General features: G+C 70.0%; 45 protein-coding genes and 1 riboswitch (1 of these 46 running past the window's edge). Of the genes, 30 read left to right on the forward strand and 15 right to left on the reverse strand.

Annotated elements, in window-relative coordinates:
• The 8 genes from GPA04_RS16280 to GPA04_RS16315 form a co-directional block, all read left to right on the forward strand.
• Positions 1–259 (forward strand): integrase core domain-containing protein (locus GPA04_RS16280; protein ID WP_156225268.1); only part of this gene is annotated, 259 nt, incomplete at its 5' end.
• 333 nt (positions 260–592) lie between these two features.
• The gene (locus GPA04_RS16285; RefSeq protein ID WP_156225269.1) at positions 593–1,519 is read left to right on the forward strand and encodes a DNA-3-methyladenine glycosylase family protein; all 927 of its coding nucleotides are present in this window, start codon (positions 593–595) and stop codon (positions 1,517–1,519) included.
• 88 nt (positions 1,520–1,607) lie between these two features.
• A complete protein-coding gene (locus GPA04_RS16290; protein WP_156225270.1) occupies positions 1,608–2,843 on the forward strand; it encodes a sensor histidine kinase in 1,236 nt (411 codons plus the stop codon).
• A complete protein-coding gene (locus tag GPA04_RS16295; protein ID WP_156225271.1) occupies positions 2,831–3,496 on the forward strand; it encodes a LuxR C-terminal-related transcriptional regulator in 666 nt (221 codons plus the stop codon). Before GPA04_RS16290 ends, GPA04_RS16295 begins: the two co-directional genes overlap by 13 nt.
• Positions 3,493–4,350, forward strand: a complete 858-nt coding sequence (locus GPA04_RS16300; protein ID WP_156225272.1) for a DUF4097 family beta strand repeat-containing protein — start codon at positions 3,493–3,495, stop codon at positions 4,348–4,350. Before GPA04_RS16295 ends, GPA04_RS16300 begins: the two co-directional genes overlap by 4 nt.
• Positions 4,351–4,567: 217 nt before the next feature.
• On the forward strand, positions 4,568–5,767 hold the full coding sequence (locus tag GPA04_RS16305; RefSeq protein ID WP_156225273.1) for an ATP-binding protein: 1,200 nt from the start codon (positions 4,568–4,570) through the stop codon (positions 5,765–5,767).
• A complete protein-coding gene (locus tag GPA04_RS16310) occupies positions 5,764–7,080 on the forward strand; it encodes a tetratricopeptide repeat protein (protein WP_156225274.1) in 1,317 nt (438 codons plus the stop codon). The genes GPA04_RS16305 and GPA04_RS16310 overlap by 4 nt, the downstream gene beginning before the upstream one ends.
• A 9-nt stretch (positions 7,081–7,089) precedes the next feature.
• Positions 7,090–7,806: an NUDIX hydrolase gene (locus GPA04_RS16315; protein ID WP_156225275.1), complete on the forward strand. Its 717-nt coding sequence runs from the start codon at positions 7,090–7,092 to the stop codon at positions 7,804–7,806.
• 32 nt (positions 7,807–7,838) lie between these two features.
• Here the strand turns inward: GPA04_RS16315 and GPA04_RS16320 are convergent, their stop codons facing one another.
• Positions 7,839–11,267, reverse strand: coding sequence for a bifunctional proline dehydrogenase/L-glutamate gamma-semialdehyde dehydrogenase (locus tag GPA04_RS16320; protein ID WP_241680861.1), 3,429 nt, complete (start codon positions 11,265–11,267; stop codon positions 7,839–7,841).
• Between the two features lie 261 nt (positions 11,268–11,528).
• Between GPA04_RS16320 and GPA04_RS16325 the strand changes: the two genes are divergently transcribed.
• The 3 genes from GPA04_RS16325 (at position 11,529) to GPA04_RS16335 (ending at position 15,139) form a co-directional block, all read left to right on the forward strand.
• Positions 11,529–13,553 carry an acyltransferase family protein gene (locus GPA04_RS16325; protein ID WP_156225277.1) on the forward strand — a complete coding sequence of 675 codons (2,025 nt, stop codon included), beginning with the start codon at positions 11,529–11,531 and terminating at the stop codon, positions 13,551–13,553.
• Positions 13,554–13,582: 29 nt separating this feature from the next.
• Positions 13,583–14,365, forward strand: a complete 783-nt coding sequence (locus tag GPA04_RS16330) for a glycosyltransferase family 2 protein (protein WP_206674261.1) — start codon at positions 13,583–13,585, stop codon at positions 14,363–14,365.
• A 66-nt stretch (positions 14,366–14,431) separates the two neighbouring features.
• Positions 14,432–15,139: a DUF8692 domain-containing protein gene (locus GPA04_RS16335; protein WP_162458641.1), complete on the forward strand. Its 708-nt coding sequence runs from the start codon at positions 14,432–14,434 to the stop codon at positions 15,137–15,139.
• A 32-nt stretch (positions 15,140–15,171) separates the two neighbouring features.
• Here the strand turns inward: GPA04_RS16335 and GPA04_RS16340 are convergent, their stop codons facing one another.
• From GPA04_RS16340 to GPA04_RS16365, 6 genes are all read right to left on the reverse strand, one after another.
• Positions 15,172–16,482: an FG-GAP-like repeat-containing protein gene (locus GPA04_RS16340; protein WP_156225279.1), complete on the reverse strand. Its 1,311-nt coding sequence runs from the start codon at positions 16,480–16,482 to the stop codon at positions 15,172–15,174.
• 38 nt (positions 16,483–16,520) lie between these two features.
• Positions 16,521–18,017 carry a glycosyltransferase family 4 protein gene (locus GPA04_RS16345; RefSeq protein ID WP_156225280.1) on the reverse strand — a complete coding sequence of 499 codons (1,497 nt, stop codon included), beginning with the start codon at positions 18,015–18,017 and terminating at the stop codon, positions 16,521–16,523.
• Positions 18,018–18,139: 122 nt separating this feature from the next.
• Positions 18,140–19,432 (reverse strand): nucleotide sugar dehydrogenase, encoded by a 1,293-nt coding sequence (locus GPA04_RS16350; protein WP_156225281.1) that lies wholly within the window; start codon positions 19,430–19,432, stop codon positions 18,140–18,142.
• A gap of 87 nt (positions 19,433–19,519) precedes the next feature.
• Positions 19,520–20,512 (reverse strand): Gfo/Idh/MocA family protein, encoded by a 993-nt coding sequence (locus GPA04_RS16355; RefSeq protein ID WP_156225282.1) that lies wholly within the window; start codon positions 20,510–20,512, stop codon positions 19,520–19,522.
• Entirely contained in the window at positions 20,512–21,609 is a 1,098-nt protein-coding gene (locus GPA04_RS16360) for a DegT/DnrJ/EryC1/StrS family aminotransferase (RefSeq protein WP_156225283.1), read from the reverse strand. The genes GPA04_RS16355 and GPA04_RS16360 overlap by 1 nt, the downstream gene beginning before the upstream one ends.
• The gene (locus tag GPA04_RS16365; protein ID WP_156225284.1) at positions 21,606–22,211 is read right to left on the reverse strand and encodes an acyltransferase; all 606 of its coding nucleotides are present in this window, start codon (positions 22,209–22,211) and stop codon (positions 21,606–21,608) included. Before GPA04_RS16365 ends, GPA04_RS16360 begins: the two co-directional genes overlap by 4 nt.
• A 200-nt stretch (positions 22,212–22,411) precedes the next feature.
• Here GPA04_RS16365 and GPA04_RS16370 point away from each other — a divergent pair, with 200 nt between their 5' ends.
• Genes GPA04_RS16370 through GPA04_RS16390 form a run of 5 tightly spaced genes read left to right on the forward strand, consistent with a single transcriptional unit; the run spans position 22,412 to position 28,315 of the window.
• Complete coding sequence (locus GPA04_RS16370; protein WP_156225285.1) at positions 22,412–23,278, forward strand: ABC transporter permease; 867 nt, start codon at positions 22,412–22,414, stop codon at positions 23,276–23,278.
• A gap of 22 nt (positions 23,279–23,300) precedes the next feature.
• Positions 23,301–24,107 carry an ABC transporter ATP-binding protein gene (locus GPA04_RS16375; protein WP_156225286.1) on the forward strand — a complete coding sequence of 269 codons (807 nt, stop codon included), beginning with the start codon at positions 23,301–23,303 and terminating at the stop codon, positions 24,105–24,107.
• Positions 24,104–25,207: a glycosyltransferase gene (locus tag GPA04_RS16380; RefSeq protein WP_156225287.1), complete on the forward strand. Its 1,104-nt coding sequence runs from the start codon at positions 24,104–24,106 to the stop codon at positions 25,205–25,207. The genes GPA04_RS16375 and GPA04_RS16380 overlap by 4 nt, the downstream gene beginning before the upstream one ends.
• Positions 25,207–26,508: a glycosyltransferase gene (locus tag GPA04_RS16385; protein ID WP_162458642.1), complete on the forward strand. Its 1,302-nt coding sequence runs from the start codon at positions 25,207–25,209 to the stop codon at positions 26,506–26,508. The genes GPA04_RS16380 and GPA04_RS16385 overlap by 1 nt, the downstream gene beginning before the upstream one ends.
• Positions 26,501–28,315, forward strand: a complete 1,815-nt coding sequence (locus tag GPA04_RS16390) for a glycosyltransferase (protein WP_156225289.1) — start codon at positions 26,501–26,503, stop codon at positions 28,313–28,315. Before GPA04_RS16385 ends, GPA04_RS16390 begins: the two co-directional genes overlap by 8 nt.
• Here GPA04_RS16390 and GPA04_RS16395 read toward each other — a convergent pair.
• On the reverse strand, positions 28,279–29,361 hold the full coding sequence (locus GPA04_RS16395; RefSeq protein WP_156225290.1) for a glycosyltransferase family protein: 1,083 nt from the start codon (positions 29,359–29,361) through the stop codon (positions 28,279–28,281). The two genes, GPA04_RS16390 and GPA04_RS16395, sit on opposite strands and share 37 nt — an antisense overlap.
• A gap of 185 nt (positions 29,362–29,546) precedes the next feature.
• On the opposite strand from GPA04_RS16395, the gene GPA04_RS16400 reads away from it, so the two are divergent.
• Positions 29,547–30,869 carry a glycosyltransferase gene (locus tag GPA04_RS16400; protein ID WP_162458643.1) on the forward strand — a complete coding sequence of 441 codons (1,323 nt, stop codon included), beginning with the start codon at positions 29,547–29,549 and terminating at the stop codon, positions 30,867–30,869.
• Between the two features lie 29 nt (positions 30,870–30,898).
• Here the strand turns inward: GPA04_RS16400 and GPA04_RS16405 are convergent, their stop codons facing one another.
• Both GPA04_RS16405 and GPA04_RS16410 read right to left on the reverse strand, forming a co-directional pair.
• Positions 30,899–33,691 (reverse strand): glycosyltransferase, encoded by a 2,793-nt coding sequence (locus GPA04_RS16405; RefSeq protein WP_156225292.1) that lies wholly within the window; start codon positions 33,689–33,691, stop codon positions 30,899–30,901.
• Entirely contained in the window at positions 33,691–34,983 is a 1,293-nt protein-coding gene (locus tag GPA04_RS16410) for a glycosyltransferase (RefSeq protein WP_156225293.1), read from the reverse strand. The genes GPA04_RS16405 and GPA04_RS16410 overlap by 1 nt, the downstream gene beginning before the upstream one ends.
• A gap of 169 nt (positions 34,984–35,152) precedes the next feature.
• Between GPA04_RS16410 and GPA04_RS21045 the strand changes: the two genes are divergently transcribed.
• The 7 genes from GPA04_RS21045 (at position 35,153) to GPA04_RS16440 (ending at position 43,703) form a co-directional block, all read left to right on the forward strand.
• A complete protein-coding gene (locus GPA04_RS21045) occupies positions 35,153–35,563 on the forward strand; it encodes a hypothetical protein (RefSeq protein ID WP_162458645.1) in 411 nt (136 codons plus the stop codon).
• A 13-nt stretch (positions 35,564–35,576) separates the two neighbouring features.
• Positions 35,577–37,580, forward strand: a complete 2,004-nt coding sequence (locus tag GPA04_RS16415) for a SpoIID/LytB domain-containing protein (RefSeq protein ID WP_162458646.1) — start codon at positions 35,577–35,579, stop codon at positions 37,578–37,580.
• 76 nt (positions 37,581–37,656) lie between these two features.
• Positions 37,657–38,835, forward strand: coding sequence for an FG-GAP repeat domain-containing protein (locus GPA04_RS16420; RefSeq protein ID WP_206674262.1), 1,179 nt, complete (start codon positions 37,657–37,659; stop codon positions 38,833–38,835).
• Positions 38,836–38,930: 95 nt separating this feature from the next.
• Positions 38,931–40,715: an ABC transporter ATP-binding protein gene (locus tag GPA04_RS16425; protein ID WP_241680862.1), complete on the forward strand. Its 1,785-nt coding sequence runs from the start codon at positions 38,931–38,933 to the stop codon at positions 40,713–40,715.
• On the forward strand, positions 40,708–42,081 hold the full coding sequence (locus GPA04_RS16430; protein ID WP_156225297.1) for a glycosyltransferase: 1,374 nt from the start codon (positions 40,708–40,710) through the stop codon (positions 42,079–42,081). The genes GPA04_RS16425 and GPA04_RS16430 overlap by 8 nt, the downstream gene beginning before the upstream one ends.
• On the forward strand, positions 42,078–43,220 hold the full coding sequence (locus GPA04_RS16435; protein ID WP_156225298.1) for a glycosyltransferase family protein: 1,143 nt from the start codon (positions 42,078–42,080) through the stop codon (positions 43,218–43,220). Before GPA04_RS16430 ends, GPA04_RS16435 begins: the two co-directional genes overlap by 4 nt.
• 56 nt (positions 43,221–43,276) lie before the next feature.
• Positions 43,277–43,344: riboswitch (guanidine-III (ykkC-III) riboswitch) on the forward strand.
• Positions 43,345–43,373: 29 nt separating this feature from the next.
• Entirely contained in the window at positions 43,374–43,703 is a 330-nt protein-coding gene (locus GPA04_RS16440) for a DMT family transporter (protein WP_156225299.1), read from the forward strand.
• A gap of 4 nt (positions 43,704–43,707) precedes the next feature.
• On the opposite strand, the gene GPA04_RS16445 is transcribed toward GPA04_RS16440, so the two are convergent.
• Both GPA04_RS16445 and GPA04_RS16450 read right to left on the reverse strand, forming a co-directional pair.
• Positions 43,708–44,838: a glycosyltransferase gene (locus GPA04_RS16445; RefSeq protein WP_241680863.1), complete on the reverse strand. Its 1,131-nt coding sequence runs from the start codon at positions 44,836–44,838 to the stop codon at positions 43,708–43,710.
• A gap of 1 nt (position 44,839) precedes the next feature.
• A complete protein-coding gene (locus GPA04_RS16450) occupies positions 44,840–48,022 on the reverse strand; it encodes an FG-GAP-like repeat-containing protein (protein WP_156225300.1) in 3,183 nt (1,060 codons plus the stop codon).
• 130 nt (positions 48,023–48,152) lie between these two features.
• Between GPA04_RS16450 and GPA04_RS16455 the strand changes: the two genes are divergently transcribed.
• The 3 genes from GPA04_RS16455 to GPA04_RS16465 are packed head-to-tail and all read left to right on the forward strand — an operon-like array spanning position 48,153 to position 51,114.
• Entirely contained in the window at positions 48,153–48,824 is a 672-nt protein-coding gene (locus GPA04_RS16455) for a glycosyltransferase family 2 protein (RefSeq protein WP_156225301.1), read from the forward strand.
• 19 nt (positions 48,825–48,843) lie between these two features.
• On the forward strand, positions 48,844–49,203 hold the full coding sequence (locus GPA04_RS16460) for a DUF2304 domain-containing protein (protein ID WP_156225302.1): 360 nt from the start codon (positions 48,844–48,846) through the stop codon (positions 49,201–49,203).
• Positions 49,204–49,209: 6 nt separating this feature from the next.
• Positions 49,210–51,114, forward strand: a complete 1,905-nt coding sequence (locus tag GPA04_RS16465; RefSeq protein ID WP_156225303.1) for a DUF6541 family protein — start codon at positions 49,210–49,212, stop codon at positions 51,112–51,114.
• A 19-nt stretch (positions 51,115–51,133) separates the two neighbouring features.
• Here GPA04_RS16465 and GPA04_RS16470 read toward each other — a convergent pair whose 3' ends face one another.
• Positions 51,134–52,189, reverse strand: a complete 1,056-nt coding sequence (locus GPA04_RS16470) for an acyltransferase family protein (RefSeq protein WP_162458647.1) — start codon at positions 52,187–52,189, stop codon at positions 51,134–51,136.
• A gap of 80 nt (positions 52,190–52,269) precedes the next feature.
• Positions 52,270–53,316 carry an NAD-dependent epimerase/dehydratase family protein gene (locus GPA04_RS16475; RefSeq protein WP_162458648.1) on the reverse strand — a complete coding sequence of 349 codons (1,047 nt, stop codon included), beginning with the start codon at positions 53,314–53,316 and terminating at the stop codon, positions 52,270–52,272.
• Between the two features lie 182 nt (positions 53,317–53,498).
• On the opposite strand from GPA04_RS16475, the gene GPA04_RS16480 reads away from it, so the two are divergent.
• The 3 genes from GPA04_RS16480 to GPA04_RS16490 are packed head-to-tail and all read left to right on the forward strand — an operon-like array spanning position 53,499 to position 57,533.
• On the forward strand, positions 53,499–54,821 hold the full coding sequence (locus tag GPA04_RS16480) for an LCP family protein (protein ID WP_156225306.1): 1,323 nt from the start codon (positions 53,499–53,501) through the stop codon (positions 54,819–54,821).
• Between the two features lie 4 nt (positions 54,822–54,825).
• Entirely contained in the window at positions 54,826–56,112 is a 1,287-nt protein-coding gene (locus tag GPA04_RS16485; RefSeq protein WP_156225307.1) for an LCP family protein, read from the forward strand.
• Positions 56,112–57,533, forward strand: a complete 1,422-nt coding sequence (locus GPA04_RS16490; RefSeq protein ID WP_241680864.1) for an LCP family protein — start codon at positions 56,112–56,114, stop codon at positions 57,531–57,533. Before GPA04_RS16485 ends, GPA04_RS16490 begins: the two co-directional genes overlap by 1 nt.
• An 87-nt stretch (positions 57,534–57,620) precedes the next feature.
• On the opposite strand, the gene GPA04_RS16495 is transcribed toward GPA04_RS16490, so the two are convergent.
• Positions 57,621–57,671: the final stretch of a CoA-binding protein gene (locus GPA04_RS16495; protein ID WP_156225308.1), read on the reverse strand. 366 nt of this gene lie beyond the right edge of the window; 51 of the gene's 417 nt are visible here — the last part of the coding sequence; the start codon falls outside the window, past its right edge; its stop codon occupies positions 57,621–57,623.

A 57,671-nucleotide genomic window follows, 5' to 3' on the forward strand; every position in this document is an offset into this window, starting at 1 on the left:
CCTGGCCAGCGCCTCCCGGCACCAGCGCACCCGGCCCTACACACCCCGCCACAACGGCAAGGTCGAGCGCTACAACCGGATCCTGGCCGAAGAGCTGCTCTACTCCCGCGCCTGGGAGTCAGAAGCCGAACGAGCCGCCGCGATCGGCACCTGGAACATCCACTACAACTACCATCGAGCCCACACCGCCGCCGGCGACCAACCCCCAGCCTCACGACTACGCACCGGCGTCACCAACGTCATGAGCCAGAACACTTAGCGCCCACTCCCTGCGCGCGCCGGTGAGATAGCGCCCACTCCCTGCACACGCCGGTGAGATAGCGCCCACTTTCCGCAGGTGTCGGTGAGATAGAGCCCATCCGCAGGCGCGGCGTGGGCGCTAAGTCACCGGCGTTGCAGCTGAGTGGGCGCTAAGTCACCACCCCTGCAGCTGGGTGGTCGCTGACGCACCGCTGGGGTCGGCGGTGTGGCGGTGTGGGGTGACCACGAGGACCACCAGTGGAGTCAGCCACAGGAACCAGCCACGGGAGCCGACCACTGAGGCCGGCCACGGCGTCCACCGCTGGTAGCGACGTCCCGCGCGTACGCTGCCATGGTGGGGACAGCGGCGGTGCGGAGGTGGCGGCCGGCGTGGCCCTGCCCGACCGGGCTGGTGCTCGCGCCGCTGCGGCACGGACCGGGAGACCCGACCTTTCGCGCGGACGGTGCCGGCACGATCTGGCGGGCGATCCGCACACCCGCGGGTACGGCCACGCTGGCGGTCGCCCCGCTGCACGACGGCGAGATCCGCGCCCGCGCCTGGGGCGAGGGTGCCGAGTGGGCTCTGGAGGCACTCCCCCGGATGCTCGGCGCCGACGACGACCCCGCCGGTTTCGTGCCTCGTCACGAGATCGTGGCCCGGCTGTGGCGACGGTTCTCCAGCTGGCGGATCGGGGCGTCGGGGCTCGTCATGGAGTCGCTCGTACCCGTGATCATCGAGCAGAAGGTCACCGGAGCCGAGGCGTTCAGCGGCTACCGACGGCTCGTGCAACGGTTCGGCGAGCCCGCACCCGACGCGCCGGCCGAGCTGCGGCTGCGCCTGCCGCCCACCCCCGCGCAGCTGCTGGCGATCCCCTCGTGGGAGTGGTTGCGCCTCGGCATCGACCATGGCCGGTCAGCACCGCTGCTGCGCGCCGCCGAGGTCGCCTCGGCGCTCGAGCGCGCCGGCCGCCGCGGTGCCGACGAGCTCGACCGGTGCCTGCGCACGATCCGCGGCATCGGCGTCTGGACCAGCGCCGAGGTACGCTCCCGCGTGCTCGGCGACGCCGACGCGGTCAGCTTCGGCGACTTCCACATCGCCGGCAACGTGGGCTACGCGCTGACCGGCGAGCCCACCGACGACGCGGGCATGGCCGAGCTGCTCGCGCCCTACGCACCGCACCGCCACCGGGTGCAGCGGCTGATCGAGCTCGGTGGCGTGCACCGCCCGCGGCACGGACCCAGGATGGCGCCTCGCACGCATCTGCCGATCCCGCGATGAGCGGCGGGCAGCCGCTGGGGGCTATCCCCCGGCAACGATCTGGCCCGCCCCATGTCGCCGCGGCACCGCCCGCTCCTACCGTGGTCCCATGACACGACGACTGGGCCAGACGATGGCCATCGCGCTGCACCTCGCGGCACTCGGCCTCGCCGGCCCGATCGCGGTCGCACTCCTGGGCAGCGCGATCGGCATCGGCATAGGCGGCCTGTTCGCCCTGGGGCTCGGGGTGTTCGCGCTGGCCGCGGCGGCGCTCGGGATCTGGTGGATCGCCTGGTTCGAGGAGCAGCGGGTCGCCTCCCTCCTCGGTCTCGACATCCCCGTGCGGCGGATGCCGCGCTCCCCCCGCACCGACTGGCTGCGCATCCCGCACACGCTGTGGCTGCAGGTCACCGACCGCACCAACCTGCGCAGCCTGCTGCACTTCGTGATCATCGGCCTGCTCGGGCTGGTGACGCTCGGGCTGCTCCAGGTCACCTTCACCGGCGCCGCGTTCGGGATCGCCAGCGCTCTCACCTCCGCCGAGGTCTACGCAGCACCCTGGTTCGGTCTCGAGACCGGCCGGGGTACCGCCATCGGGATCGGTTTCGCCGGCATGCTGATCGGAGCGGTCGGCGTCTACCTGATGACGCTCGCGCACCGCTCGATCTCGCCCTCGCTCATGGTTCCCTCCCGCGAGGCCGAGCTGACCCAGCGAGCCGAGACCGCCACCCAGCGACGTCACGAGGCGATGCGCGCCGCCGAGGTCGAGCGGACCCGGATCGAGCGCGACCTCCACGACGGCGTCCAGCCGCGCCTGGTCTCGGTCGGCATGACCCTGGGCATGGCCCGCTCGAAGCTCGCCTCCGACCCCGAGGCCGCAGCCGCGCTGATCGACGAGGCACACACCTCGACCAAGGCCGCGATCACCGAGCTGCGCCAGCTCGCTCGCGGCATCCACCCGGCCGTGCTCTCCGACCGCGGGCTCGACGCCGCGTTGTCGGCACTGGCCGCGCGCTCCCACATCCCCGTGCACCTGGACGTGCAGCTCGACGGCCGGTGCTCGCGCGAGGTCGAGGCGGCGATGTACTTCGCGGTCGCCGAAGCCCTCACCAACGCCGCGAAGCACTCCGAGGCACGCACCTGCCGGGTCACGATCATGCGCCGACCGGGCGGCAACATCTGGGCCCGCATCGAGGACGACGGCAACGGCGGCGCCCGGCGCGTGCCCGGCGGCGGCATCGACGGCGTGGCCAACCGCGTCGCCGCCGCCGGCGGCGCCCTCTCCCTGACCAGCCCGGCCGGCGGGCCGACCACCATCGAAGCGAGCCTCCCGTGCGCATCCTGATCTGCGAAGACTCCGTCCTGCTCCGCGAGGGCATCGTGCGGCTGCTGGCCGACAGCGACCACGAGGTGGTCGCCGCGCTCCCGGACGCCTCACGCCTGGACGCCGAGGTGGCCGCCACCCAGCCTGACCTGGCGATCCTCGACGTCCGCCTCCCGCCGACGTTCACGGACGAGGGCATCCGTGCCGCGCTCCGGCTGCGTGCGGCGCACCCCGACCTCGCCGTGCTGGTGCTGAGCCAGTACGTCGAGGAGCGGTACGCGACCGAGCTGATCGCGGCCAACACCGGCGGTCTCGGCTATCTCCTCAAGGACCGTGTGGCCGACGTCGAGGAGTTCCTCGCGAGCGTCGAGACCGTCGGCGCCGGCGGCACCGCCCTCGACCCCGAGGTCGTCGCCCAGCTGCTGACCCGCAGGCACCGTGACAGCAAGCTGTCCCGGATGACCGAGCGCGAGTCCCAGGTGCTGGGGCTGATGGCCGAGGGCCGCTCCAACCAGGCGATCGCCTCCTCGCTCTTCATCTCCGAGGGCAGCGTCGAGAAGCACATCTCCTCGCTGTTCACCAAGCTCGACCTCGAGCCTGGCACCGCCGGCAACCGCCGCGTGCTGGCCGTGCTCGCCCACCTGAACTCCCACGCCGGAACGGAACCGCGATGACCACCGACATCAGCACCACCGAGGACGCCCCGATCGACGCACCGCCGCCCTCGCCGCCCCGGCGCACCAGCTGGGTCGCGACGCTGGTCACCATCACCGGCGTCATCCTGGTCGGGATCGTCGTCCTGCAGGCCGTGAGCCTGGGCCTGAGCACCGGCAGCGGCACCCGCAGCGCGAGCTACACGGCTGACGTCGAGGGCGTCACCTCGCTCGACATCGGCGTCTCCGCCGGTGACCTCACGGTCACGTTCGCCGACGTCGACGAGGCCCAGCTGGACGTGACCGGCAGCGGCTGGCGCGACAACACCGACTGGCGGCTCGAGGTCGACGACGGCCGGCTGGTCGTGCGCGAGGACGACGGCTGGTGGTTCTTCTGGCCGAACTTCGGCAGCTCGCGCACCACCGCCGACCTGGTGCTGCCGAGCGAGCTGGAGGGCACGGTCGCGGCCGACCTGGACGTGAGCTCCGGGGAGATGAGCGTCGACGGCGACCTGCAGGACGTCGTGATCGACGTGTCCGCCGGGTCCCTCACCTTCATCGGCGCCAGCACCTCCCTCGACGTCGAGGTCTCCGCCGGCAACGCCACGGTGGTGACCCAAGGCCCCGACGAGATCGACGCACGCGTCAGCGCCGGCCGGTTCACCGGGACCGTCACCGGAGCGCCGCCGTCCCGCACCACGGTCGAGGTGAGCGCCGGTGACGCGGTGCTCGACCTCCCCGACGCCGAGTACGCCGTCAGCGGCGACGTCTCAGCGGGTGACCGCACCATCGACGTCCGGACCGATCCCAGCTCACCGAACCTGCTCCACGTCCAGGTCAGCGCCGGCGACGCCACCATCGGCTACAGCGACTGACCGATCGCCCCCTGCGCCAGCCAGGACCCGATCTCACTGCACACCTGCCACTGGGCCAGCGGTGCGGTGACATCGGGGTCTGGTCGAAAGTGCGGTGAAACCGGGGTGGGGGCGAAAGTGCGTTGAAATCGGAGGTCGGGCGAGAGTGCGGTGAAACCGTAGGCTTGCGGCGGGGGACATCGCCCCGATGTCGTAGCAGGTGACGGGAGGGCAGCAGATGGCCGACGACGACTTCCTCGAGGTGATCGAGACCGAGGTGCGCAACGACCCGCAGAACCTCGGGCTGCTGGAGGACTTCATCACGCTGCTGCTGCAGTCGGACCCTGATCGCGCGGCAGCGGAGCTGGCCACCTTCGAGGCACGTGGGGGCGACGCCGCACGGGTGCGGGTGCTGCGGGCCCGGGTCATGGCGGGTCGGCTGCGCGGCGGAGCCACGGCAGCCCCGAGCGAGCGCGCGAGCGAGCCCGCACCGATCCCCGCGCCCCACGTGAACGACGTGGACGACGACGCCGACGAGGCGCCCGCGCCGGGGATGTGGGACGCCGAGCGACCGCACGTGACCCTGGCCGACGTCGCCGGTCTCGCCGAGGTCAAGCAGCACCTCGACTCCACGTTCCTCGCACCGCTGCGCAACCCCGAGCTGGCGGCAGCGTTCGGCCAGACTCCCGGCGGCTCCCTCCTCATGTACGGCCCGCCCGGGTGCGGCAAGACGTTCATCGCCCGGGCGATCGCCGGCGACCTCGGGGCGTCCTTCATCCACGTCACCCTCGCCGAGCTGGTCAGCAAGTACATCGGCGACAGCGAGAAGGCGATCCGGAGCGTGTTCCGCCATGCCCGGGCCGCGGCACCCTGCGTGATCTTCTTCGACGAGTTCGACGCGCTCGGCGCGCGGCGGACTTCCGGCGGCGGCGGGTCGCAGGCGATGCGGATGATCGTGACGCAGCTCCTCGAAGAGCTCGACGGCGTCTCGAGCGTCAACGACGGGGTGTACTTCCTCGCTGCCACCAACCGGCCCTGGGACATCGATCTCGCGCTCCGCCGCCCCGGCCGCATCGACAAGACCGTCCTCGTGCTGCCGCCCGATGCGGTGGCGCGCGCCGCGATCCTGCAGGGCGACCTCGAGGGCAAGCCGACCGACGCCGTCGACCTCGCCCGGGTGGCCGCGGCCACCGAAGGATTCTCGGGCGCCGACATCGCCCACGTGGTCAAGGTCGCGCTGCAGCAGGCGCTGACCGCCTCGATGGCGAGCGGGAGGATCGTGCCCGTCACGACCGAGGCACTGCTCGCGGTCGCGGCCGACGTGACGCCCTCGACGACGTCGTGGTTCGACCAGGTGGCGCCGGTGCTCGAGTACGGCGTCGACGACGGCACGTTCGAGCAACTGCGCAGCTACCGCGTGAGGCGGGGCATGCGATGAGCGCGGGTGGCGAGAACCCCACCGGTCCGGACGACGTCCGCGTCGAGCAGGAGGTCGACCCGACCGAGCGGGACGTCGACGTGGCGTGGGAGCTCTTCGACGCCCAGCCGACGCACCCCGAGATCGGCCGGCTCGCGACGCGCGTGCTCGCCCAGCAGCCGGGTCGCAACGGCATCCGGATCCTGCTCGCCATGCACCTCAAGGCGCGTGACGAGCTCGACGAGGCCCGCGAGCTGCTGCTGAGCGTGGTCGGTCAGCGTGACCGCTTCTTCGTGGACGCCGCCCGCGAGCTGCGCGACCTCGAGCAGTACGCGTACCGCTACCAGGAGGCGCGACGATGGGCCGACGTCGTCCTCGCCGAGGAGCAGGAGTCGTGGCTGGACGTCCTCGCGCTCGGCGTGGCCACCGCGATGGCCGGTGACCTGGAAGACGGCTGGCAGCTTCTCGACGACGGCGTCACGCTGTGCGCGCGCACCGACGCCGACAGCCTGCCCCACGCGCTGACCGCCCGCACGATCTACCTCATGCAGAGCTGGGCGCCCGCCGAGCGCTTCATCCCGGCGGCCGAGGAGGCGATCGCGGCCGACCCCTCCTCCGAGATCGTGGGCGGACCGCTCGCCTGGGCCTACATGCGCGCGGGTCGCTTCGAGGACGCCGAGGAGCTCACGCTGCGCATGCTGCGCCTGGACCCCACCGACGGCATGGCGGCGTCGGTGCTCACCGTGCTCCGGGAGTGGCAGGCGGTGGTCGAGCGGGGAGACGTCTCGCTCGCCGACATCCACGCGGCCGGCGTGGTCGAGTGGGTCTGGGGCCAGAAGCGTGACGAGCTGCTCGGCACCGACCTGGCCTCCGCGCTCGCGGCGCTCGAGGACGTGATGCCCGCGGAGCTCCGTGCCGCGTTGCGGCCACCGCTGGAGGAGGCGGCGGCCCGGGAGTCCGCGGGCGAGCGCGAGATCGCCGCGTGGCACGACGGCCAGGAGCCCGGCACCGGGGCGCTGTGGGGCCTCGACCGCGCCTTCCGGCTGATGTCGAGCACCGAGATCGCGGCGATGGACGAGCAGATCGAGGCGGAGCCCGAGGCGCACGCCCAGTGGGTGCAGAGCACGACCACCGACTACTACTCGCAGGTGATGACCGACGACGAGGGCAGCTACCTCATCGTGACCATGGACGGCCTCAGGATGCGGCGCACCGGCGCCGACGACGTCCTGGTGGCACCGAACCTGTCCGCGTGGTTCTGGGAGCGGGTGGCGGCGTTCGGTGGCCGGAGCCCGATCCCGCTGGCACGGCACGACGCCGCGACGAGATCGTAGGCTGGTGCCGTGAGCTCGACCGTGGATCCCGCCCATCCCGGGCGGGAAGCGCTGCAGAGCCTCGTCGCGGAGGTTGTCGCCGGCGGGATCAACCCCCTGGGCGGCATCCATGCCTACGACGCCGGCCGCGCCACGCGGTACCGTGCCTCGGCGGTGCTGGCGCTGTTCACGCCCACCGATCGGCGGGCGGCTGCGACCAACGGGGTGAGCGACGCCCTCGACCTGTTCCTCGTGCAGCGTTCCCCGTTGCTGCGGCTGCACCCCGGGCAGATCGCGCTCCCCGGCGGTGGCCTGGAGAAGGGCGAGACCGAGGTCGAGGCCGCGCTGCGCGAGACCGAGGAGGAGATCGGGCTGCCCTCCCGCTACATCGAGGTGCTCGCCCAGCTCGACCCGGTGCTGGTGCCGATCAGCGGGTTCGTGGTGCACCCGGTGCTCGGCTGGACCGACGCACCGGACGAGGTCAGCGACATCACCCCCGGCGAGGTGCTGCACACGTTGCGGGTGCCGGTGGCGCACCTGCTCGACCCCGCCCATCGCGCGACCGTGACGATCGCGGGCAATCGCAGCGCCGGGTTCGAGCTGGCCTCGGGCTGGGTGTGGGGCTTCACGGGCAACCTGCTGGACCACCTGTTCACCGAGCTGGGCTGGACCCGGCCGTGGCCGCGCGAGCGCGTGCACGCGATGACGATGGCCGAGGCCCGCGGCAGCCACCTGCGCGAGCCTTGACCGGCACGCGCGCGGCGCCCGCCGCCGCGTGATCAGCTGCGCGCGCTGAGGTGCCCGAACCGGTGCATGGTGCGGCTGATCGCCTGCTCGCGCAGGACGGTGAGCAGCTCACGGCGCCCCGAGGCCACGACCTCGCCCGCCAGGAGCGTGACGTCGGCGCCCTCCTCGAGCGTCGCGGACCAGAGCGCGGTCGCGTCGCCGACCACCCGGACCCGACCACGGACCTCGCCACCGGCGATCCGGGCGCCGAGCTCGGCGTCGGTCTCGGTGCGCCACTCCTGCGCGTCGGCCCAGGCGGCCATCTGCTCGGGCAGCGCGAGCTCGGGCGAGATGCTCACCTCGGCCGGGACACCGGCGCACTCGGCGGCCAGCAGCACCCGCAGCAGGGCCGGGATGCCGGCGTCGGCGCTGCCCCGGACCTGAAGGCCGGGCAGGCGTCGGTACCGGAACACGTTCGCCTCGGCGCGCAGGCCGCTCAGGTCGCTCTCGGTGGCGTAGTGGTCGCGGGCGTGCGCGTCGGAGGCGGCGGCATCGCGGAGCCAGGCATGGTCGGCGTCGGTGACCCAGCGACGGGCCGCACCGAGGATCGCCGCGACACGCGGACCGACCTCGCCCACCGCCGTCGGACGCCCTGCCTCGGACCACGTGCCGAGCTGGGCGACGTAGTTCGGGCCGCCCGCCTTGGCGCCAGGGCCCACGGCCGAGCGCTTCCAGCCGCCGAAGGACTGCCGCTGCACGATCGCACCGGTCGTGTGGCGGTTGACGTAGACGTTGCCCACCTCGACGGCGTCAAGCCAGTGGTCGATCTCCGCTTCGTCGAGGCTGTGGAGACCGCCGGTGAGCCCGTAGGTGCCGGCGTTCTGCCAGGCGATCGCCTGATCGAGGTCGGTCGCCGTCATCACGCCGAGGACCGGGCCGAAGTACTCGGTGAGATGGAACGGTGAGCCGGGCTGGACGCCGGCCTTGACGCCGGGTGACCAGAGCCGCCCCGTCTCGTCGAGCTGACGGGGCTCGACCGCCCAGCTCTCCCCCGTGCCGAGCGTGGTGAGTGCGTCCGCGAGCTTGCCCTGCGGCGGCTCGATGACCGGACCCATGCCGGCGCCGAGGTCGGTGGGCCAGCCGACCCGCAGCGAGGCGACGGCGTCGACCAGCTGCCGCCGGAACCGTTCCGAGGTGGCGGCCGAGCCGACGAGGATGAGCAGCGAGGCGGCCGAGCACTTCTGCCCGGCGTGCCCGAACGCCGAACGGACGACGTCGGCGACGGCGAGGTCGTAGTCCGCGCTCGGGGTCACGATGACGGCGTTCTTGCCGCTGGTCTCGCCATACACGCGCGGGCCGCCGGGTCGGTCGGCGCGCCAGCCGATGAAGAGCTGCGCGGTCTCGTAGGCGCCGGTGAGGATGACCGTGTCGACGTGCTCATGGGTGACGAGCGCGCGACCGACATCGCCCTCGTCGGCGCGCACGACCTGCACGAGGTCGGGGTCGGCGCCGGTCTCGGACAGCGCCTCTCGGATCGCCTCGACCACGATCTCGGCGCAGCGCGGCGTGGCCGGCGCGGGCTTGATGACGACGGCGGAGCCCGCCGCCAGCGCGGCGAGCACCCCGCCCGCGGGGATGGCGACCGGGAAGTTCCACGGCGGTGTGACGAGCACGACGCGGTCCGGCTGGTGCTCCAAGCCTTCCGCGAGCGCGATGTCGTCCAGGCCCTCGGCCGAGGTGGCGTAGTAGCGCGCGAAGTCGACGGCCTCGCTGACCTCGGGGTCGGCCTCCCCCACGGTCTTGCCGCCCTCGGCCGCCATGGCGGTGATGAGCTGGGTGCGTCGTGTCTCGAGCGCGGCAGCGGCGGCACGAAGGGTGCGGGCGCGGTCGCGGCCGGAACGGATGGACCACCCGGGCTGGACCTGGACCGCCCGGGCGATCACGCCGTCGACGGCTGCCTCGTCGGCGAGCACCGGCGAGGTGGGCTCGCCGGGGTCGGCCTGCACCGCCGCCGCGGCGGCGGCGCGGACCTGCGCCACGGAGGGGTCGGAGTCGGGGGTGTTGGCGAAGACGTCGGTGATCGCGGGCCGCGACGCGGTGCGACGGGCACCGCTCGCGGTGGTGGCGTAGGCGGCCATGCTGCGGCGGAACCGGCGCTCCTGGTCGGCCATGCCGTCGCGGGTGTCGCCGGCGAAGAGCGCGTGCAGGAAGTTCTCGGGGGCGGCGTTCTCCTCGAGACGGCGCACGAGGTAGGAGACCGCGACGTCGAAGTCGGCTCGCCCGACCACGGGCGTGTAGAGGATCACGGGGCTGGTGTGGCCGACGTCGGCCCGGACCGCACGAGCCTGCGAGGGGGCCATGCCCTGGAGCATCTCGACGTCCATCGCGGCGGCCACGCCGCGGCGCGTGGCGAGCAGGGAGGCGAACGCGACGTCGAAGAGGTTGTGGGAGGCGACGCCGATGCGCACGGCCTCGCACACCTCCGGGCGGAGCATGCGCTCGAGGAGGCGCACGTAGTTGGCGTCGACCTCGTCCTTCGTGGGGTACGGGGCCTGCGGCCAGCCGTGCAGCTCGGCCTCGACGCGTTCCATCGCGAGGTTGGCGCCCTTGACGAGGCGGATCTTGATGCGGGCGCCACCCTGTGCCCGGCGCTGCTGCGCGAAGGCGATCAGGCGCTCGAGCGCTGCCGGGGTGTCGGGCAGGTAGGCCTGCAGCACGATGCCGGCCTCGAGCTGGGCGAACTCGGGCTCGGAGAGCATGGACTCGAACACGTCGAGCGTGAGCTCGAGGTCGCGGTACTCCTCCATGTCGAGGTTGACGAACTTCGGCGGGGTGCCGGCGGCGGCCGTGCGGTACAGCGGGCGCAGCCGGTCGAGCACGCGTGCGGTGGTACCAGCGGTGTCCCACGTGCTGATCTGCGAGACGAGCGAGGAGACCTTGATCGAGACGTAGTCGACGTCGTCGCGCTCGAGCAGCCGGCGGGTGCGCTCGGCGCGAGCGGCGGCCTCGGACTCCCCCAGCACCGCCTCGCCCAGCAGGTTGAGGTTGAGGCGGTAGCCCTCGGCGCGGGCGGCGGCGAGGTGCTTGGCCAGGGCCGGGTCCTCGGCATCGACCACGAGGTGGCCCACGAGCTGGCGCAGCCGCTTCAGCGCCAGCGGGACCACGATCGAGGGCGCGAGGGTCGCCACGCGCGAGCCGACGCCGAGCAGCGCCTTGTCCGCGGGCGAGAGGAACGACGCGGCGCTTGCGGCGCCGGCGAGGGCGGCGAGCTCCCGGGCCGCGACCTCCCGGTCCTCGGGCCGCGCCACGCGGTCGACGAACCGGACGGCGAGGTCGAGCCCGGCCGGGTCCGCGACGAGGCGGGCGAGACGACCGGCGGTGCGGCGCTCCGCCGTCGTCTGCTGCGAGGCGGTGCTCTCCGCCCAGCGCCGGGCGAGCACGACAGCGTCCTCGACTACCTCTTCCGCTGGGGTCATGACCATGCACCCATCCTGACTCATCGATGGGAGGCAATTCACCGAAGAGCACATGCCCGCGCCGGGCCGTGTGTCCAGATGCGCACAGGTACGATCCCGTGTCGATCCGTGGGCCACCTGTGAGGTCATCGGTCGGTGCTTGCGCAGCGCAGGCCGCGCCCTGTCCGAACACCATCGCGTGAGAGCAGAGAAACCTCAGTCGTGACCACCTCACCTGACGAGGCGACCTCGGCCGAACGCTCACTCGTACCACCTGGCCTTCCCGGCTTGGGCGCGATCGCGGTCGGCCTGGTGCTCGTCCACAACGCTGGCGTGCGCCAGCTGCCAGGAGGATTTATCGGGATCGACGTCCTCTTCGTGATCGGGGGCTTCGTGATCACCGGGCTGCTGATCCACGACCTGGAGGAGTCCGGCCGACTCTCGTTACGCCGGTTCTACCGTCGGTGTGCGAACCGGCTGCTTCCGGCCGTCGGCGTGGTCCTGCTCGTCACAGCGGCACTCGTCGCCTGGACCACGGCGGAGAGAGAATGGCGGACCTTCGGGACGGACATCGTCTCGGCCGCGCTGGGCCTCGTGAACTGGCGCCTCGCGGCACGCTCCGCGGATCCTTTCGCTGCAAGCATCGGCGCCTCCCCGGTGCACCACCTGTGGGCGCTGGCGGTGGGACAGCAGCTCCTGCTCGTCTGGCCGGTGCTGTTCGTCGTGGTCGTGTGGTGGCTACGCCGACGGAGACATGCGCGCTTGCGTGCTGTGCTGACCCTCGCCGTTGCGGTGATCACCTTCCTGTCGTTCGTCTTGTCGCTCGTCCTCACGAACAGTCACCCCAGCACGGCATACCTCGCGAGCACGACGCGCCTATGGGAGCTCGGTATCGGTGCGCTGGTGGCCGCGGGTTCGACCGTGTGGCGCCGAGCGCCCCAGCGGGTGGGCCTGATCGTGGGATGGGCCGGGATCGGCGCCGTGGCGGTGTCGGCGCTCGTTGTCGCGCCGGGTGCTCCGTGGCCCGGGTATCGCGCACTGCTGCCCATACTCGGGACCGCAGCCGTGATCATCGCTGGGTTCACGAACGGCACTGCCGGTGCGAGCAGGCTGCTCTCCTCGAGGCCCATGGTCTGGGGAGGCGGACTCGCGTTCTCGCTGTACCTCTGGCACTGGCCACTGCTCGTCGCCGCGAGCGCGCTGTGGGGAGAGCTCGGTGCGAAGCGCGGTCTCTTGGTGGTCATGGCGTCAATGGTTCCCGCGTACGTGACTCACAGGCTGGTGGAGAAGCCGATCCAGTCGGTGCTCCATGTGAGCCGCTCCCGCCGGATCTCGCACTCGGTCCGAGGAGGCTCAGCCTTCGTCGGAGTGGTCGCAGGCCTGGCTCTGGTGCTCGCTGCGTCGGCGACGCCCAAGACGACCAGCTCTCCTTCCAGCGCCGCTGGCGCCGCCGTGCTGCACAGCGACGGCGTGACAACCGGTGGTGACGGGACCGTCGAGACTCTCGCTGACGTCGCATGGTTCATCCCCGACGCCATGGATGCGCCCGATGATCTCCCCGACGCCTATGCCGATGGTTGCCAGGTCCGGGCAGACTCCCCCGATCCGGTGCTATGCGAGTACGGCGACCCGCAGAGCGAGGTGGTGATCGCTGTCGTCGGCGACTCCAAGATCCTGCAGTGGCAGTCGGCACTGGAGCTGATCGCCGACACGCAAGGCTGGCGGGTCGTGTCATACACGAAGTCCTCATGTGGCTTCCATGCCGCGGTCCAGCAGCTGCAAGGCGCCGCGTACACGGCGTGCACCCGATGGAACCTCGCCGTTCAGGCTGCCCTAGTTGAGCTTGCGCCCGATGTCGTCGTGACCTCCCAGGGTGAACCGTTCGCGCTGGCAGACCCGGACGACCCCACGTCAACGACCTCTGAGGCGATGGTCGAGGGGTTGGTCGCGTCCTGGACCGCGCTCCTCGCGAACGAGATCGAGGTCGTCGTGCTCGTCGACAACCCTGGACCCGAGATCAACGCCTACGAGTGCGTGGCCGAGAACCCCGAGCACCTGGCGGCGTGCACCTTCGATCGCGACCAGGCCGTCGCGACGAGCGCAGCCCCGACACAGACGGCAGCCGCTGCACGCGTGCCGGAGGTCGACCTGATCGATCTCCGCGAGAGCATCTGCCCGTTTGCGGAGTGCGTGCCGGTGATCGGCAACGTACTGCTGTGGCGCCAGGGCACACACATCACGGATACCTATGCTCAGTCGCTCGCCGAGACGCTGGCTGAGCAGCTCGTGCCACTGGTCGAGGGCGGGAGCTGACGCCGCTGGCGCTCACCTATGCTGGCCGGGTGGCGAACGGCGGACTGGTGTCGATCATCATGCCCGTCCACAACAGCGCCGGCACGGTCGGGCAGGCCGTCCGCTCGGTCCTCGCGCAGGGGCATCAGGACTGGGAGCTGCTGATCACCGACGACGGGTCCTCGGACTCCTCGTGGGAGGTGCTGACCGGGTTCGCGGACCATGACCCCCGGATCAAGCCGCAGCGCTCGGAGCAGGCGGGCGGGCCCGCGGTCGCGCGCAATCGGGCTATCTCACGCGCGAACGGCTCCTGGGTGGCGTTCCTGGACAGCGACGACCTGTGGCTGCCCCACAAGCTCGAGCGCCAGATCGCGTTCGCCCGCGACACGCGGGCACCGCTGTCGTTCAGCTCCTACTACAAGGTCCCCGCTGACTACACGGGCGAGGCCGCGGACTTCGAGCCCGACGACCGGATCATCCGCGCCCGCGACCACCTCACCTACCGCCGCATGCTCGACGCGAACTTCATCGGCTGCCTCACCGCGATGTACGACCGCGATGCGCTCGGGACACGGTTGATGCCTGACCTGCGCAAGCGCCAGGACTACGCGCTATGGCTGTCGATCCTGCGAGACGGGCACGTCGCGCACGGGATCCAGGAACCGCTGGCCCTCTATCGCGAGGCCCGGGCGGGTTCGGTCTCCGGCAACAAGCTCTCGCTCGTGAAGTACAACTGGCAGCTCTACCGGGAGGTCGAGAAGCTGTCCCTCCCCCGCTCGGTGCGCTCGCTCGCGACCTCGACGGCGCGGTCGGTGCTCAACGGTCGCATCTGAGCCGCGACACGCCGTTCGCCCGCTGCTCTCATCGAGTTCTCACTCTGGACAACTACGTTCGGCGTCATGTCTGAGCGAGAGTCCATGCCGTTGAAGTCGATAGGAGTCGCCCTCTTCGGGGTGAGCTTGCTCCTGATCGTGGTGGACCAGCTCCTGTTCAACCTCCGGCCGGGAGAGAAGCTCGATGCGTTGCTCTACATCTACTTCGATGTGACACGTGAGGGGAACGTCCCGACCTTCTGGAATGCTGCGCTGCTGCTGCTGGTCGGGGCGACCGCTGCGCTCGTCGCCTACCTCACTCCAGGCCGTGCCGTGGGCTGGTGGGTCGCCGCCGCTGTCGCCACGCTCATGAGCCTGGACGAGACCGTGCAGATCCACGAGCATCTCAACGGGCTCGGGAACGCCATCCAGGCCTGGCTCGGCGTCACGTTCCCGACGTTCACCTGGCTGATCCCCGGCATTCTCATCGCCCTCGCCGGGGCCGTGCTGCTCTGGATCTGGTCGGGCCGTCAGCCCACCACGACGAGACGCGGTCTCCGGCTGGCGGTCGTGCTGTACGGCGGCGGCGTCGTGGCAGTCGAGGCCGTCGGCGGCATGGTGTGGCGCGCCACCTCGGGCGGGAGCGCCTACCAGGCCATGGCTGGCCTTGAAGAGCTGCTCGAGATGACGGGTGCTGTGGTTGCCGTCCTGGCTGTGCTCGCGATGCTCGTCGTCACGCGGATCGACGGGATCCGCTCAATCAGCACGATGAGTCGAGCAGCCGTGGAGGAGTAGCAGCGCGGTCAGCCTGACGGCCGCAGCAGGACTCAGTCGGCGCCCGGCCCGAGAATCCGGAACCCCCTCCATCCGACGCCTACCTGTCCGCCTGAACGCCACGTGCCCGAAGCCGTGCTGGTGTAGAGCATCAATGCACCGCTTGATGTGCGGCCGAGAAGGTCAGGCAGACCATCGCCGGAGAAGTCACCCGGCGCGACGATGGCATCGAAGATCTGCCAACCGTGGCCGACCTGCCGCGCACTTTGGAACCGACCGTCACCGCGGCCCGGGTACAGCCACAGCCGGCCACCCGTGTCCCTCGCAACGATGTCCGCGTGACCGTCCGCGTTGACGTCCCCGGGCGCCACGATCGCCGTCCTCGTGCCCCAGCCGACGCCAATCTGTACTGCTCCTGCCAACTGCCCGCCGCCCCGGCCGGCGTAGAGCCACAGGCGACCCGAGGTATCCCTGGCCATGAGATCAGCACGGCCATCTCCGGTGAAGTCGCCTGCACCGATCAGGAGGTTCATCCGTGCCCAGCCCGGCCCCACCACGGCGGAACGAGACAAGCCGCCCGTGGCACTGCCGGCATAGAGCACGAGGCGTCCGCGGGCGTCCCGCGCCACCACGTCCCGGTACCCATCACCCGTGATGTCACCGACTCCGGTGACCAGGCTCATGGCACCCCAGCCCACACCGACCTGCTGCCGAGCTCCGAAACTCCCCGATCCGGTCCCCGGGTAGCGGTAAAGCACCCCGTTCGATGCGATCGCGAGCACTGCTGAACCGCCGGCCGCGCCATCGCCGGGCAGCGACCCCGGGTAGCGCGCGAAGACCTGCGTGTAGTAGCGGTCGCCGTTCCGCTCGCAGTATCCGATGCCGATGTGGGTGTAGCTGCCCAGAAGGTTGGCGTTGTGCCCCGGGGATCCGATCCAGGCAGCCACGACGCGGTCATAGGAGTAGCCCCTGGCGACGTTCTCCGCCGCTGCCGACCATCCTGAGGGGATCTGCTGGGCGAACCGCGGGTTGTGCCCCATCTCGCCTCGATTGCACTGCACGTCCGACCACGCGGCAGCCACGGCGTCCATCTGGGCATTCCGTACGAGGGGCGCGCGCCCGTTGCTGCTGCGGTGGGCGTTGGTGTCCGCATGGATCCTTGCCGTGGCCGCGGCCTCCGTGACCGCGTGAGCGGGAGCCGCGGGCACCATGGCCAGCCCCAGCACCATGACCGCGAGGGCTGCGAGCGCGAGCCTCGGGGACCGTCGGGGAGCCGCACGGAAGGAACGGCCGAAACTTGACACAGCAACCATGGTGGTCAGCGTAACGAGGCGCTCCGGTACGACATCGACAAACAGGTTCACGAGATCGTGCCCATCGACGTGGGCAAGAGCCCAGAAGCTCAGCGGGCGGCTGTGGACGACGCTCGGTACAACGACGCCAGCTTCGCTTCCTGACTCTCCCACGAGTAGGTCTGCTCCAGGTCTCCCTGCGCGATGCGCTCCCGGTACCTCGGCAGCGCGGCGAGCGCCCGCGTCAGTGCTTCCGCGCACGCGTCGACGTCCCCGTATGGGAAGACTTCCCCCACGCCCGTGCGACGGACGAAGGCTCCCATCTCGGCCAGGTCACTCGTGATGATCGGGAGTCCGGCAAAGACGTAGTCGAAGATCTTGTTGGGCAAGGCCATCTCGTGGTTAGGAATTCCGCCGATCATGGGGTGGATGCCCAGGTCAGCCGTTCGTAGGTAGTCGAGCACAGCCTCGGGCTCGACCGGCTGCAGCAGGTGCATGCGGTCAGCGACACCCATCTCCTCGCCACGACGCGCGAGCTCTGGGGCGAAAGGAGCTGTCGGGCTCGGGACACAGACGAGGGCGAGGTGCACGCCCGGTACCTGGGCGAGAGCATCGACCACGGTGGCGACTCCGCGTTTGGGGGCGGTCACCCCGGAGTAGACGAGCAGCGGTATCTCTGGAGCGAGCCCGCAGTCGCGACGGATGTCGGACGGGGCCACGGCGCGACTGCTGACGACAGGCGCGTTCAGGACCACCGTCGGCCGGGCAGCAAGCCGATGGTTGCGGTGGAGCGCATCGGCGATGGGCTCGCTGACCGTGATCACCGCGTCCACGCTCTTGATGTGATGCGCCTCCATCTGCCGCCACGCGGTTCGCAACCGTTCGCTCGACCGGACCGCGCCGGCTACGAACTCGTGCGCGTCGTAGATCAGGCGCGGGCGCGCCCCGCGGGCAGCAAGGTGGTTCGTCGCGTTGACAACCGCTTCCAGAACCGCGGCATCGTGGGCGTGGATGATGGCGGGGTCGTGGCGCCAGATCTCGCGGGTGAACGCCAGACTGATGTCTGAGAAGGCGGGAACTTCGTAGTTCCAGTCCAGGCGGCTCACCGGGCGCTCCTGGTCGTCGAACGCGGCCCACCGCCGCTGAAGGCGAGCCTCCCGGCCGTCGTGGTAGCGCACGCGCCACTCGGTCAGCAACCGGGCGAGGCGGAACATGGCGCGCACGAGCCGCGGGTGCCGGGAAGCTCGGAAGCCCGCAATTTCCTTCTGCTGACGCGCCCACTCGGCCTCTGCGTTGGAGCGATAGCCAGGAAACCCTGGGCGCCGTGCGCGGCGAGCGCGCTCCCGCTCCGCCTTGAGAGCGGCCAACGAGAAAGGAACCGGGAGCCCGATGGTCGGGATTCCTTCGAGGTTCGCCTCGACGCGCTCGGTCGCCCCGCGCGGAAGTCCATGGATCAGGACCACGTCATAGCCGAGCTTGTGGACCGTCTGGGCAGACTTGCGGACTCGGGCATCAGCGACGATGTCGGTGTGCACGACCATGACGACCTTCGGCGCAGTCGTGGGGCCAGCCGTGGGACTTTCAGGAACCACGTCGTCCACGCTCATCCCCAGGTCGTGCCTCAGTGCAACAGCACCAGGTTACTGGACGGGCAGGCGCGGACCGTCTCGCCGCTCCACAGGGCGTTCGACCGGTGCTCCTGGTCGAGGAACTCAGACTCGACTCGTTCTCAACCCTGACCGACAACGATGCGCTTGACGCCGTCCCAACCGTCATCATCTGTCATGTTACGACCGTCGACGAGAACCTCGACGCCCGGCAGCATCGCCGCAGACAGCCCCGCGTACTCAGGGTGGTCTGCCTGGATGATGGCACCGTCGATCGGCTCCCCGAGGGCGTAGGCGTCGAAGCCATATCCACCGAGCTCCTCGGCGGTGTACATCGGATCGTGGACGACGACCTCGGCACCGGCTGAGCGCAGTGCCGCGACAGTCGGGAAGACGCCTGAGAACGCCGTCTCCTTGACGCGCCCACGGTATGACGCCCCCAGGACAGCGATTCGCTTCCCCGCCAGACCGCCGATCGCACCCTCGAGCAGACCGACGGTGTAGCCCGGCATCTGCATGTTGGCCTCGCGGGCAGCCCTCACGACGGTGGCGTCAGGATCTGTCCACAGGTACAGGCGAGGGTAGACCGGGATGCAGTGACCACCGACGGCGATGCCCGGGCGATGGATGTGACTGTAGGGCTGCGAGTTCGAGGCGTCGATCACCTGGAAGACGTCGATGCCGTTCTCGGCTGCGAACTTCCCGAACTGGTTGGCCAGCCCGATGTTGACGTCGCGATAAGTGGTCTCGGCCAGCTTCGCCATCTCAGCCGCCTCGGCGCTCCCGAGGTCCCAGACCCCGTTGCCGCGCTCGAGGTCGGGCCGCTCGTCGAAGTCGAGCACAGCCTCGTAGAACTGGGTGGCGAGCGCAGCACCGGCCTCGGTGAGACCGCCGACCAGCTTCGGATACTTGCGCAGATCGGCGAACACGCGACCGGTGAGCACACGCTCTGGCGAGAACACCAGGTGGAAGTCCGTGCCTTCCGTCAGACCGGAGACCTCCTCGATCAGCGGCTTCCAGCGGCTGCGGGTGGTGCCGACCGGAAGCGTGGTTTCGTAGGAGATCAGGGTGCCGGGCGTGAGGTGCTGGGCGAGCGATCGCGTCGCGCTGTCCATCCAGCCGAAGTCGGGTTCCCACGTCTCGTCGTTGACGAAGAGCGGCACGACGATGACGACCGCATCGGCGCCGGGAATTGCGTCACCGTAGTCGGTCGTGGCCCGGAGCGTGCCCGCCGCTACCGTCTCAGCGATCTTCTCCTGGAGGTGCGCCTCGCCCGGAAACGGCTCGTTTCCGGCGTTGACGATGTCCACGATCTTCTCGTTGACGTCGACACCGACGACCTGGTGACCTTTGGACGCGAACTGAACTGCGAGGGGCAGTCCGATCTTGCCCAGCGCCACGACAGCGATCTTCACTCGCGGTTCCTTCCTTCAGGACCATCGGTCTATCTAGCGGCGGCGCCGCGGTGTCGGGCCTCGGAGCCGTTCCTGGCCCGAGCGACGTCAGACGGTGATCGGAACAGTCGTTCCGTCGGCGGCCGACGCCAGCACAGCCTCGGCCACGGCGACAGTCGCGTATCCCTGGCGCATGGTGACGATGTCGCTCTCCTTGCCGAGGACGGCATCGCGGAACGACTCGTGCTCGACCTGCAACGGCTCGCGCTTGGAGATGGCGTACCGGATCACGTCGCCCTCGGAGACGCCACGGAACTGAGCGACGTCTTCCCAGACGGTCTTGACGACACCGTTGGCGTAGAACGTCAGGTCCGCCAGCAGCGTGTCCGCGATGAACGTCCCCTTCTCTCCGGTGACGACCGTCAGTCGCTCCTTCATGGGCGAGAGCCAGTTGACCAGGTGGTTGCTCACCGTGCCGCCCGAGAGGATGCCGGTGATGGCCACCAGGTCCTCGTGCTCGCGGCCGCTCTTATACGCGGTGCGCGCCGACACCGCCGTGAACTGCTGCTGCGTGACCCACGCCGTCAGGTCGATGTCGTGCGTGGCGAGGTCCTTGACCACACCGACGTCGGCGATCCGAGCGGGGAAGGGTCCCTGTCGTCGGGTGGCGATCTGGTAGACGTCGCCCAGCTCGCCGCCGTCGAGCCGCTCGCGCAGCGACTGCAGCGCGGGGTTGTAGCGCTCGATGTGCCCGACGGCGCCCACAAGACCCTTGGCCTCGAACGCGTCCGCCAGCGCTCGAGCCCCCTCGGTGTCCTTCGCCAGCGGCTTCTCGACCATGGCGTGCACGCCGGCCTCGGCGAGGGCGAGCCCTGCTTCGGTGTGGAACCGCGTGGGGGCGGCCACCATCGCGTAGTCGATACCGGCCTCGATGAGGGCGTGGACGTCAGGCAGCACGGGGAGTCCGCCCGCGACGCCGTGCGGGTCGCCACCGGGGTCCGCGACCGCCACCAGCTCGACGCCGTCGAGCGAACGCAGCACGCGAGCGTGGTGGCGGCCCATCATGCCGAGGCCGAGGAGGCCTGCTCGCAAGGTAGCCATCAGGCACCTGCCTTGACGACGGTGTTGACCGCGGTGACGATGCGATCCAGGTGCTCCTGCGTCAACGACGGGTGCACCGGGAGCGAGATCACCTCGCGAGCCGCGCGCTCGGTCTCCGGCAGGTCCAGCCCGGGCGCGAACGGCGCGAGCGACTCCAGCCGGTGGTTCGGGATCGGGTAGTAGACCCCGCTGCCGATGCCGTGCTCCTCACGGAGGGCCTTGACCACACGGTCCCGGTCCTCGACCACGCGGATCGTGTACTGGTGGTAGACGTGCGTGGCACCCTCGGCCACCGGGGGCACGACGACGCCCTCGAGGTTGGCGTCGAGGAACGCCGCGTTGCGCTGCCGATCCGCCGTCCAGCCACCCACCTTGCCCAGCTGGACGCGACCGATGGCGGCGTGGATATCGGTCATGCGGGCGTTGAACCCGATCACCTCGTTGGCGTACTGGCGCTCCATGCCCTGGTTGCGGAGCAGCCGCACCTGACGTGCGATGTCGCCGTTGGCGCAGGACACCATCCCGCCCTCGCCGGAGGTCATGTTCTTCGTCGGGTACAGGGAGAACATCGCGAAGTCGCCGAAGGTGCCGACCTGCTGGCCGCCGAGCTCAGCGCCGTGGGCCTGCGCCGCGTCCTCGAAGATCTGCAGACCGTGCTCGGCCGCGAGTGCTGACAGGCCGGCCATGTCGGCGGGGTGCCCGTACAGGTGCACCGGCATGATCGCCTTGGTGCGGTCCGTGATGGAGGCGCGCACAGACTCGACGTCGAGGCAGAACTGATCGGGCTCGATGTCGGCGAAGACGGGCGTCGCACCGGTGAGCGCGACCGAGTTGCCGGTCGCGGCGAAGGTGAACGACGGCACGATCACCTCGTCGCCCGGTCCGATCCCCGCCGCCAGCAGTCCGAGGTGCAGCCCGGCGGTGCCCGAGTTGACGGCGACCGACTCGCGGCCTCCCGCCAGCTGCTCTCCGAACTCCTTCTCGAAGGCGGCGACCTCGGGGCCCTGCGCGATCATGCCGCTGCGCATGACGCGGTCGACGGCGGCGCGCTCGTCGTCGCCGATGATCGGCTTCGCGGCCGGGATCAGGTCGTTCACGCTTGCTCCTCGTCCTGCGGCACCAACGTCTCGCCGCGCTCGATATAGATCTCAGACGTACGTGGGCACTCCCAACGTCCGTCCCCGACAGACACTAGGGGAAGCCCGGCCCGGCCCACCCACTTGATCCGGCGCGCCGGAACTCCGGCCACCAGTGCGAAGTCGGGCACGTCCTTCGTCACCACGGCGCCTGCTGCCACGGTGGCAAACCGGCCGATCGTGACCGGTGCCACGCACACGGCACGGGCGCCCACAGACGCTCCTCGGCGGATCGTCACACCGACCGCCTCCCAGTCGTGGCCGCTCTTCAGCGAGCCGTCGGGGTTGATGGCGCGCGGAAAGGTGTCGTTGGTCAGCACGACGGCCGGGCCGATGAAGACACCGTCCTCCAGGACCGCCGGCTCGTAGACGAGGGCGTAGTTCTGAACCTTGCAGTTGTCGCCCATGGTCACACCGGTGCCCACGTAGGCGCCCCGGCCGATGACGCAGTTCTCTCCCAGCACGGCGCTCTCGCGTACCTGAGCCAGGTGCCAGACGGACGTACCGTCGCCGATGGAGGCACGAGCATCGACGTCCGCCGACTCAACGATCCTGGTACTCATCCTGGCCCTTCCCTGGCGCAGCCGTGTCCGGATGGACGCCGCAAGCGTAGCCGGGCGGCCCGCAGGTGGCGCGGGCGCCGACCTGTGAGTCGCGCCACCCCTCCGTCGCTCGGCCTCGCCCACCCGTCCGCACGAAGGAGATGGTGGGTATCCTGACCGACGTCCATTGGCCGCCCGGTCGGGGACGAGGAGGGTGAGAGTTGGCAAGGTCGGCCACGGATACCGCGGATGAGGTGCACGTCTATGAACCTCATCGCGCAGGCATCCCTCCACTCGTTCCCTATTTTCGCGGTCTCTGGGCTCGCCGGGAGTTTGCGGCTGAGTTCTCCAAGTCCGGCATCCGGGCAGCCAACACGCAGACAGTCTTCGGGCAGCTCTGGCTGGTCCTGAATCCGCTGCTGCTCGCGCTCGTCTACTACTTCCTGATCGCTGTTCTCCGCGGCGGGGACTCAGGTGGCCTCCCGCGGCTGGCCAACCTGACAGGCGGCCTCTTCCTCTTCACTTTCGTGGCGGGAAGCATGTCCTCCGGCGCCAGCTCGGTGACGGGCGGCGGGCGGCTGATCATGAACATGAACTTCCCACGCCTGCTCATGCCGTTCGCTGCGGTCAGAACAGCATGGTTCAGGTTCCTGCCCACCCTTCCGGTCTACGTCCTGCTCCATCTGCTGTCCGGTGCGGGTTGGTCGTGGACGATGCTCCTGTCCGTCGTGTTCCTGGGGTATGCCGTCGTCTTCGCCATGGGGATCGCTGCTCTTCTTGCGACGCTGCAGGTCTACTTCCGGGACACCTCGAGCTTCCTGCCCTACTTCAGCAGGATCTGGCTCTACGTCTCACCGATCCTCTGGGCGGTCCACGACACCGCCGGACAGTTCGGCACCTTGATGGCGATCAACCGGATCGTCAATCCTCTCTACTCGATCGTCGGCGGTTGGGTCGAGCTCAGCCTCAACGGCGTGATGCCGAGCCCGACGACCTGGGTGATGGGTGCCGTCTGGGCCGTCGTCATGTTCGTCGTCGGATCGCTGCTGTTCATGTCTCGGGAGCGTGATTTCACTGTCCGCCTCTGATAGCACCTACGACGACGCTGAGATGGACATCGCTCACTCAGCTCAGAAGCCGAGCCCGGGCGAGCCCCCGGTCGTCAGCGTCCAGGACGTCTCAATCACCTACCGCACGACGTTCGAGAAGGTTCCCACTCTCAAGTCGGCGATCGTCCGGCTCGGCCGTGGCGAGCGCGCCGTGCATGTCGTCGAGGCGCTCAAAGGCGTCAGCTTCGACGTCACACGCGGCTCGTCGGTCGGAATCATCGGCGCGAACGGCGCCGGCAAGTCCACCTTGATGAGGGCGATCGCCGGTGTCTTGCCGCCGTCATCCGGTCGTGTCGAGGTGCGCGGTCGGATCAGCGCGCTGCTCGCGCTCGGCGTGGGGTTCAACTCCGCCCTGACCGGACGCGAGAATGTGATCCTGGGCGGTCTTGCGTCTGGCCTGAGCCGCAAGGAGGTCGTAGCGCGCGCAGAAGAAGTTGCTGCGTTCGCCGAGATCGGTGAGTTCATCGATGTGCCGGTCCGGACCTACTCGTCCGGGATGTACCAGCGGCTGGCGTTCTCCGTCTCCGTGCACATGGACCCCGACATCCTGCTGATCGACGAGGCGCTCTCGGCCGGTGACGCCAGCTTCAAGGTCAAGGCCAACGCGAAGATGGCAGAGCTGATGAAATCGGCCCGTGCCATGTTCCTCGTATCGCACTCGTTGAACGCTGTACGCGAGATGTGCGACGACGCCCTCTGGATCCACAAGGGCAAGCTGATGATGCACGACACACCTGATGCCTGCATCAAGGCCTACACGAAGTTCCTCGAGGTCGGAGAGAACGCCTTCACGCTCGAAGATCTATGAGCGGGCGAGCGGACGTCGCCGTGCTCACCTCGGGGCACGACGCAGCCGATGCTCGCCTCCACCGAGAGACAGCGGCTCTGCAACGGCGCGGGCTCGCCGTCGAGGTTCTCGCGCTGGGTGCGAGCTCGGACGGGCCGGCTGGCGCCACCGTGCGCACCTGGAAGCGCGGCAACCCGGTGCAGCGAGCCGTCCACGCCGCGTCGCTCCCGTGGCGCACCCGCGCCGGCACCGTCATCACGCTCGACCCGGACATGGCGTTCATGACCGTCCTGCATCGCCTGCTCGGTCCCGGGCGAGGCCGCCGGATCGTCGCCGACGTCCATGAGGACTACGCGGCGCTGCTGGGCGACCGCGCGTGGGCTCGCGGCATCGCCGGTCTGCTCGGTCGGGCGTGGGCGCGGCTGGGCTCGTGGGCGGCCGCTCGCGCTGACCTCACTGTTGTCGCGGACAAGCATCTCCTCCCCGCGGCGCCACGTCGGATCGTGCTCAGCAACAACGCCGACCTCAGCTTTCTCCCCGCACCTGCTGACCCTGAGCCGCAACCGCGCGCCATCTACATCGGCGACATCCGCTCCAGCCGCGGGCTCGACGCGATGATCGAGGCGATGCGCGCAGCCCCCAGCTGGACGCTCGATCTCGTCGGCCGGGTGAGTACCGCCGCCGCTCGTGAGCTCCTGGAGCGCGTCGAGGCCGATCATGACCTCGGTGGCCGAGTGCGCGTGCACGGTCAGCTGCCTCCCCGTCAGGCGTGGCAGCTGGCGCAGGGCGCGTGGGCAGGTTTGCTTCTGCTTGAGGACACACCGGCGTTTCGGGAGGCGGTGCCCAGCAAGCTCTACGAGTACACAGCGGTCGGACTCGCCGTCGTCGCGACGCCGCTCCCCCGGGTCGTCGAGCTCCTCCAGACGTGGGGCAACGGCGTGGTCTGCGCGTCGGCGGCCGAGGTCGCCGAGCAGCTGCGCTCGTGGGCCAGCAGCCCTACTGATCTCACGTCGCTGCACGAGGCGGCACGCAGCTGGCGTGCCGGGACACCCGATGAGCCGACCGAGCTCGCCGCCTTCGCCAGCGCCGTCAAGGCATTGAGCGTGAAGACGTCATCATGATGACGATGCCTCACCTGCTGCTGATCGCGATGTACTTCCCGCCCTCGCGGGCCTCCGGCGTGTACCGCGCCCTAGCGCTTGCCAACTACCTGGCGGCGCACGGCTGGCGAGTGACGGTCATCACCGTCGACGAGGCGTACTTCGACGAGGTCACCGGCTCCGCCGATCCCGGTCTGCTCGAACGGATCCATCCCGAGGTTCGGGTCCGTCGCGTGCGCATGCCGCGCGGCCACCTGCAGTCGGACCTCCGCAACGTCGGGTGGTGGCGCGCCAACTTTCCCAAGCCAGCGGCCCACATCGATGGGCTGGTGGGCAAGGTCTTCCCGGACAAGTACACGCGCTGGATCCCGGGCGTCGTGGCCGATGCGCTCCGGGTGCATCGTCGCGAGCGCATCGATCTCGTGCTCTCGACGGGGAATCCCTGGAGCAGTTTTGAGGCAGCGCGCCTGATGCATCGCGCCACACGCATCCCGTACGTTCTCGACTACCGCGACTCCTGGACCCTGAGCCAGTTCACCGAATCCGACGCCTTCCCGCCCGGACATCCTGCCCGCGCTGCCGAGGCGTCCGTGATGGCGGGCGCGGCTGCTGCCGTGTTCGTCAACGAGCCCATGCGGCAGTGGCACGCCGAGCGCTACCCCGACGTGGCTGACCGGATGCTGGTCCTCGAGAACGGCTACGACCCGGACCTGTTCGACGCTCCGCCGTTCCGACGTCCGGACCCTGCTCAGCCGCTACGGTTCGGCAGCGTCGGCACGATCACCGAGGTCTGGCCACACACGGAGGCCTGGCAAGGCTGGGAGGACGCACGCTCCGCACCCGAGCTCGAGGGTGCAACCTTCGACCTCTATGGGCACCTCGGATTCTTCCCGCAGGCGGTCCCGATCATCCGCAAGCTGCTCCCCGGACCCGGGTCCGGGGTGGTCTGGCGCGGCGCTATCAGCAAGACCGATCTGCGTCGCGTGTACGCCGAGATGGATGTCGTCGTGATCGCGATCCCGTCGTCGCGGTACGTGACCGCGGGGAAGGTCTACGAGGCGATGGCGACCGGCAAACCCATCGTCGCCATCCACACCCCCGAGACAGCCGCGAGCGACCCGCTCCGCGGCTACCCGCTCTGGTTCCCGGTTACCGAGCTCTCGATCGAGGCCGCAGCGGAGGCATACGTCGCGGCTGCCCGCGCGGCTCGTACTGTCACTGCGGATGACCACGCCGCCGCGCTCGTGCACGCGGAGCGGTACCGTCGCGCCAACCTCCTAGAACCTTTCGAGCTCGAGCTGCGGAGGCTCACCCATGGCTGAGTCAGACCCGGGACGGGAGAGCGCGCAGCTGGTCGTGGTCACACCGTGGTTCCCGAGCTCCAAACACCCCTTCGCGGGTGTCTTCGTGGCTGACACGGTTCGCTCTCTGGGCCACGCGCTCGACGGCTCCCTGCCGCCGGTCGTCCATGTCGACAACCGACTTCCTGAGGACTGCACACCCGCCGCCTGGGAGCGCTACGGCGACATCGACGTGCTCCGTATCCCTGTGCCGACGCCGCCCGGCACGAGCCGGCAGCAGATGGGCCGAAACCAGCGGAACGCGCTGGTGGAGCACGCGCGCGACCTGATCGAAGGTGCGGATGCCGTGCACGCCCACGTCGGGATCCCCGCGGGCTGGGCTGTGGCTGGCGTCGTCCGGCCCGAGACGCGCCTGGTGGTGACCGAGCATGCGACCTATCTGGCACGGGAGCTCAGCCATCCCGCCGGTCGTCAGATGTACCGCGAGGTCCTGGCGGGCTCTGCCCACGTGCTGGCGGTCGGTGACGCGGAGGCGCGCCGCATCCGCCGGACGTTCCCCGAGCACCGCGCCAAGGTGGCGGCGCTCGGCAACCCCGTGCGGTCGCGAACGCTGCCACTGCGCCCATCGACCCCTGGATCCCTCGACCGCTGGCTGTTCGTCGGCAACCTGATCGAGCGGAAGGGCGTGCTGAGGATCCTGGAGTCCTTCGCACGTTGGCACGAGGACCACCCCGACCGCACGACGAGCCTCACGTTCGTGGGTGGCGGGGAGCTGGACGAGAAGCTGCGCGAGCGCGCACATGAGCTGGGCATCGCTGACGCGGTCAGGTTCACGGGTCCAGTTGCTCCCGAGGACCTTCCTCCGCACTTCTTGGCCGCCGATGTCCTGGTTCACCTGTCGACGTTGGAGACCTTCGGGCTCACGCTGGTCGAGGCCGCGTTGACGGGGCTCCCGGTCATCACGACGACGTCCGGTGGTCCGGAAGAGACGCTTGCCGAGGCTGCGTCTGCCGGACTGGCCAGGTTCGTAGGAATCCGACCGAGCGTCGCCGATGTCGTGGCCGCCGCACGCGTCCTGGAGTCGTCTGCCCCAGGGGCCGATGCGTCGCGCATCAAGGCAGACCTGCTCGAGCGGTACGGCGAGGAGGCGTTCGGAGCTCGGCTCCTTGCCGTCCTCGACGGGGGGCCTGCCGCGCCGGACCTTCCTGACGACGCTCCCACGCTCGTGGCGCTGGCCAACTCTCCGCGCGCGTACCGCCGGATGCACCAGCTCGCACTGATGGCGACGCACGCCGGCGTCCGACTGATCCAGGCCACGGACGAGGCGGGCGAGCGCGACGCCTGTGACCCTCGTGTCGAGGTTCTCGACTTCAGCGGGACGATGAGCAACGCGCCCTGGCACCTGCCCGAGCGTGCGCTCATCAGCGACCTCCCTGCATGGCTGCTTCGCCGAGTCACCGATGTCGGTGCCTTCGCCGCCAAGGTGATGGGCGGCGGCTCGCGAGAGGAGACGTGGCGGCGCCGCGCGGAGCGGGTCCAGGGTCGCCACACCCGCGTGGCTCGGGCTGTCCACGACCGCGGCTTGTACCGATTCGGCTACTCCTACGTCGACCCGTGGTACTCCGGCTGGCGATGGACTGACCGGATCATCGATCGGATGCGTGAGCTCCCCGTGGTTGCGGTGGCGATGCTCGACACGACGACCCGCCCGGTCGCCTGGCGGCTCGCGCGCGAGTTCCCTGACGTGCGAATCCTCGGAGTGCCCAGCGTCCAAGACCTGTGGTCGATGGCTCAGGAAGATCCCGACAACCAACCGCGGAGCGCCTGAGCCGCCGCACGGCCGTCGTGCACGGCGGACGCGTAGCGGCGACCCTCGTGGCCGATCCGCGCGCGACGCTCGGGATCGGCAGCCAGACCGCTGACGACGTCCTGGACGTCGTCTGGCGTTGCCTCGACGATCGGCAGGTCGAGGCCGGTCGTCGCCCTGACTCGATCGCGCACGTCCGTCCGCACATGCCCGACGACGACCCGCCCAGCCGCCATTGCCTCGCAGGCTGCCACGCCGTAGCTGCCGATCCGGAACTGGTCGAGCACGATGTCTGCGGCCTGGACCACCTCGGGCATCTGATGCGATCTCACCTGGTTCGCACGGTGGTATCGGATGAGCCCCGCCTCGTCCATGCGTCGCATCACCGGGTCGACCAGCTCTGACCCCTTCATCGGACCTCGACTGGGCACATGCAGCACAGTGGGGACCATATGCGGGCTCGGTGCGGCCAGCTCGCTCCACCGAGCGGCATCGACGACAACCGGGCACCACGTCGCACCCGGCACGTCGTCGAGAAGATCGGGTGTCGAGACGAACGTGGGACCGTCGAAAGCGGCGAAGACTGCAGCGACCTCGCGAGCCCTGTGCTCTCGTAGGACCAGATCTGCGAGCACTCCTGGCGTGAACGGAGACCACGGCTCACGGTCGGCGTGGCGTGAGGGCAAACGCACGTCCGTCCCATGGGCGATCAGCGCAATGGCGAGCCCCGCATCTCGCAGGGCCTCGACTTCGGCACCTACGTCGCGATGAAAGAGGACACCGAACAGCGGTCTGCCAGCCTCGAGGAGTACATGGGAGAAGTTCGTGCTGACCCACGCCAGCTGCTGTCGAGCCCAGTCGCCATCGCCATCGGCAACGACAGGCGAGATCCGCTGGTCGGTGGGCATCAGCAGCGCGCCGACGCCGACCTCGACGCAGACCGCGCTGGCGCCGGCGAGGTGTGAGGTGACTGCACGCGACCACGCGTACCCCTGACCCGCGAAGTTCGCCGGTGCCACCAGCAGCCGTGGTTCGCCGGGCGCCACGGCAGGCCGGTCAGAACTCACCCGTGGTGCGCCCTTCAGCAGCCACCTGGTGCGCAATGCTGCCGATCGCGCCACCGGAGGGACCTGATGGGCGAGCAGTCTGGCCCGCACCCGAAGAGGCGTCGTCACCCTCGAGATCCGAGACAGGGCCTGGCGCAAGCGCATGCTCCACGGAGAGGATGGGATGGTCTCCTAGACTATCGGGGATGTCGAAGCCCGAGGATCCCCCGCGTCCTCACTTGCTCTACATCGTGTGGGGATTCCCGCCCAGCCGCGGAGGCGGTGTCTACCGGGCGCTGGCGACGGCCAACGAAGCCGTGCGTGCCGGCTTCCGGGTGACGGTGCTGACCGCCGAGGAGCAGGTGTTCCGACGGTATACGGGCTCAGACGAAGGTCTGCTCGAGCTGCTGGACCCTGCCGTCCGGGTGAGGCGCATCCCGTTCCGCTGGCCCGTGCGGGAGGTCCCGGTCACCGGTGACGGCTCGTTCCGGGACACCCTGCGACGAGTACGACGCAAGGCCATCGCGCTCTGGGGCCGCGTTCCCTTCCCGGAGACCAACTACGGCCACTGGCGCCGACCGCTGACCCAGGCAGCGTTGACGATCCATGCTGAGGACCCGGTCGATCTCGTCGTGGCCACGGCCAACCCGAACGTCACGTTCGCCGCCGCGCACACACTGGCCCAGCACGCGAAGATCCCGTCAGTTCTCGACCACCGGGACGCGTGGCTGCTGGACGTCTTCTCCGGCGCGACCGTCAAGCCAAGCCGATCGCGGGAGGCCCGCTGGGAGCGGCGCATGGTGAGCGATGCGACAGAGCTGTGGTTCGTGAACGAGCCGATCCGCGACTGGCACCGGCAGCGCTACCCCCAGTCCGCCCCGAAGATGCATGTGGTGCCCAATGGCTGGGATGGCGAGGCCGTCGGCCACGTCACGCCCCCCAGGCCGCCCGACCACTCACCCACGTTCGGCTATCTCGGGACCATCAGCGCCAAGGTTCCGATAGCACAGCTTGCTCAGGGCTGGGAGCTGGCGCAACGGTCCCTGCCCGACGGGTCACGGCTGGTGCTGGCGGGTCACGCCGGCTACTTCTCCGCACCCGACCCCCGTGTCACGTCGGCGCTGGACCACGCGGCTGCCCTCGGGATCGAGATCCGCGGACCCGTACCCAAGCGCGCGGTCTCATCCTTCTACGACGAGATCGACATCCTGGTGCTCGCGCTCGGAGACGGGCGCTACGTCACCAGCGGCAAGGTTTACGAGTACATCGCCACGGGTCGCCCGATCGTGGCGGTGTTCTCACCGACCAGCGCAGCAACCGCAGTGCTGGCCGGATATCCAGGGGCGGTCCAGTCGGTCTCGACCGAGCCGGACGACATCGCGGACGCGCTGGCGGATGCGGTTCGTGCCTGGCGCGACACCGACGCGACCGATCTCGCCGAGCGACGGCTGGTCGCCCACCGTTTTCGCCGCGACCAGGTGCTCGCCCCGGCGCTGCGTCGCCTTCGAGATGCTCTGCCAGACAACTGAGGGTCCGTGGCGCCGCACGTGATGGGCGGCTACTTTCGCTCGAGGCGCAGCAGCAGCTTGCGTAGCCGCCATGCCAGAGCCGCCTTCGCACGTTGACGCGGCTCCTTGCGCCAGGAGTAGCGAGGCTTGCGCCGAGCTGTCTTGGTGCCGGCGGTCACCACAGGGCTGGCAAGACGCGGACCACGCGCAGCGCGTAGTGGCGGCACCTGAGCTGCGGCGTACTCGGCCGCGACCATCTCCAGCAGCCGCGGCTCCGTGGCAGCCCACACCGCCGACTCCGCGCTGTTCGCTGCGTTTCCCCGCATCCGTTCGTCGCCCAGAACAGCACGGATCGCGCTCGCGAGCGATTCCGCGTCCCCGTCGACGAACGCCTGACCTAGCCCTTCCCGTTCGAGGTATTCCGCCGCTGCCGTCCCCGCCGTCGCGACCCCTGGCAACCCGGCCGACAAGGCGTCGAACAGCTTGTTCGGCATCGCTAGTCGGAGATTCTCGGACGTGTCCGGGCTGTAGAGAATGGCCGCGACGTCAGCGGTCGTCAAGAAGTGCTGGAGCTGGCCACGGCCCACATTGCCTGTGAAATGGAGCCGATCGCGGACTCCCCGGTCGGCTGCGGCCTCATCGAGCAGGTCATGCAAGTTGCCGCGGACGGTGCCGACGAAGGCGAAGTGCAGCTCGGGCATCGAGACGAGCAGCTCCACGGCAAGCAAGGGGTTCCGATTGGCCGACACGTTCCCAATGTGAATGGCCAGGGGAACGTCGGCACCCAGGCCGAGGCTCGATCGAACGTCCTCGCCGGGGAACCGGGTCGGCACCGCCAAGCTCTCGATGACCTCGACGCGCTTCGCCCCATAACGCCGCCGGAGCTCGTCTGCGATGCCCTCACCGACGGTGATCACCAGATCGACCTCGGGGATGAAGGTTCGCGCGATCTCCTCCCACTCCTCGACCTGGGTCGGATCGAGATAGTCCACCAGGCTGAAGAGCTCGTGCGCGTCGAAGATGACACGCGTTCCGGGCAGTGCGTGCTTGGCCCAGATCACCGGCGGCAAGGCGTCGAGATCTGCAGCCCAGAGGATGGGAGTCGGCTTCTCCACCATCAGCCGGGCCGCGTCGTACCAGTCCTGAGAGAGGATGTTGGTGTCGTTCCAGATGGGCCGCGTCGCCGGGACGGGGATCTCGAGCATTGCCCGGTGCACGTCACGCATGCGTCCGTCCACGGTCCCCGGCTCGGCGAGCGCGAGCGTCTTGGCGGCCGCGTTGATCTTCGAGAACAACGCGAACCGGCGATTCCTGAACGGCGTGCTGACGAACCCCAGCGCACGGACGACGTCCTCGTCGGCGTTGTGGACCGAGCGCATCTCGACACCAGCCGCACGCAGGGTGTCCGCCATGCGCACCGTTCGCGTGCTCGGGACGGGCATCTCGTAGACATTGATCGCCGGACGCTCGGAAGGACTTGAGGGCAAGAGCCGGTCGAACGCCTTGGCACGGTGCACCAGGGACGGCAGGTCGGCCATGGCCTCCTTGAGAACCCCGCGTCGCTCGTACCTCCTGGCGTGTGCAAGAGCGCGCTCGACCACGGCCGGGTCGGACGCGACGCCCGAGCGCACCGCCGCAGCCGCGCGTGCGAATGCGTCCGCGACGTCCTCAGGCTCCAGACTCGATGCGGCGAACCACAACGGATAGTCGGCCAGCACGTCCCGGACGGCGTTCTCAGGTCCGTGTACCGAGACGATCGGCCGGCCCGTGGCCATGTACTCGAACACCTTGCCAGAGGTGATGTACTTCGAACCGCCGAAGGTGAGAACGAGGGCGTCAGCTCGCCCGTACACCGCTCCGACATCGGCCTTCGGCACGGGCCCGTGATAGCTGACACCGGAGCTGGATGCACGGGCGATCTCCGCCGCCAGGTGTCGATCCGGCGTGGGGTAGAAGCCCAGGTAACCGTGGAACTCCAGCACCGAGTCACCCATGGCCGGGTCGTTCCCCCGTGCCGTGGTGTAACCGTCGAGGCACTCGCGGAGCGGCACGGACGGCGTACAGGTTCCGAGGAAGGCGAAGCGAACCTGGTCCCGTCGCATCGGAACCGCCAGGCCCTCGAGAACCTCTCGGTCGTACCCGTTGGTGACGACCCTCGTGCGTCCGGTTATCGCTGGGTAGACGTCCTCGTGCCACACCCTCATCGCGTCATTGACGAACCAGACCTCGCTCGCGTGCGCCACGAGGTCTGCCTCGACGCGGGTGACGGCAGAACCACGGTCGAAGATGCGCTCATCGGTGAACTGCTGCAACGACCAGGAGTCGCGGTAGTCGAGGATGTAGGGCACGCCGTGCGCACGCTGCAGCCGCCGACCCACCGAATAGGTGACGAAAGGGCCTCCAGAAGCCAGCGTGACATCGATCGGGTGCTGAGCATGAACGGCCTGCGCGGCGTCCCACAGAGGTTGTTCCCACAAGCCGTAGGTGCTGTTGGGGAACGCAGCAGCCAGGCGCGCCTGGAACTGCTTGCGCCACGCTGCCGGGTCTACGGCCCGGAGCTCGTCCCACCTGTGGAGATCCGTTTCTGCGGCGCCGAGCTCGAACGGGACGCGGACGACCTCGATCGCCGGGTTCACGCCCTGCAAGGTCGTCATGTCGACGCCGGCGTAACGGCGAAGGTCATCGATGTCGCAGGCGAGCACCGTGACGCGCCATCCGAGCTCGACGAGAGCGTTCGCCGTTTCCATCATGCGGAAGACTCCGCCGCTCTTGGCCGGCGGGAAGCCCCATGCCACGTACAGCGCATGCCCGGGCGTGAGGTCGTTTGGGTGCTGGGCAGTCATCAGTTCTCCGTCGGCGCCGACACACGGTGCAGCGTCAGCTGTGGGTAGGTGACATGCGAGGGCTGCTCCAGCGGCATCCCCAGCATGCTCTCGTACAGGTCACGCAGGCTCGCCTCTGCACCCTGCCACGAGAACCTCTCCTCGTCGCGCAGGATCCCGATCCGCTCCCGGTAATAGCGGAGTCGACGGATCACCTCACCCACGGCCAGAGCCACGTCGGTCGGATCCTCGGTGAGGTGCACCGCGCCGATGTCGTGCTCACGGACGAACTGCTGCTGTGCGGGACAGTCGCTGACGACCACGGGCAAACCTGCATGGATGTACTCGAACAGCTTGTTCGTGAGCGCGACGTCGTGGGAAGGGAACCGCTTGAGAGGGATGAGGCCGATGTCGGCGGACGCCAGGTAGGAGATGACGCGGTCCGGCTCGACCGGGGGCAGCAGGTGCACCCTGTCACCGACCTGGAGCGCAGCCGCACGTTCTCCCAGCGATGACGTCACCCGCGATGCGTAGGTGGTCGACACCACGGCGACATGAACACCAGGCATCGAGGGCATGGCATCGATGATCGTCTCGACTCCCCTGGCGGGGGTGACCACCCCGCTGTAGACGAGTAGCGGAACCGAGTCGTCCAGATCACATGCTGACCGGACCCCGCCTGCCGGATCCGTGGGTGCCTCCGACTCCTGCCAGGGAGCGTTGAGCGTCACCACCGTGGTCGACACGTCCGGATATCGGTTGCGGAGCTCGTCCTCGAGGATCGGGCTCACGGTGACGATGGCATCGGCCAGCGGGGCGATCTCGCGCTCGAGATCAAGCCAACCGGCTCGTTCGGTGGCGTCACGCGTGCCGTACAGCGACAGGCCGGCGATGAACTCGTGGGCGTCGTAGATCCACCTCACGTCAGTGCTTCCACGCTCGCGGCACGCTTCAACGGCTGCGGCTGCGACCGCGATCATGTGGACGTCATGAGCGTGGATGACGTCCGGCTCGAGCGCGACCACCTCGTCGACGAAGGCCTCGAGATAGTCGAGCGCTACCGGCACGGTCTGCCGCCAGGAGAGAACAGCCTCGACGTCAGGCTGTGGAGGGTCGGCCGGCTCGACTCGCCCCTCGTCTCTGTGGCGCCACTGCATCGGCAGCCGGATGACGGTGACCCCGGCCATCGTGTCGACCGTCCGGACGCCGGCCGGGGCAGTGCCTACGAGAGTGACGTCGAGTCCTAGACGTGCGACCGACACGGCGGTCTTGCGCACCCGCGTATCAACGGTGATCTGATTCCCGACGAGCATGACGACCCGTGGTCGCGCGGGTGCCTCAGCACGATCCCCCGAGTCCAAGACACATCCTTCCGCCACGAGCACACCGACCGAGGTCCAGCAGCCTCTCCACCCGAGCCCCGCCGAACGATGCCATTACTGTAGGCGCAGAACGATCTTCACCAGACTAGGGAGTGCCCACGTGCCACGTGTCGTGATCATCAGCGGCACGGTCGACGACGATGCGTTGACGACCGCGTGCAGCCACTTCGCCGACCCACGATTCACGGTCACGATCATCGCGCCCAAGTCATGGGCGGCGAAGAGCGTGTCCCCCGCGCCGGCGACCATCGTGCTCGCTGGACCGGGCCGAGATCACCTCACGGACCAGCAACCCCGAGCACTCGCGTCCGAGAGCTGGAAGCTCTGGATGCGGTATCGGGACGATCCCACCGCCAAGAAGGCGGTGGATCAGGCGGATGTCATCGTGGCTCTCGACGAGACCGCCATCTACACGGGTTGGCGTCTTGCGCGACAACTACCGACCCGAATCGTCTCGACGTCCGCGGCAACCGCGCGAGGTGAGTTCGACGCGCATGCAGGTGCTGCCTAGAGGTTGGTCAGAGGTGATCGCGTCGGTGCGCCCGCCCGGGCGACGCGCCCTCGCAGCGACCATCGCCGTGCTCATGGTGGCGGGCGCGCTCATCGTCGCCCAGCCACCCCCGGCGGCCGCCGCCGCGCAGATCTCGCTGACGGGACGTGGCTACGGCCACGGAATCGGGATGAGTCAGTATGGCGCGCTGGGCCGCGCGCAGGCCGGGCACGGATACGCCCAGATCCTCGCTGCGTACTACCCGGGGACGTCTCTGGCGACGGGGAACGACTCGCAGGCCGTTCGCGTCCTGGTCACGAGCGACACGGACGGCCAGGCGAGCGTTCGCGCGGAGACCGCCATGACGGTGACGACCGCGCGCGGCACGGCCGCACTGCCTGGGTCGTTGTCGGGCGGCGCCCCGACGCAGTGGCGTCTACGCACCGTCGCCGGGACACTGGTCCTGGAGGGCCTGGTGGGCACCACATGGCGTGCCCATGGGACACCCGCGATCAGCAACCTGTTGTCCGGTGCCGCGAGCGCGGATCTGGCGGCCGCCGACGGCACCATCCAGCTCCAGCTGGGCAGCAGGTTTCGGGAGTACCGGGGTGCCGTGCGGGCGGTGCTGGGCACTTCTCAACGCACCGTCGTCGTGACGACCTACGCGTCGTACCTGCCGTCGGTGGTGGCCTCCGAGATGCCGACGTCGTGGCATGCGCAGGCCCTCGCCGCGCAGGCGGTCGCAGCACGGTCCTATGCCCTCTTCGACCAGCGATCGAAGTCGGCAGGCGCAACGTACGACACCTGCGACAGCGTGCAGTGCCAGGTGTTCAACGGCGAGGCGGACTACTCCGCAGCGGGCGCGCTGGTGCGCACATGGCCCACGGCCTCGACCCGGACGGCCGTCGCGGCGACGGCCGGCCGCTACGTCCGCGACTCCGCCGGCCCGGCCTTCACGCAGTTCTCCGCGAGCAACGGGGGCCACTCGGTCGCCGGGTCACGGCCCTACCTGGTGGCGGCTACCGACCCCTACGACACGTACCCGACGTGGACCGTTGAGCTGACGAGCTCGCGACTCGAGTCGGCCTACCCCGCCATCGGTAGCTTCCGCACCCTGAGTGTGGCCAGAGATGGTCGTGGAAGCTACGGCGGCCGCGCGCAGACCGTCGTCGTCTCCGGCACCGGTGGATCGGTGAGCGTGAGCGGTGCCGCCTTCCGCAGCGCGTTCGGTCTCCGTTCGACCCTGTTCGCCGTGACGATCAACCAGCTTCCTTCGCTCCCCCGCGACCTCGACGCGAACGGGACCGCTGACCTGTTGGCTACCACGGCCTCCGGTCATCTGTACCGCTGGATGGGGAGAGGCGATGCCACCTTCCTCCCCCGGACGCTGATCGGCCCCGGTTGGCAGCAGATGGGCGCCCGGACGATCACCACAGGGCTCGGCGGGAGGTCGAGCACGGAACTGGTCGCCGTCGACGCCAGATCCGGGCGCCTCTTGCGGTATCCATCAAACGGCACGGGGAGGTTCGCCTCCCCCTCGGTGATCGGGTCTGCGGGATGGCAGACCATGGACGCGCTGCTCAGCGGGCTTGGCTGGGACGGGCCCGGAACCAACGGAGTGATCGCGCGCCACGCATCGACAGGCGCGTTGTACTACTACGTGCTCGGCAGCAACGGCACCTTGCGCTCTGCGGGCCGCATCGGCGTGGGCTGGAACACCATGTCCCACGTCCTGTTCGCTGGGGACTGGAACGGTGACGGCGGCCCTGACGTGATGGCGGTCGACCAGGGCGGACGACTCTGGCTCTACCCCGGCTCCGGAGCCGGGTCCTTCCTGCCACGCCAGCAGCTCGGGCACGGCTGGTCGGGCATGTCCTCCTTGGTCGGCGGGTCAGACTGGAACGGTGACGGCGTCCTCGACCTCTTGGCCACCGACGGCACAGGACGCCTGTGGCTCTATGCCGGCAACGGCACCGGCGCTTTCCGGCCCAGGCAGCAGATCGGTGTCGGTTGGTCGAGCTTCTCGCTGATCACCTGACCGTCATCTCGCGCGTGGAGTGCGCTGAACGAGTTGTCCGGTACGCTGCGCTGCACCATCCGAGAAAGGGCTCGCTGTGGCTAGGTTCCTCCGCATCCTCGTAGCTGTCGCCCTAGCCGCAGTCATGTTTGCCCCTGGCGCTCCCGCCAGTGCCTCGGACGACAATGACGAGCTGCTCTTCTACCGCACCGACGGGCTTTTTCGATACCACGACCCGACGAGCTCGGGGTTGCTGGGCAGCGCGTTTCTCGGCGGCTCCAACTACACGCGGAACTGGGACGTCATCACCGCGCTGGATCTCGATGGCGATGGCCAGGACGAGGTTCTCTTCTACCGCACGGACGGCCTGTACGCCTTTTTTGATATCCGCTCGGACGGCAGTCTGGGTAGCAAGATCCGTGGTGGCAACAACTACACCCGCGGCTGGGACTCCATCGTGGCCATCGACCTCGATGGCGACCGCCGCGACGAGCTCCTCTTCTACCGAGCCGACGGCCTCTACGCCTTCTTCGACGTCACCAGCACCGGCGGCACCGGAACCAAGGTCCGCGGCGGCAACAACTACACCCGCGGCTGGAGCTCTATCGCCGGTATCGATCTCGATGGCGACAACCGTGAGGAGCTGCTCTTCTACCGCACCGACGGCCTCTACGCCTTCTTCGACGTCACCAGCACCGGCGGCACCGGAACCAAGATCCGCGGCGGCAACAACTACACTCGTGACTGGGACGTGATCGTCGCGATCGACCTCGACTTCGGACAGCCCGCCCGGCCAGTGACCTTCGGTGACGGCAACTGGCGGATCGGCAGCTCGCTCCCTCCGGGTACATACCGCACTACTAGCCAAGTGTTTCCCGACTACTGCTACTGGGAGCGGAGCGCCGACTTCTCAGGCGGCATCAATGCAAACGCATTTACGACGGTTGGTCAGATCGTCACGATCGAGGCGGGAGATGCGGCTTTCGAAAGTGACGGCTGCGGTACGTGGACGAGCAGGATGAACATTCTCGGGCGACGCACCACTGCCACGCTTCCCGGAGGCGCTTACTTGGTAAGCACCGATGTGTCTCCGGGACTCTGGGTCAACTCCGACTCGAGCGACGGCTGCTATTGGGAGCGTCTCTCCGGCTTTAGCGGTGATGGGTCGGAGATCCTCGACAATGACTTTACGGACAACACCGCCTACGTTGAGGTGCTCCCGAGCGATGTCGGGTTCTTCAGCGAGGGTTGCGGGACGTGGACCTGGCTTGGCTAGACCGAGCCGGGCCCCATGCCAACTAGGCTTGCCGATGCGGGCCAGGTGCTCGTGAGCCGGCCCTAGGAGACTCATTGCTCGCGTTGTGGCGTACGGTGCGCCGCTTGCTGGCGACGCTGCCGGCAGGCACGAGCCGCTTCGTCATCACCTTCGCGGTGCTGCAGAGCGCGCTCGCGATCCTCGACGTCGCGGCGATCGGTCTGCTCGCCCTGATCCTGGCGCCGATGCTCACCGGGGCCACGGCCACGTTGCCGGTGCTCGGTGAGATCAGCGAGCCGACCCAGTTCCGCAACGTGCTGCTCGCCGTCGGCGGCCTGATCATCGCCAAGAGCGCCCTCGCGATCGTGCTGCAGCGGTGGGCCACGTCGCGCTTCGCCCAGTTCGAGCAGGTCCTCGGGGCACAGCTGCTCGCCGGCACCTTCAAGGCGCCGTGGACCGAACGCCTCTCTCGCAACGCGAGCGACATCGTCCGCTCCACCGACGTCGGGGTCGGTGCCACCGTCTCGGGGGTGCTGATCCCGTTCTGCCAGCTCGCCGGTGAGGTCGTCACGTTCGTGGCCGTGCTCGGCGTCCTGGTTGTCGCCGAGCCGATGCTCGCCACCGCCACCGTGCTCTACTTCGCGGCGGTGGCTGCCGGCCTGTACTTCTGGGTGCTGCGCCGCGCCGTGCGCGCCGGCCAGGACAACCGCACCTACTCCGCGCGCGCCGTGCGGCTGATGAGCGAGATGGTGCACGCGCTGAAGGAGATCACCCTGCGCGGCCGTTCGGACGAGCTGGCCGAGCTCGTCCTGAGCATCCGTTCGCGCTCATCTCGCGCTCGTGCCGATCAGAGCTTCCTCGGCGCGATCCCCCGCTACGTCCTCGAGGCCGCCCTCATCGGCGGCCTGGGCATCGGTGCGGCGATCGGGTACCTGACCCATCCCGACGACGGCGTCGCAGGAGCACTGGCCGCCGTCGCCCTGTTCGGGGTGGCCGGGTTCCGCATCGTGCCCTCGCTGACCCGGTTCCAGACGATCCTCGCCCAGACCGGGGCGAACATGCCGTTCGCCGATCAGGTGCTGGCGGAGATCGCTCGCAGCCGCAGCTACACCGAGCCATCGCGGGTTCCCAGCGAGCCGCTGGCGGAGACCAGCCGCACGCTCCGGCTCCGCAACGTCACCTTCTCCTACCCGGGTGCCGGCTCGCCCGCCGTCGAGGACGTCGACCTCGAGCTGCCCTTCGGTCAGACGCTCGCCCTGGTCGGGGCATCCGGCTCGGGCAAGACGACGCTCGTCGACCTCACGCTCGGGCTGCTCGAGCCGAGCTCGGGAGAGATCCTCATCGGCGACCAGCCGCTCTCGCGCGTGCTCGCCGACTGGCGCTCGCGCGTGGGCTACGTGCCGCAGGAGGTCGCGCTGTTCGACGCCTCGGTCGCTCACAACGTCGCCCTGACCTGGTCGGACGAGAACATCGACGAGGGCCGCGTCCGCAGGGCGCTCGCCCGCGCTCAGCTGCTCGACGTGGTCGAGTCGCGCCCGGAGGGCATCCACGCCCCCGTGGGCGACCGCGGTCTCGCGCTCTCCGGTGGGCAACGGCAGCGTCTGGGTGTGGCACGCGCGCTGTACACCGACCCCCTGGTGCTCGTCATGGACGAGGCCACCTCCGCACTCGACACCAGCACCGAGGCCGCGGTCACGGCCGCGATCCGCGAGCTCGCCGGCGAGATCAGCGTGATCGTCGTCGCTCACCGTCTGGCCACGATCCGGCACAGCGAGCAGGTGTGCTTCCTGCGGGACGGCCGGCTGGTGGCCAGCGGGACGTTCGCCGAGGTGGTGGCCGCAGTGCCCGACTTCGCCGAGCAGGCCGCGCTCGCCGGCCTCGCGAGCGAGCCCGATGGCTGAGCGGCTGCCGCGCGTGCTCGGACGCGCCCCGCGCATCGCCCTGCTCCTGAACAAGGAGGAGGCGACCGACTCCCGCGTCCTCAAGACGGCGGCGAGCCTGCGCGACGCCGGCGCCGAGGTGCGGATCGTCTCGGCCGCCCGCCCCGGGCATCCCGCGGGCACCGCACGCGCGAGCAACGGCGGCAGCGGCCTCGATGTCTACCGCGTCTCCGACCTCGACCTCGTCCGGCTGCTGCCGTGGCTCGCGGCCGCGGTGCGGCGGTTCCGGGGCGCGGCGGCTGCGCACCGGGATGCAGCAGCGGTCCCGCCCGCTGCCCCGGCGGACGCAGCGGTTCCGACGGAGCCACCGCCCCGGCCACGGCCCACCCCGAAGGCGCTCCTCGCCGACGCCTGGATGCGGCTCTACCAGGCGCTGCGGTTGAGCTGGTACTGGTTGGGGGCGGTGCGCCACCTGACCGGATGGAAGCCCGACGCGGTGCACGCCAACGACGGCAACACGCTGGCGCCCGCCGTGATGCTGCGCGCGCTGGTCGGGTCCCGGGTCGTGTACGACTCCCACGAGCTCTGGCGCCATCGGAACGTGCGGCAGGACCGGCTGCTGGCACCGGCGATGGAAGCGATGATCGAGCGCCTCGGTGTGCGCGCCAGCAGCGGCGTGATCACGGTCTCGCCCTCGATCGTCGAGTGGCTCCGACGGCGCTACCGCCTGGCGCAGCCGCCGACCCTGGTGCGCAACATCCCGCACCGGCGCGGACCCGTGCCCGCACCCCAGAACGGCCGGCTCCGTGAGCTCGCCGCCTTGCCGAAGGACACCCTGGTGATCGCCTACTGCGGCGGCGTGACCACCGGACGGGGGCTCGAGGAGACGGTCGACGCCCTGGCCGAGCTGCCTGGACACGCTCATCTCGTCATGCTGGGCCCGATCGCCCCCGCCTACCTGGACGGCCTCCTGCGCAGGGCGCGGGAGGCCGGCGTGGCCGAACGCGTGCACGCCGTCGGGACCGTGCCCAGCGCGGAGGTGCCCGAGGCACTGGCCGACGCCGACGTGTCCGTCGTGTTCGTGCGACCGATCTGCCTGTCCTACCGCTACTCGTTGCCGAACAAGCTCTTCGAGTCGATCCACGCGGGGCTGCCGGTGGTCGCTGCGGACCTGCCCGACACGGCCGCCGTCGTGCGGCACTACGGCGTGGGTGAGGTCTTCGGTCCGGAGCGACCCGACCAGCTCGCCGAGGCGATCCTGCGTGTGGTGTCCGAGGGTGAGCAGTACCGGACCGCATCCCGAGCGGCAGCCGACGACCTCGACTGGGAGAACGAGTCCGCTGCGCTCGTGGGTCTGTACCGTCGCGTCCTGGAGGGCGATCGATGACACGGGCTCGGGTGATGATCATCAGCTACTCGCCGCTGCGTCGCGATGCGCGCGTGCTGCGGCAGATCCGGCTGCTGGCCCCGCTCCACGACGTGACGACCGTCGGCTACGGCGAGGCACCCGAGGGCGTCGTCGAGCACATCCGCGTCCCGGACGAGATCATCTACTGGCACAAGGACCGGCGGCTGCTGGCGCTGCGTTCCTACCAGCGGCTCTACGACACCATGCCCATCACGCGCCACCTGCGCGCGCGGCTCCCCGTGGGCGAGCACGACGTCGTCATCGCCAACGACGTCGATACCGTCCCGCTCGCGATCGGGCTGCAGCCACGGCACGGCGTGCACGCCGACCTCCACGAGTACTCCTCGCGGCAGCTCGAGGAACGGTTGAGCTGGCGGGTCGTGGTGGCGCCGTTCCTGAGGTGGATCGTGCGCACCTGGGTCAGGCGTGCCGACTCGGTGACCACCGTCTCCCCCGGGCTGGCCTCCGAGTACTGGCGCGAGTTCGGGATCGACGCCCAGCTGGTGATGAACGCACCGCCGCTGACCGATCTCGCACCGACCCCGGTGCGTGACCCGGTCCGGCTCGTGCACGCGGGCAACGGGGTGCCCGAGCGGCTGGAGACGATGCTCGAGGCCATGGACCTGCTCCGCACCCCGGCCACGCTCGACCTCTACCTCATCGACCAGGGCAACGGGTACGTTCCCGCGCTGCGTGAGCGGTACGCCGACAGCGACCGGGTGCGGATCCACGACCCCGTCCCCACCGACGAGATCGTGAGAACGCTGAACCGCTACGACCTGGGCGTCTACGTGCTGCCGCCGATCTCGTTCAACTTCCGCCACGCGTTGCCCAACAAGTTCTTCGACTTCGTGCAGGCGCGCCTCGGGGTGGTGATCGGCCCGAGCCCCGACATGGCGGCCCTCGTCCGCGAGCACGGGCTGGGCGTCGTCACCCCCGACTTCACCGCTGAGACGTTCGCCGCAGCGATCGATGCGCTCGATCCCGAGCAGATCAGCAGCCTGAAGGACGCGAGCGATACCGCCGCGCGGGTGCTCTGCGCCGAGAGGCAGGTCACCGTCTGGGCGGACGCGGTGGAGCGCCTGCTCCTCACGCGCCGGCCCAGCTCCGCGGGCTGATGGTGACGTCGGTCGCCATCACGTGACCTCCGCCGTCGGGATGGGTACCGTGGCTCCCGGACGCCGGAGGCTCGGCGGTTCCCCGGACGAGGCGCGCCGTACCCGGACATGACGACGGCGTGATCGCCTAGTCAGGCATGGAAGGGGCGACTGATGGCTGTCGCATGGATCGTTCTGGTGATCTCCGGTGTGCTCGAGAGCCTCTGGGCCGGTGCACTCACCCGCTCCGAGGGGTTCACGAAGCTCTGGCCCACGGTCGTCTTCGGGGTCGCGCTCATCGCGAGCATGGTCGGACTCGGGTATGCGTTGAAGTCCATCCCGCTGGGGACGGGCTACGCGATCTGGGTCGGGATCGGGGTGGTCGGGACCGCTGTCTACGGCATCGTCGCCCTGGACGAGACGATCTCGATCGCACGCATCGTGTGCCTGGTCGCGATCGTCGGTGGGATCGTCGGGCTCAAGCTGACGTCGACGCCTCACTGACGTCTCAGCGAGCCACCTCGGTGACCGCCTCCGCGGCGCGTTCGGCCGCGGCCGACAGCGAGCGGTGCTCGAGCACCCAGGTAGCCCGGCGACGGCGCTCGTGCTCGTCGTCGGGCGCCTGGAGCGCCTCGATCATCGCCGTCGCGACCGCGGTCAAGTCATGGTTCACAGCCCAGCCCAGCGCGTTCTCTCGGACCAGGTCGGCGGCCGCGCCGACGCCCGCGTAGATGACCGGCGTGCCGGTGCCGAGCGCGGCGAACAGCTTGGTGGGCATCGCGAAGTCGTAGCCATGCCCGGGCACGATGCTCACGACGGCTGCGCTCGCACCACGCAGCCACGCGGCGCTCTCCACGGCCGGCAGGCTGCCGTGCATGGTGACGACGCCGTCGGGCAGCGAGGCTGCCACCCGGCTGATGGTGGGCCACGCGCTCCCCTGCCCGAGGTAGACCAGCCGGGCGTCCGGGACCGCTGCAAGCACCTGCGGCATCGCTCGCGCGAAGACGTCGGCGCCCTGCCACTCCGAGGCGGTGCCGGCGTAGACGAGCGTGCGCGGTGTAGACCTGCGAGCGCCGTCCGGCCGGAAGATCGTGGTGTCGATGCCGTTGCCCACGGTGACCACCCGTCGCGCGCCCAGCTCGCGGACCCGGTCGGCGACCTCGTCCGAGACCGCCAGCGAGACCGCTGCGCCCCTGAGGACCCAGGACTCCATGGCGCGCACGACCGTCGCGACGATCCGCGGAGCGCTTGTGGAGGCGGTCGCGTCGGACCACACGTCCGCGGCGTACCAGGCATAGGGCACCCGCCGCAGGGTGGCGATCAGCCGCACCACCACACCGGTGGTCGGCGGTGGCTCGACCACGATGACGTCGGGACGCCGTAGCGCCAGCAGCCGGAGCAGGAGGGGGATGTCGAAGCTCAGGTAGGGCAGGTAGCCCCGCACGTAACCGGACCCGTCCCGCAGCACCGGCCAGCGCCGGACCCGCACTCTCGCGGGCGGCCGGTGCTGTCCCGGCGTCTTGACCGTGAGCACCTCAACCTCACCGCGCTCGGCGAGCGAGGCGGTCAGGCGCTCCAGCCGGAAGGCTGCCGCCGCCATCTCGGGTGCATAGATCCGGCTGGCGACCGCGCTGCGCACGTCAGCTCACGATGACAGAGGTGGGCAATGTGCCCCCTGGGATCGGTGTGAGGAATCCGCCGTACCGGTTTCCTGGATAGATCAGCACGGCTCCCGCCGCCGTCACCGCCACCATGTCAGCGGCGCCGTCGCCCGTGACGTCGTTGACGCCCACGACACCGCGCATCGTCGCCCACCCCGGCCCCAAGGCGACAGGGGGCAATGCCAGGCCCGGACCGTTCCCGTTGTAGAAGAAGAGCTTCCCGCTGTCGGCACCGCGCATGAACAGGTCGGGCGCGCCGCCCGAGTCCCATCTGCCCGCGTTGACGAGATAGTTCATCCCTGTGGCGCCCGTCGAGACGACGACGCGCGGGAGGAAGCCACCGGCTCCATTTCCGGGATAGAGCAACAGCCTGCCCGAGGACCGTTCGTGCGCTACCAGACCTGGTCGACCGTCACCCCGCCAGTTGCCGGCGCCCACGACCGTGACCATCCCTCCCCAGCCGACCCCGATCTGCGAGCCGGTGACTGCGAACTTGCCGGCGCCGGTGCCTCGGTGGAGCAGCAGCGCGCCGCCTGACGTGATGACCATCAGATCCGCTCGGCCATCTCCGGTCCAGTCCCCTGGCGCCACCACTCGAGCCCCGGCACCGACGCGAAGGCCGGTGTCTGCCAGGCTGACATAGGCGGTTCTGGTGTGCGTGTAGCCGTAGCGGAGCAGCCGGGCATCGCCGCGCACCGCTGCAAGTGCCAGATCCTCGCCTCCTCGCCCCCCGAGAGCCAGCACGCGCATGCTTCCCCAACCCGTGCCGAACGGGACGCGCTTCAGTGTCTCCAGACCGCCACGTCCGTTCCCTGGGTAGAGCCAGAGCCGGCCGGCGGCGTCGACCGAGACGAGATCGCCGACTTTGTCACCGGTTGCGTCGGGGACGCCGACGGTCTGCTGCGTCGACGACCAGGTTCGGCTCGTGAGGACCCGCGACGTGAAACGCCCTGCCCCGTCGGCCGGGTAGGCATACAGGTTGCCCGCCTTGTCCTGGGTCAGGAGCGCGGGGCGACCGTTGACGAAGTCGTCGGAGACGCTGAGGCCCGACATGGCGTTCCAGCCGACCCCGATCTTGATCGAGCCCTTGAACCCGCCCCGGCCATTCCCTCGATAGAGCCACAGCGACCCGTCGGGACGCTTGGCGATGAGGTCAGGATTTCCGTCGGAGTCCCAGTCTGCGGCACCTAACACGAAGGTGAAGATCTGCCAGCCGACTCCGACCTGCTGCCGCGCACCGAAGGTGCCGGAGCTGGTGCCCGGATAGAACCAGAGCCGACCGTCGGAGCCAACCAGCATCAGGTCAGACGTCCCGTTGCCATCGAAGTCTCCCGGGCTCACCGTTCGCCAGCTCGACCATCCGCTGCCGGTTGTCTTGACCGTCCAGGTCCCGCGGTCGACTGTCGATGCGAGCGACACGCGTGATCCCTGGGTCACGACCAGGTCGGCGAAACCATCGCCGTCGAGGTCGCGATCGAGCTGACGATCCCCGAACGAGCCGAGGTAGTTGTTGATCAGCGTCCGCATCTCGCCGAGACGGCTGTACATGTACCGCCCCGGACACGTGGTCTGCTTCGAGTCGCGGTGACCGTTGATCCTGGCGAAGGTCCCCGCGTCCACGGTCACCGTCCCACCGGAGGTCGTGATCCCGTGCATCGCGAGCTTCCACGCAGCGAGCCGCCCGACCGCGTTGAACGCGGCGCTCGGCACGGCCGCCGTGTCGAAGTTGCCCAGCAGCGAGATGCCCGAGAAGTTCGAGTTCAGACCGGTGGCGTGTGCGCCTGTCGGCGCCTGGTCGACCCCGCCCGCGCGGCCCTCCCAGATCCGGCCGAACCGGTCGACGATGAAGTTGTAGCCGATGTCGCCCCAGCCACGGCCCCAGTCCTGGGCGTGATAGGCGTAGATCGACCGCATCAGCGCCGGCACCTGGGCCTGGGTGTAGTCGTTCGCGTTGACCGTGTGGTGGATGTCGATCCCCTGCACCCGACCCTGCGACGGCGTCCACGTCATCATGCGCTCGTCGGCGCCCCACTGCGCGCGCGAGTAGATGGTGGGCCGGCTCGTGGCGGCCGCGGCCATGGTCGTCGCGGCCGTCACCTGGGCCGAGTCCGCCGTGGACTCCCCCGGGTCGACGACGGCCAGGTTCGGTGCGGTGGGCAGCGCCGTGTCGCTCGCGAGCCGGACCTCGACGGCGTCGACGGCGATCAGGGCCGTCGGCATCGTGCCGTCACGCGCCTCGGCGATCTCGGTCTCGTCGTCGCGGGTCTCGGTCGCCTCGACGTGCAGCGGCTCCCAGTCCGTCCACTCCTCGGCGGTGCGGGTCCGCATCTCGACGACGAGGTCGTCCGGCGCCGTGCCCAGGTCCCAGGTCACGCCGAGCACCGACAGCTCGGGAGTCTCGGACGACGCGTAGAGCTGTGTCGCGAGCTCCTCACCCGAGGCGTCGTGGTCGTGGCCCTCCTCCCCGTGGTCGTGGCCCTCCTCGTGGTCGTGCTCGTGATCGCCGGCCGAGGGCGCGTCGGTCGCGTCATCGGTCGCCGGTGAAGCGGACGGCTCGTCCGCGGTCGGCTCGTCGGTCGGCTCGTCGGTCGGCTCGCCGGTCGGTGCCTCGTCGGTCGGGACCTCGTTCGACGGCGGATCGACCGTCTCGTCCTGCGAGGTCAGGCCCTCGGTGGGCTCGTCGGTCACCGAGGCCGCCATCACGCTGCTCGCAGCGCTCAGGCTGGCCGCCCCCGCGCTCGACTGGGCGCCGTCGACCATGCCGGACTCGACCTCGGCAGGCTCCGTCGCGTCGGACTCGGTGGGGTCGGTCGGCTCCGGCTCGGTCTCGGCCTGGGTCTCCGTCTCGGTCTCGGTTGAGTCACCTTCCGTCGACCCCGCCTCCGGCGACTCGGTCTCGACGGCGTCGCTCTCGGCGAGCGCCTCGGCCTCGGGAGTGCCATCGGCGGGCTCGGCGCCGAAGCCGACCAGCTCGACCTCGGGTGTGACCGGGTGGGCGTCGTCAGAGACCGGCGCGACCACCGCTTCCGCGGGATCGACCTCCGCCGGCGCGCGCAGCACGGGAACCGCCGCACGGCTCAGATCATCGGCGGCAGCGGGCGTCGCAGTGAGCAGCGTCGCGACGAGCGCGACGATGGAGGCGGCGGGGAGCGAACGGCGCATGGTTGAACCTTCACATGAGGGGACTGCGGCCACTATGTCACATCATTCCCACCAGCAACAGGCGTCACTCGACCGCTTGTCCGGGCCTGCTGTGGCCGAGGTTGCGGACTCACGCTGCCACAATGACGCCATGCGAGGAGCCGACGTCGCCTTCCTCGTGCCCGTTTTCAACGAGGCACGGGTGGTGGGAGACGTGATCGCCGAGGCGTTGGAGCACGTCGGGCACGTGATCTGCGTGGACGACGGCAGCACCGATGGTTCTGCGGTCGCCGCCCGAGCGGCGGGGGCCACGGTGCTCCGCCACGCGACCAACCTCGGCCAGGGCGCGGCGCTGCAGACCGCGATCGATCATGCGCTCACGCTCCCGGACGTGACCTATCTCGTCACCTTCGACGCCGACGGCCAGCACCAGATCGAGGACGCTCTCGCGATGGTCGAGCTCGCCCGCACCGAGGACCTCGGCATCGTCTTCGGCTCCCGGTTCCTCGACGAGCGCACGCAGGCGGGGTTCCTCAAGAGGCTGATCCTCAAGACGGCGGTCTGGGTCACGAACCAGAGCACCGGGATGCGGCTGACCGACGCGCACAACGGCCTGCGCGTGATGCGTCGCGATGCCGCGGCCGCCGTCCGCCTCACCCAGAACCGGATGGCGCACGCGAGCGAGATCGTGCTCCAGCTCGGCCGCACCAACCTGCCGTGGCGCGAGTTCCCCGTCCACGTCCTCTACACCGAGTACTCCAAGGCGAAGGGCCAGTCGCTGCTCAACGCCGTCAACATCCTCTTCGAGCTCACGTTCCGCTGAGCAGACAAGGAGCAGCCCGATGGACATCCAGGACCAGCAGCTGGTCATCAAGGTCGTCCTGCTCATCGGCGTCGCGGTGGCAACGGTGCTGCTCACCCGCTCCACCACCGGGGCGCGGCACCAGGCGATCCGACGGGTGACGCTTGCCCTCTTCGTGATCGTGACCGCCGCGGTCATCATCCAGCCGTCACTGGTCTCCGGGATCGCCCGCGCCGTCGGGGTCGGCCGCGGCACCGACCTGCTGCTCTACGTGCTGGCGATCGCGTTCGTCTGGTTCCTCGCGGCGTACTACGGCCGCCAGCGCGCCCTCAACCGGCAAATCACCGAGCTCACCCGCGCGCTCGCGCTCGCCGAGGGTCGCCGCGAGAACACGCCGTGACCCTCCGTGACTGAGACCTCGCCGGCCGTCGCCCTCGCGGCCACGCTGCTGGCCCTCGCGCTGCTGGTCGCGCCGGGCTGGCTCCTGCTCCACCTGGTCCGCATCCGCGGTCTGCTCGCGGCGGCACTCGCCCCGGCCTGCTCCACCGCGGTGCTCGGCTGCGGTGCGATCCTCGCCCAGCTCGCCGGTGTGCGGTGGTCCCTCGTCGCGGCGCTGGGGGCGGCCGCTGCCGGTGCGGTGCTGGCGCTGGTGGTGCGCAGGTTCACGTCACAGGCTCCGGAGTCACCTCGTGCCAGCGCCGCAGACGTGGCTCTGATCGGCGCCGGGCTGCTGCTCGCCGTCGTCCCGGCTCTCCTGTCGACAGGCTCGCTGGACGCCTATCTGCAGCGCTGGGACGCCGTGTTCCACCTCGCCGCGCTGCGGTTCATCGAGGACTCCGGCTCGGCGTCCTCGCTCACGCTCGGCGCGCTCTCCTACGGCGACGGTGGCGCCGCGCTCTATCCGGCCGGCTGGCACGCGCTCGGCTCGCTGCTCCCGGGATCGCCGACGGCGGCCCTCACCATCGGCGCGTCCGTCACCGCCGCCCTCCCCTGGGTGCTCGGGTGCGCGGTGCTGGCGGCCGAGCTGACCCGGGTGCGGGCCCGCCCGTTCCTCGGGGCCGGTGTGGCGGGAGTCGCGGGACTGCTGGCCGGCCTGGTCACCGCCGCGCCGATGAGCCTGTGGATCGGTTGGGGCCACGTGCCGAACGCGGCCGGCCTCGCGATGCTGCCCGGCGCGCTCGCGCTGGGGCTGCGGCTGGTGCGTGCGGGCTCAGGCCGACCCGCCGGCGTGATCGCCCTGCTGGTGGCGCTCCTCGGTATGGGCCTCGCACACCCGAACACCGTGCTCGCGGCGGGCGCCCTGCTGCTGCCGGCACTGGCAGGGGCGGTGCTCCGCGCGATTCGGGCGCCTGCGAGCGCGAGCGGCCGCACCCGGGCGGCGCTCGCGCCCGGTCTCGCCGTCGTGGTGGTCGTGGGCGTGCTGGCTGCCTTCCTGCTCTCGCCGGTCGCGGCGGCGGTGACCGGCTACGCGTCGAGCGAGATCGAGCCGGTGGGCACGGCCGCGCTGGATGCCGTCACCGGCTGGTACCGGCTGTGGCCGTCGTGGGCCGGGGTCGCGGTGGCCGTCCTCGCGCTCATAGGGGTCGCGCTCGCGCTGCGGCAAGGTCGGCGGATGCCTGCGGCGGTGCTCCTGGTGGCCTGGCTGCTCTACATCGACGCGGCCACCGGCGGGCACCTGCAGATCTCGCGCCTCTGGTACACCTCGCCGGCGCGGCTGTCGGTCGTGGTCACGGCGGTGGTGGTCCCGCTGGCGGCCGGCACCCTGGTCGCCGCTGGTGCTCGGTGGCGCGACCGGTTCGGCACGGTCGCGGCCGCCCTGGGTGCGACCGTGCTGCTGCTCGCGATCACTGTCCCGAGCGTCGCGGCGCGGACCCCCCGTACGGCGAACGTCTTCGACGACTCGCCGGGCAACCCGCCCCAGTTCGTCACGAGCGGTGAGCTGGAGATGATCGAGACTCTCCCCGACCTGCTCGACGGTGCGCTGCTCGGCAGCCCGTTCTCGGGAGCGGCCAGCGCCTACGGTCTCGCCGGGGTGCCCGTGACGTTCCCGGTGGCGGGCCAGGTGTGGTCGAGCGATCAGCGGCTGGTGATGGAGAACCTCGACCAGCTCGAGGCGGGACAGCTCTCCTCAGAGGTGTGCGAGGCCCTCGATCGCCTCGACATCCGCTACCTGTACCAGGACACCGAGCCGTATCAGGCCGACAACCGCTACGAGCCGCTCGACCGGATGAGCCCCGCGGGCGCGACGGTCGTGGCCGAGGCCGACACCGCACGCGTGCTCGACCTTCCGACCTGCCGGGACCAGACATAACGGAGCCGCGCCATCACGGTCACCCGGCTGGTGCGGAGGCTGGATCACGACGCCTGCGTCTTCCGGGTGCGGTGAACAACCACGCGAACCTCGTCCCAGCCACCCTGTCTGCAAGCTGGGTGGAGACGAGCACCATGCCAGCGACCACGAGGGGAACAGCGAGCAGGACGACAAGGTCGGCCGGAGGCTCGGTCAGCTGCACCAACCACCCCAGCTCGTAGGTGACGTAGCGGATGCCATACACGAGCACGGCATGAACGACGTAGATCGGGAGGGTTCGGGCTGCGAGGTAGACACCCAAGCGCGCCGCGGCGGGCCACCGGGCGAGCATCACGCTGACGCCCACGAGCAGTACCACTCCGGTAACGCTCAACGGCTTGCTCATGGGTAGCCCGCTGTACTGGGTCTCACGCAATCGGTCGGTCAGCCAGACACAGAGACCGAAGCCGATGACCGCCGGGGGAAGCAGATCCCACCACGGTCGAGCCCCGAGTCTGAGCACAACGGCCCGGCCGAAGGCGCCGATGGCGAACCAGATGCCGAAGCTGGCCCACCGATAGATGTTTGATGCCAGTGCCGGTGGGAACGACTCCGGTAGCACCGCTGGAACGAGTGAGGCGAAGAACCACACCAGGAACGCGCCGAGCAGCAGCCACCCGTAAGCCCTTCGCCCTAGCCGGCAGACCGTGAAGAACAGCACGAGGGTGGAGAGGTACCAGTACCCGTCGCCCCCCTGCAGAATGTTGGGCAACCGCCCGAGGATGGCCTCCCACGGATCATCCGCTCCGCGTGCCGCGATGAGCACAGTCAACGCGACCGACCAGATCAGGAACGGCCACAGGATCGCCGCGTACCTCGGCCGCAGCACGTCGCGCCAGCGTCGCTCGAGCGCATTGGCAGCCAAAAGACCCGACACCAGGAAGAAGGCTGGCATGCGCACCGGGATCAGCAGATCGGCCAGGCCGATCCACAGGTCCCACGCCCAGCCGGACAGCCCTGCCACCACCGCTGTGGCGTGATTGGCGACGTGATACTGCACCACGAGGACGATGGCAAGCGCCTTGGTGACGTCCACCCAGACGAGGCGGCCCTCACCAGCAGCAGCGGAAGGTGACCGTGCGTGGCGGGCTTGCGGTCCGATAGCCGCTCCGCTCATCAGACGTGCGGGGTCTCGGGAGGCAGGTGTTCGACCGGCGTCACGTGACGCCCTTCCTCGAGGTACCACTTGACCATCGTGGCGAGCCCGGCGCGCAGCGACACCGGCTGCTCGTAGCCGGTCTCGCGCACCCGGTCGGCGGCGAAGGAGGTCTCGGTGTCCGCCAGCTTGCGGATGCGCTCGCTCGTGATCGGCAGGTTCCGACCGGTCAGGCGAGCGATCAGGTCGAACGGCTTGGCGGCGATCAGCGCGGGTCGCAACGGCACGCGCCACGGAGGCACGCGGCGCACCAGACCGCGATAGACCTCGGCGAGGATCTCCGCCGACGTGAGGTCCGGCTGGTCGACGCAGTTGTAGATCTCCACCTCGCGCAGCGCCGGGCGCATCCACAGGTGCAGGATCGCGGCGACGATGTTCGTCACGAAGATCATGCTCTTGCGGTTCGACCCCTTGCCGACCGGCAGGAACCGGTGCCGTGCGACCTGGTGGATCATCCGGTACACGTTGGCGTAGTTGCGGGGACCGAACACCACAGCGGGGCGGATGACCAGCAGCCGCCGGTCCTCGCCGCCCGCCTGCCACTCGCGGTAGACGCCCTCGGCCTCGAGCTTCGTGCGCCCGTAGTCGTTGACCGGCTGAGGCGTCGAGGTCTCGTCCGGCCGCGGGCCGGCGTCCCCGTAGACCGCGACCGAGGAGTAGAAGCAGAGGTTGCTCACGCCGGTGGCGACCATGGCCGCGACCACGGCGCGAGCGCCGTCGACATTGACCGAGGCGAAGGTGGACGGCGTCAGCCCGAAGTCGTGGTGGGCGGCTGCCAGGTTGAGGACCGCGTCGCAGCCGGCGAGCACCTCGGTGAGCTGGGCGACGTCGCGGATGTCTCCGCGGACGTCCTCGACGCCGGCGGGCAGCGGGTGCTCCGGCGGGTAGAGGTCGTAGCTGACCACGTGGACGCCGGCCTCGACGAGCGCGGGGATGATGTGCGACCCGATGAATCCTGAGCCGCCGAGAACCACGACACGATCACCGACGTTCAGCTGAGTGCTCACGCCCGCCCTTCCCGTTCCTGCTTCTCGGTCCCGGCGATCGTAGTGCGCGCCGCCGGGCGGCCGGCCGTCCAGCGCGCGAGGGTCGCGCCGTGACCTGCGTCATCGCCCTCCACAATCCCTTCACCGAGCGTGCGCGCTGCTGACGCCACTACCCCCGGTGTGTTCTCTAGGCTCATGCCTCGATGACGCAACCTCGCCATGCCTCCTCGGCGTCCGTCCGCCGTCGTGACCTTCGCACGACCGGCGACCGACGCGCGCCTGCGGTCGACCGCGCCCCGAGCGCCACGGTGGCCCGCAGCGGCTCCGGCACGCCCCGTCATGCCGGCTCGAGGGCGAGGCACCGGCTGCGCACCGCAGCAGTGGCGATCGTCGGTCTGCTCGCGTTCTCCGGCACCGCCGTCGCGGCCACCTACAACCAGCTGCAGGGCGAGGTCGACGCTCTCGACGTCGGGGAGCTCATCGACCCGCCCGAGGGCGCTGACGCGACCACGGCGCCGCCGGTCGACCCGAACGCGGGGACCCCGCTGAACATCCTCATCATCGGCTCGGACAGCCGCGCCGACGGTGCAGTCAACGACAGCTTCGACTCCGTTCTCGCCGACACCCACATCGTCGCCCACATCTCGGCGGACCGCTCCCGGGTCGAGCTGGTCTCGATCCCCCGCGACGTCATGGTTGACATCCCGCAGTGCCGCACGACCTCGGGCACCACCGTCTACGCCCGGTTCGGGATGTACAACAGCGCGTTCGCCGAGGCGTTCGTGGCGGGTGGCGACAAGGAGTCGGCCATCGCGTGCGACATCAACCTCGCGCAGTCCGTCACCGGGCTGACGATCGACGGCTGGGTGCTCGTCGAGATGGGCGGGTTCGTCAAGATGGTGGACGCGCTCGGCGGCGTCGACATCTGCATCCCGGAACCGATCTCGGCACCCAAGGCGAACCTGGAGCTGGAGGCCGGTCAGCAGACCCTCAACGGCGAGGACGCGCTGGGGTACGCCCGTGCCCGCAGCGGCGACGGCCTCAGCGGTTCCGACCCCGACCGCATCGAGCGGCAGCAGCACCTGATGTCGGCGATGGTCGACGAGGTGCTCTCACGCAACGTCCTGACCGACGGGCCCGCGCTCTACCAGATGCTGCGCGCCGCGCTCGGGTCGCTGACGATGAGCAGCAACCTCGCCTCGCTCAACGACATGGCCGGGCTCGCGCTGAGCCTGCGCTCCCTCGATCTCGACAACGTCACCTTCATGACGACGCCCTTCGCCGAGTATGCGCCGGACCCCAACCGGCTGGTGTTCACCAGCGAGGTCGAGGTGATCTGGGAGCGGATGGCAGCCGACGAGCCGATCGTCCAGGTGGAGGAGGAGCCCGAGGCTGCCACCGACGGCGGCGAGACCACGACCGACACCGAGACCACCGACGAGCCCAGCAGCGACGAGCCCAGCACCGAGCCGACCACCGAGGACTCGGGCGCCGCCTCGGCAGGTGACCTCAACCCGGTGTGCTGAGCCCGTGCGCCACGCCATCCGCGAGCGCCCGCGCGGGCGCCGCCGTCCACCGGCGAGGCGCTCCCCCTCGGCAGCCGCTCCGGCTCGGCGCCGGCTCGAGGCGTCGCTGCGGCACGGCCGCCGCGTCCGCCGCAGCAGCACCCACGTCGTGATGGCGCTGGTGACCGGCGTCGCGCTGTTCGCGACCAGCGCTGCCGCGCTGACCTACCGCACCCTCGACTCGAACATCTCCTCCTACGACATCGAGACCCTGCTGGGCGAGGACCGCCCGACGACGAGCGCTGCCGCCGACCCGGAGGACCCGCACGCCGGGCGCCCGCTGAACCTGCTCCTCGTGGGCGTCGACGACCGCGAGGGAGACAACGCCCGCTTCGGCGGCGCCGGTCAGAGCGGCGTCCGCTCCGACACCGTGATTCTGGCCCACGTCGCCGCCGACCGCTCCCGGGTGGAGATGATCTCGATCCCCCGCGACTCCTGGGTCTCGATCCCCACCTGCCCGTTGCCCGACGGCACCTGGAGCCAGCCCACCGAGTTCAAGTTCAACCAGGCGTTCGCGCTGGGTGGCGCCACCGGTGACGTCGGGTACGGCGTCGCGTGCTCGATCCGCACCCTCGAGTCGCTCACCGACATCCGGATCGACGGTTTCGTGGCGGTCGACTTCACCGGGTTCATCCGGATGATCGATGCCGTGGGCGGTGTCGAGATGTGCATCCCCGAACGGATCGACGACCCGGACGCCGACCTGCAGCTCGAGCCCGGCCTGCAGGTCCTCGACGGCGAGCAGGCGCTCGGTTTCGCACGTGCCCGCAAGACACTCGGCAACGGCAGCGACACCGACCGCATCGGCCGCCAGCAGGAGCTGCTCGGCGCCACGATCCGCACCGTGCTCGACCAGAACCTCCTCACCGACTCCGCCTCCCTGTACCGGTTCCTGGACGCCGCGACGTCGGCCCTCACCACGAGCGGCGACCTGGGCTCGATCTCCTCGCTGGCCGGGATCGCGCTGTCGTTGCGCGACGTCCGAGCCGACGACGTCACGTTCGTCACCGTGCCCTGGGTCAACCGGGGCGACGGCGCCAACGTGCTCTGGACCGAGGAGGCGGACGAGCTGTTCGCCGCCGTCGCAGCCGACCGTCCGATCGAGGACGACGACGCCACCACAGCCGAGGAGCCCGCCGCCGATGACGGCACCGCCGACGCCGGCGGCGACACACCGGACCCCGGCACCGTCCCGACCGACCCGACCTCACCTAGCCTGGGCGGGTCCCACGACGAGAGCGAGAGCTGCTGATGGGCTCCGACGATCCATTCGACTTCGAGGCGCCCCCCGGTGCCCGCACCCCGCGCGACGCACCCCGACCGCCGTCGGGTGAGCCGCCGGCTGCACCCGGGCGGCGACCCGTGCGCCGGACGCCCTCGCGCGCCCGCACCGACGGTGCTGCCACGCCGCTCTCCGGCGAGCCACCGCGCCGCGTGCCGCCTCGCCGTGAGCCCGCCCAACCGGGCGCCAAGCGCCCCACCCCACCGCGGACCGGTCGAGGTACCGGACGCGCCGACGCCGGTGCCGACCGCCGGCAGGGCGGCGTCCCGCCGTCGTACGCGCCCGACCAGGGTTCCGCCTACGAGGGCGCGCCGCGGACCCAGGTGATGCCGGCCGGCGGTGGCGCCCCGCCACGATCGGTCTCGGCGAGCAGCCGCACCGAGCGGCCCGGCTCCCGCCCGCCCGACGCGCCGCCCACCACGCCGCGCCCCGCCAAGCCCCCGCGGCGCCGCCGCCGCGGCCGCCGCGTGATCGCGATCCTGCTGGTGCTGCTGGTGCTGGTGCTCGCATGGCCGATCGGCCTGATGGTGTGGGCGAACGGCAAGATCAACCACGTCGACGCGACCTCCGGCGGCCTGAGCTCACCGGGGACGACCTACCTGCTCGCCGGCTCCGACTCGCGTGCCGACGGCGTCCTGCGCAACGACACCACCGAGGGTCAGCGCACCGACACGATCATGCTGCTCACGGTGCCCAGCAGCGGCGCGACCTCGCTGATCTCGATCCCCCGTGACAGCTACGTGGAGATCCCCGGCCACGGGCCCAACAAGCTCAACACCGCCTACGCCTTCGGCGGCGCGCCGCTGCTCGTCGAGACCGTCGAGGCGCTGACCGGCATCGGCGTCGACCACTACGTCGAGATCGGCATGGGTGGCGTGGCCGGCCTGGTCGACGCCGTCGGCGGGATCGAGCTGTGCCTGGACTACGTGGTCGACGACAAGGACAGTGGCCTGGTGTGGGCCGAGCCCGGGTGCCAGGTCGTCGACGGCGACACGGCGCTGGCGTTCGCCCGCATGCGCAAGGCCGACCCGCTCGGCGACATCGGTCGCACGCAGCGCCAGCAGCAGGTGATCCAGGGGGTCACCAGCACGGTCGCCGACCCCTCGCTCGTCTACAAGCCGGGCGAGCAGGTGCGGTTGATCGAGGCCGGCCTGGGCGCGCTCACGGTCAGCAACGGCACCAACATCCTCGACATGGGCCGGCTCGCGCTCGCCTTCCGCGACGCCACCGGCGCCGACGGTGTGCGCGGCGCCCCGCCGATCGCGGACATGGACTACCGCCCCGGCGGTGTGGGGTCCACGGTGCTGCTCGACCCCGACCTCGCGCCCGGGTTCTTCACCTCGCTCGTCGACGGCACGGTCACCGACGAGGACACCCACACCATCGGCTGACCCCCACCCGGTTTCAACACGATTCCGTCCACCCCGGGTTTCAACACGATTCCGTCCACCCCGGGTTTCACCACGATTCCGTGCAGCTCAGGAGCGCAGGATGCGGGGACCCTCGATCGCCGGGCAGCGGTCCATGAC

The sequence above is a fragment of the Pseudactinotalea suaedae genome (genome assembly GCF_009733815.1).
GTDB lineage: Bacteria > Actinomycetota > Actinomycetes > Actinomycetales > Beutenbergiaceae > Pseudactinotalea > Pseudactinotalea suaedae.

Excerpts from the sequence above, each read along its gene's own strand:
- GPA04_RS16285 (WP_156225269.1), top strand. The coding sequence starts at position 593 with ATGGTGGGGACAGCGGCGGTGCGGAGGTGGCGGCCGGCGTGGCCCTGC.
- GPA04_RS16290 (WP_156225270.1), top strand. The coding sequence starts at position 1,608 with ATGACACGACGACTGGGCCAGACGATGGCCATCGCGCTGCACCTCGCG.
- GPA04_RS16300 (WP_156225272.1), top strand. The coding sequence starts at position 3,493 with ATGACCACCGACATCAGCACCACCGAGGACGCCCCGATCGACGCACCG.
- GPA04_RS16305 (WP_156225273.1), top strand. The coding sequence starts at position 4,568 with ATGGCCGACGACGACTTCCTCGAGGTGATCGAGACCGAGGTGCGCAAC.
- GPA04_RS16310 (WP_156225274.1), top strand. The coding sequence starts at position 5,764 with ATGAGCGCGGGTGGCGAGAACCCCACCGGTCCGGACGACGTCCGCGTC.
- GPA04_RS16320 (WP_241680861.1), bottom strand. The coding sequence starts at position 11,267 with ATGGTCATGACCCCAGCGGAAGAGGTAGTCGAGGACGCTGTCGTGCTC.
- GPA04_RS16335 (WP_162458641.1), top strand. The coding sequence starts at position 14,432 with ATGTCTGAGCGAGAGTCCATGCCGTTGAAGTCGATAGGAGTCGCCCTC.
- GPA04_RS16345 (WP_156225280.1), bottom strand. The coding sequence starts at position 18,017 with ATGAGCGTGGACGACGTGGTTCCTGAAAGTCCCACGGCTGGCCCCACG.
- GPA04_RS16355 (WP_156225282.1), bottom strand. The coding sequence starts at position 20,512 with ATGGCTACCTTGCGAGCAGGCCTCCTCGGCCTCGGCATGATGGGCCGC.
- GPA04_RS16365 (WP_156225284.1), bottom strand. The coding sequence starts at position 22,211 with ATGAGTACCAGGATCGTTGAGTCGGCGGACGTCGATGCTCGTGCCTCC.
- GPA04_RS16375 (WP_156225286.1), top strand. The coding sequence starts at position 23,301 with ATGGACATCGCTCACTCAGCTCAGAAGCCGAGCCCGGGCGAGCCCCCG.
- GPA04_RS16380 (WP_156225287.1), top strand. The coding sequence starts at position 24,104 with ATGAGCGGGCGAGCGGACGTCGCCGTGCTCACCTCGGGGCACGACGCA.
- GPA04_RS16385 (WP_162458642.1), top strand. The coding sequence starts at position 25,207 with ATGACGATGCCTCACCTGCTGCTGATCGCGATGTACTTCCCGCCCTCG.
- GPA04_RS16390 (WP_156225289.1), top strand. The coding sequence starts at position 26,501 with ATGGCTGAGTCAGACCCGGGACGGGAGAGCGCGCAGCTGGTCGTGGTC.
- GPA04_RS16400 (WP_162458643.1), top strand. The coding sequence starts at position 29,547 with ATGTCGAAGCCCGAGGATCCCCCGCGTCCTCACTTGCTCTACATCGTG.
- GPA04_RS16405 (WP_156225292.1), bottom strand. The coding sequence starts at position 33,691 with ATGACTGCCCAGCACCCAAACGACCTCACGCCCGGGCATGCGCTGTAC.
- GPA04_RS16410 (WP_156225293.1), bottom strand. The coding sequence starts at position 34,983 with ATGCTCGTCGGGAATCAGATCACCGTTGATACGCGGGTGCGCAAGACC.
- GPA04_RS16430 (WP_156225297.1), top strand. The coding sequence starts at position 40,708 with ATGGCTGAGCGGCTGCCGCGCGTGCTCGGACGCGCCCCGCGCATCGCC.
- GPA04_RS16435 (WP_156225298.1), top strand. The coding sequence starts at position 42,078 with ATGACACGGGCTCGGGTGATGATCATCAGCTACTCGCCGCTGCGTCGC.
- GPA04_RS16440 (WP_156225299.1), top strand. The coding sequence starts at position 43,374 with ATGGCTGTCGCATGGATCGTTCTGGTGATCTCCGGTGTGCTCGAGAGC.
- GPA04_RS16450 (WP_156225300.1), bottom strand. The coding sequence starts at position 48,022 with ATGCGCCGTTCGCTCCCCGCCGCCTCCATCGTCGCGCTCGTCGCGACG.
- GPA04_RS16455 (WP_156225301.1), top strand. The coding sequence starts at position 48,153 with ATGCGAGGAGCCGACGTCGCCTTCCTCGTGCCCGTTTTCAACGAGGCA.
- GPA04_RS16460 (WP_156225302.1), top strand. The coding sequence starts at position 48,844 with ATGGACATCCAGGACCAGCAGCTGGTCATCAAGGTCGTCCTGCTCATC.
- GPA04_RS16480 (WP_156225306.1), top strand. The coding sequence starts at position 53,499 with ATGACGCAACCTCGCCATGCCTCCTCGGCGTCCGTCCGCCGTCGTGAC.
- GPA04_RS16490 (WP_241680864.1), top strand. The coding sequence starts at position 56,112 with ATGGGCTCCGACGATCCATTCGACTTCGAGGCGCCCCCCGGTGCCCGC.